Raw genomic sequence first — 57,671 nt, 5'->3', positions numbered from 1 at the left:
GTCAGATCAAGTATCCGGGCCGGCGGGTTATGCGTTGTCCTGGTCAGTGTGAAACCGTCCTTCTGATCGCGGGATCGACAGGATCGGCGACGCCGAAAAGCCTATTGCGCGGCCTTGTCGTACCCCGACACTTCGCTCAGATATGCAGCCAGATCGTCGCGCAGATCATCGCGTTCCAGCGCGAAGGCAACAGTGGCCTGCAAGAATCCGACCTTCGATCCGCAATCGAACCGCTGACCGTTGAACCGATAGCCATAGACGTTTTGACCGGCCTGGGCTTCGACCGAAATCGCATCGGTCAACTGGATCTCCCCGCCCGAGCCGCTTTTCTGCTTGTTCAGATTGCGCAGCACGTTGGGCGTCAAGATGTAGCGACCGATAACGGCAAGGTTTGAGGGCGAATCCTCGGCTTTCGGCTTCTCCACCATGCCCTTGACCGACACCAGCGGACCGTTTTCCTCAGCAATATCAAGGACTCCGTAGGACGAGGTCTTTTCGCGCGGAACTTCCATCGCGGCCACCATATTGCCGCCAGTTTCGGCATAAGCATCAACCATCTGCTTCAGACACGGGGTATCACCAGAGATCACGTCATCCGGCAGAATGACGGCAAAGGGCTCGTTGGCAATCAGTCGGCGCGCGCACCAGACCGCATGACCAAGACCCATCGGCTTGTGCTGCCGAATGTAAGCGATCGCGCCGCTGTCCATGTTGGTGGTCTTGAGCGTCGAAAGCAGGTCTTCCTTGCCCTTCTTGCGCAGCTCTTGTTCCAGCTGCGGGTTGTGGTCGAAATAGTCCTCAAGCGCGCTTTTGCCGCGAGAGGTGACAAAAATGAACTCGGTGATACCGGCTTCGCGCGCCTCGTCGATTGCGTATTGAATCAGCGGGCGATCAACCAGCGTCAGAATTTCCTTCGGGATCGACTTGGTTGCCGGTAGAAACCGAGTGCCAAGTCCCGCGACCGGAAAAATCGCCTTTGTCACTTTCTTACGCAAGACACCGATACTCCTTCATCAAATCAACTTCGCAACCTGCAGTTGTTGACGGGCATTGAAAACACCAGTTGAGAACCAAGAACAACCTGTCAGCACCATTACTCTAACTAGCGGCATTGGCCAACGCAAAAGCCGATCCGAACAGCGCGATGATCGCTTGAACCGGTTTCAGGACAGACTCGGTTGCAAGCACCGTGTCATTGGGATGGATCTGGAACTTGCGCGCGGCAAACAGTCCGTCGGCGGTGGTCAGATCAAGGGTAAAGATCACATATGGCCGCTCTGGCCCCTGTCCCGTGGCCGATAGCTGGTCAGGTTCGTACTCACGCAGGATGAACAAACCTTTTGGGTTGGCGTGCGTATCCAGCAGGCCGCCGATCAATGCCATCGCTTCCATCGCCGTGATCTGTTCTTTCTCAAACGCCACGGGCCGTTCGTCCTGGGTCGCCCCGATCGCGATGAAGAAGCGCTTGTCTTCGTCCAGGATCACCTGGTCGCCACCACGCAGTATCACATTCTTGCGGTTGTCTTCAAACAGCTGGTAGGCGCGGATTTCATAGGTCTGGCCATCACGCACCAGCCGGACCAGAGGGTTGTCCAATTCGGGTGAAATCCCCCCGGCCATCGCCAGAAGACTCATGATCGAAAAGTTGCGGTTCGGCAAAGGATATGAACCGGGATTGCGAACACCCCCCACCAGCGACACGGAATTGGCCACACCCGGGACATGTTCAAGCACGACCTGCGCCGAGGGCGCGATCTCGGCCAGCCGGTTCTGGATCAGTTCGCGCGCCTGATCCGGAGTCAGCCCGCGAACCGCCACCCGATCGATGTAAGGCACAAAAATCGTACCGGTATTGGACACTTCCAGTCGCAGGATCTCGGCGTTTTTGCCGACGGCACTGGTCAGAAGCGAATTGTCCTGGTTGTCCCAGACCCTGAGCCCGATCTTGTCGCCGGTTCGGATCACGTTCGACTCGGGCCCACGGGTTGCCTGCAACCAGTGGTAGTGACCATGCCAACCCGTCGGCGGCCATTGCGAAATCGCCTTTAGGTTCTCTCGCGTGATGGGGATGACCGCGACAGATTCATCCTTTTCCAGGCCATTGTTCAACACCTCGGGTGCGGTCGGAGCGCCGCGCGGAAGGCTACAGGCACTTGCCACAAGCAGACAGAGAACCGCGGTAAGTCTGATTAGCCCGTTTTTCACGCCCGTATTCGCCCCAGCTTTGGATGCCATTTGCGGATTTCTTACCTGTGACGGCGTGTTGTGAACAGCATTTTCAGTAGAACCAGCCACCGTTATTGCCGAAAAACCGCAATATGTCGCAAGCCCGACACGGACGATCACATTCCATAGTAGTCGCGGAACCATGTGACATAAGCCGACATGCCATTCTGCACGCTTGTCTGCGGCCGCACCCCAGTGAGGTGTTCCAGCAATCTCGCTTCGGCCCAGGTTGCCTCGACATCACCGGGCTGCATCGGCATCAGGTCTTTCTGTGCGCTCAGACCCGTCGCCGTCTCGATCGCCGCGATGAACTCCAGCAACGGCACAGGCTCGCCATTGCCAATATTGACCACTCGCCAGGGCGCCACTGGGGAAAGGCTGTCGAAGGCGGGGGCGGGTTCGGAACGGTCGCCTGGTTGTGGTGGAACCGCGTGGATCAAGGCGACTATTCCGGCGACAAGATCGTCCACAAAGGTGAAATCGCGTTGCATATCACCGAAGTTGAAGACCTTGATCGGCTCACCCTTCAAAATCGCGCTGGTGAACAAGTAGGGCGCCATGTCAGGCCGCCCCCAGGGTCCATAGACAGTGAAAAAGCGGAACATTGTGATCGGCAGGTGATAGAGATGGGCATAGGAATGCGCCATCGCTTCGTTCGCCTTCTTGGTCGCGGCGTAAAACGACATCTGATGATCTGTCTGGTGAGTCTCGGCGTAGGGCATCTCGGAATTGGCGCCATAGACAGAGGACGTGGACGCCATCAACAGATGCCTGGGCGGAAAGGCGCGTGCCGCTTCCAACAGTTCAAACGTGCCAATCAGATTGCTTTCCAAATAAGAGCGCGGCGCCTCAATCGAAAAGCGCACGCCTGCCTGCGCGGCCAGGTGGATGACAACGTCCGGCTGGTGTTCCTCGAACAGGCGCATCAACAGACCCGGGTCTTCAAGCCGCGCGGTGACATCGCGGAACCCCTCGTTCTGTAGCAGCATCGTTCGTCGGCGTTCTTTCAGGGCGACGTCATAATAGTCCGACAGGCAATCCAGCCCGATCACCCGCCACCCGGCATCCAAAAGTGCCTTGGCGGTGAAAAAGCCGATGAACCCGGAAGACCCTGTGACAAGGGCGGTGCGTGTCTGGATGGTCATCGGGTCCTCGCGATGGCTGTTATGATGTCACGTTTCGCGCAACAGGCGCACATCCGCAACCCGGCATGCTTCTTCTTTCAGCCGCTGGTCAAACCGGGTCAGCCGAAACAGCGGCTGGTCCCGCCGCGATTTCCCAAAGACACCGCCACGCTGCACCCAGACCCCGTCATCGGTAAAGCGGACTTGATGAAACAAACTGGTTGGGGACAGAGTCACCACGGTCGAAATGTGACCCTGTTGCACCGCAAATCGTGCCTTTTCCATGCGGGCACGATGGCTAGTCAGGCGTCCTGCGAACAGATGTGATTGCACCTTGGCCGGGCGCGGAAATGCGCGAAACCCCTCGGCGCAGCGCGACAGCGGCGGCAGCGAATTAAGCTTGCGCACCTTGCCCTCGGCGATTCCCGCCTTGAGCGAAGCCATCACCCGCCGCACGTCGCGCGGTTCCAGCAACCCGGCGACCATCGCGCGCAGCAGACGGTGTCGTTGTTCCGCCCGAAATGCCTCCAGCACTTCTGCGTGGCGGTCCGTCGGACAGAATTTTCGCAGGAACAGAGTCTGACTTGCCCCGATCTCAAACAGGTCGGAGGGGGCGCGATTTCGGGTGCGCCGAGGGCTTTCAACATATCCGTGATGCACCAGGGCACGCGGCACAATTGCGGTTGATTTCCCATCCAGCGCCAGCCGCATGTTCAGATCGGTCTCGTCCAGAAAAAAGCGGAAGGCAGGATCAAAGCCGCCGATTGCGGCCAGCACATCACGGCGAAAGGCCATGTTGGTGCCTTCGGTCTTGATTGCCTTACCCTTTGGCGGAGTCAACACCACCGGCGCATCGCCTGGAACCGCAAGATCACTGGCCACCCCTGTCGAATCCACGCTGCGCGCGCGCCACTGAAAGCTGATCCCGTTGCGTCCCAGCACATAACCGCCGCTCGACACCACCTCTGGCTGCTCAAACGGCTGGACCAGATGGGTCAGCCACGTCGGTTCCGGCACGGCATCATCATCGATAAAAGCCACGACCTCACCCGCTGACACAGTGACACCAAGGTTGCGGGCAGCCGATATATTCGGTTCATCAAACGACACGATCTTGACCGTGTCAGCAAAGGGACCAGCCCGGAGTGCATCAACGCCCCCCGGGTCGGCCACCACGACGATTTCAAAGACGGGATAGATCTGCTGGGCGATGCCCGTCAAAGCGCGGAGAAGGTTGGCGGGACGCCCCCGCGACACCACAACCACACTGACGGGCAATGCCGTCATGCAGTGCCCATTTCGGCCATCATCGCCTCAAGCCGCGGCACGTCCTGAGGGTTGTTCAACTCCCAGAACTGGCGGCCTCTGGCCTCGACCTCGACGCAGAGAACCGGGCGGCCATGTTCCATGAAGCGCAGTTGCTCCAACCCCTCAAGCCGTTCAAGCGGACCCGGTTTCCAGGTCGGGTACTGGGCCAGCGCATCGGGGCGATAGGCATAGACACCGACATGGTGAAACACCGGGGTTTCGGCGTCATCGGCATAGGTCTTGCCAGTGTAGGGGATGACTTCCTTGGAGAAATAAAGCGCGTGTTTCTGGGTCGAGAACACCGCCGTCGTGCCCCCGACACGACCCGCGCGACGGTCCTCAAGAAAGCCGTTCAGCGCCCGTCCGTCACATCGAAGAACCGGGGTCGCGATGGCGGCATCGGGGTCCGCCTGTAACCCTTTCACTAGGTCTTCGACAAACCAGGCCGGTGTCAGCGGCGCGTCACCCTGCAGGTTCACCACCACGTCATAGCCACCACCGAGCGCGGCATGCGCTTCGGCGCAACGTTCGGTGCCATTCTCACAGTCGGACGAGGTCATTACGACTTCGGCACCGAATCCTTCGGCAGCCTCACGTATACGGTCGTCGTCCGTCGCCACCACCACCCGGTCGACGCCCTTGACGGCGCAGGCTGCTTCCCAGCTGCGTTGGATCAGTGTCTTGGCTTCTCCGGTTGCGCCCTTCAGCGCCACCAGGGGTTTGCCCGGATAGCGGGTCGAGGCATAGCGCGCGGGGATGGCGATAAGAACGGACATCAGGCTTCCTTCAGGGTCACGGCCGGAGCGTAGGCGATAAAGAACGGGTTTGCGAAACCTTCTTTGCCATAGGCCAGAGGTGTGTGGTCATCAAATCGAACGACCTTGCCACCCGCGCCGTTCAACACGGCGTGGCCGGCTGCGGTGTCCCATTCCATGGTGCGGCCCAGGCGGGGATAGATGTCGGCCTCGCCCGTTGCGACAAGACAGAATTTCAGTGACGAACCCGCGCTTTTCATGTCTTTGACGGCGTATTTTCCGATGTAGTCATCAGTCGCCTGATCCCGGTGCGACTTCGACGCGACAACCATCAGCGCGTCATTATCGCTGTCCGCGACGTTGATCGGCGAAACCGCGCCCATCGTGTCAGGGTCGAAACTGCCGGTTTCCTCGACCGATTGCCCATCAGCCAGCGTCAGGAACATCCGCCCCTTGGCCGGCGCATAGACGACACCGCGCAGCGGAACACCATTTTCGACATAGGCGATGTTGACGGTGAAATCACCGCGACGATGAATGAACTCTTTGGTGCCGTCCAGCGGATCGACGATCAGGAACGTATCGCCCTTGGCCTTGTGGCTGTCGGCCTGTTCCTCGGTCACCAGCATCACATCGGGAAAGGCTGCACGTAGCCCCGCCGAAATCAACGCATCCGCAGCTTCATCCGCTGCCGTGACCGGGCTGTCGTCAGACTTCGATCTCACCTCGAAATCGTCGGAATTGTAGATCTCCATGATCTTGGTCCCGCCCTCGATGGCAAGTTTGCGGATCACCGGGATTAGCGCTTGGTAGTTCAAGGACATGCTCCTGCACGGGTTTGTTGAAATGCGTCGTCGCGCCCCTTATGCTTTGCTCATAACGGAACGGCAAGAAATCCGTGGCAGAACGGGCAATATCGCAGGCCGAGGCACCTCATGTTCCAGTACGCAACAAGACGAACACCGGTCACCGCCGGATTTGCAATCTCCGAGATCGTGTTCCATTCGATCGTCAGAGACGTGCGAAAATCTCATGGAAACGCTGTGTTGTCGCTGATCTCGAACATGATGCAGGCCATCGTCTTCGTCATGGCTTTTTTCGTGATGTTCTCGGTGCTTGGACTGCGCGGGTCGGCATTGCGAGGGGATTTCCTGCTATACATCATGTCGGGCATTTTCCTTTTCCTGACCCATACCAAGACGCTTGGCGCGGTTGTGGGAGCGGAAGGTCCGTCATCGCCAATGATGAAGCACGCACCGATGAACACAGTGATCGCGATCCTGTCGGCGGCACTGGGAACACTGTACATTCAGCTTCTGTCACTGTTCACGATCCTGTTTGTCTACCATGTCGCCTTTACCCCTGTGGTCATCGACGATCCCATCGGCGCGCTGGCGATGCTTTTGGCCGCGTGGTTTTCGGGCATGGCGATCGGGGTTGTGTTCCTGGCAATCAAACCGTGGTTTCCGACCTTCACAGGGATCGCCAGCACGGTCTACCAGCGCGCCAACATGATCGCATCCGGCAAGATGTTCGTCGCGAACACGTTGCCCAGTTTCATGGTCTCGATGTTCGACTGGAACCCGTTGTTCCACACGATCGACCAGGCGCGCGGGTTTACCTTCATCAATTATTATCCGCGCAATACCGACCCGTGGTATCCGGTCATTGTTGGCGTCATCCTGATCATGATCGGCTTCATGGGCGAGTTCTATACGCGCCGCAATGCCTCTCTCAGCTGGAGCGCCCGCAGATGATCCGGGTGTTGCTTGCCCTCGCGCTGCTGTTGCCGGCCCCGCTTCTGGCGCAAAGCTATGGCCAGTTGCCGGGCCTGTTCCGTGTCACTGATGTTGCCCCGAATGATGTACTGAACATCCGCGCCCAGCCAGATGCGTCCGCGCCGATTGTGGGCGTGCTGCCCCATGATGCGACCGCTGTCGAAGTAGTCTATACCGACGACACGACAAAGTGGGGGCGGGTGAATTCTGGCGAAACGGGTGGCTGGGTTTCAATGCGCTTCCTTGCCCGAGAGAGTGATAGGATGTGGTCGGCTGCTTCGACACCTCTGTCCTGTTTCGGTACCGAACCGTTCTGGAACGCGACCGTCGATTTCGATCCCGCGACATTGGCCTTCCGCTGGTTCGACAGCCCCGCCACCGAACTTGAAATTACCTGGGTTCATCAACCCGCCGGCCGCATCGGGGGGCCGCTGGGCCTCAAGCTGACAGGTGTGGACATGACCGGCTTTGCCACCATCCGAGAAGACATGTGCAACGACGGGATGAGTGACCGCGCCTTTGGACTGGCGGTTGAGCTATTCCTGGAAGATGGTGAAGGTCCGCAGGGTTATTCCGGCTGTTGCTCGCTTGGGCATTGACCCGCCGCGCGGCGTGACCAAGATGGGGTCATCATGACCACCGCGCTTTTTACCCACCCCGACTGCCTGTCTCATGTCACCCCCGCCGGCCACCCGGAACAAGTGGCACGGCTGGAGCATATCAATGCTTCCTTGGCCGGTCCGGGCTTTGCCGCGCTGGACCGGCGCGATGCGCCCTTGGGGGCGGATGAAGACATCCTTCTCTGTCATCCCCAAACATATCTTGACCGGATCATTGCCAGCGAACCACAATCCGGGACGCGCGCGCTGGATGCCGATACTCACATGTCGCCCGGCTCGATGCAGGCGGCACGACGCGGCGTGGGCGCGGCCGTTGCTGCCGTGGACGCGGTGCTGTCGGGTGAAGTCGCCAATGCCTTCATCGCCTGCCGCCCTCCTGGTCACCATGCCGAACGCGAGACACAAATGGGCTTCTGCCTGTTCGGAAACGCAGCAATTGCGGCCCGCCACGCCATGGACCGCCACGGGCTAAACCGCGTCGCCGTGGTCGATTTCGACGTCCACCACGGCAACGGCACGCAAGACCTGTTGTGGAACGAAGAGCGCGCGTTGTTCTTCTCTTCACATCAAAGCCCGCTCTGGCCCGGCACCGGCGACGCGAACGAGACTGGCGGCCACAACAATATCGTCAACCTGCCGCTTGCGCCGCACAGTGACGGTCAAGCCATGCGCCGCGTCTACGAGTCCGAGGTGTTTCCCATGCTCGACCGTTTCGCGCCCGAACTGATCCTGATTTCGGCCGGGTTTGACGCACATATGGCAGACCCGCTGGCGCAGTTGAACTGGACGACCGAGGACTTCACATGGCTGACCGAACGGCTGTGCGACACGGCGGACCAGCATTGCGAGGGGCGCGTCGTCTCGACTCTTGAGGGAGGATATGATCTTAACGCGCTCGCCGCGTCCGTCGCGGCACATGTCACGGTTCTGATGGAGAGAGGCGCATGAGCGAGACCCCGGTAGCGGAAATGAATTTCGAAGACGCGATGCGAGAGCTTGAGCGCGTCGTCGGCGCACTGGATCGCGGCGATGTGGCGCTGGATGAGTCGATTAAGCTGTATGAACGCGGCGCAGAGCTGAAGGCACGCTGCGAGGCGCTTCTGAAAGACGCCGAGGAAAAAGTCGCGGCCATCACGCTGGACGGCGATGGCACCCCTACCGGCACCACGCCGGTCGAGGGCATGTAAGCACGACACCAAGAACAGCACCCGACCGGGGGCGGAACGCAATTCGCCCACCCATCAGAAAAGTTGGGCGCCGCCCGGAATATCCGCCGGGTATGGATTGAAAGAAGCGACGTGTTCGAAACTGCACTGAAATCCACCGCTGACGCGGTCCAGACGCATCTTGATACCGTGCTTGCGCCCCTTGGCGATCTGCCGGTGATCGAAGCGATGCGCTATGCCAGCGGCGGGGGCAAACGTCTGCGTGCCTTCCTTGTTCTGGAAAGTGCGGCCATGCATGAAATCGACCCGCGCCACGCGATCTGGCCCGCAACGGCGATCGAATGCATCCACGCCTACTCGCTGATCCACGACGACCTGCCCTGCATGGACGATGACGACCTGCGCCGCGGCCTTCCCACCGTGCATGTCAAATGGGACGAGACAACGGCGGTTCTGGCCGGTGACGCGCTTCAGACCCTTGGATTTGAACTGGCCGCACACACCGACTGTCACCCTGACGCAGTTGTACGCGCCGATCTTGCCCTGACCCTTGCCCGCGCTGCCGGGGCCGGAGGGATGGTTCTGGGACAGGCATTGGACATTGCCGCCGAAACCGCACCAGAACCACTGACGCTGGATCAGATCACCCGGCTTCAGGCGGGCAAGACAGGCGCGCTGATTGCATGGTCGGCAGAGGCGGGCGGGCGCATGGCCCGCGCCGACATCGCGCCCCTGACCGCCTATGCCACTGCGCTTGGTCTGGCCTTCCAGATCGCCGATGACATACTGGATATCGAGGGTGACGCGGCCACCGTCGGTAAGGCCGTGGGCAAGGACGCGGCGGCGGGCAAGGCGACTTTCGTGTCGCTGCTGGGGCTGGACGGGGCGAAACGCCGCGCCCGCGACCTCGTGACGGAAGCCTGCGACGCGCTATCCTGTTATGGTGACAAGGCCGGCAACTTGCGGGAAGCCGCGCTTTTCGTTATTGCCCGCGACAACTGAACCAGAACCGGACGCCCCATGTCCCAACGCCCCGAAACCCCACTTCTTGACCGTGTCAGCCGACCAGCGGACCTGCATCAATTCAATGATGCGGACCTGACCCGGCTTGCGCGTGAACTACGGGCGGAAACCGTATCCGCCGTGTCCGAAACCGGAGGCCATTTGGGTGCGGGGCTGGGCGTGGTAGAACTGACCGTGGCGCTGCATGCCGTGTTCGACACGCCGCGCGACAAGATTATCTGGGACGTGGGCCACCAGTGCTATCCGCACAAGATCCTGACCGGACGCCGTGACCGCATCCGCACCCTGCGCCAGAAGGACGGGTTGTCGGGTTTCACCAAGCGCAGCGAATCCGTCTATGACCCGTTCGGCGCGGCGCATTCCTCGACCTCAATTTCGGCGGCGCTGGGATTTGCCGTGGCCCGTGACCTTGGCGGGCAATGCGACGGCGGGCTTGGTGACGCGGTGGCGGTGATCGGTGATGGCTCGATCTCGGCGGGCATGGCCTATGAGGCGATGAACAACGCCGGGCACCTGGGTAAGCGGCTGTTCGTGATCCTGAACGACAACGACATGTCAATCGCCCCGCCCGTTGGCGCCATGTCGAACTACCTGTCCCGGCTCTATGCCGGGGAGCCATTCCAGGAATTCAAGGCCGCCGCCAAGGGCGCGGTCTCGCTTCTGCCTGAACCCTTCCGCGAAGGCGCCAAGCGCGCCAAGGAAATGCTCAAGGGCATGACCGTCGGCGGCACCCTGTTCGAGGAACTGGGCTTTTCCTATGTCGGCCCCATCGACGGGCATGACATGGATCAGCTTCTGCCGGTCCTGCGCACATTGCATCAGCGCGCCACCGGGCCGGTGCTGCTGCATGTGATCACCAAGAAGGGCAAGGGCTATGCCCCCGCCGAAAACGCGCGCGACCGGGGTCATGCCACGGCGAAATTTGACGTGGTCACGGGCAAGCAGCACAAGGCGCCGTCAAACGCACCTTCCTATACCTCGGTGTTCGGCAAGACCCTGACCCAGCTTGCCGCCGAAGACGACAAGATCGTCGCCGTGACCGCCGCAATGCCGGACGGGACAGGGTTGAACCTTTTTGCCGAACGCTATCCCAGCCGCTGCTTTGACGTGGCGATCGCAGAACAGCACGGTGTCACTTTCGCGGCGGCACTGGCAGCCGGTGGCATGAAGCCTTTCTGCGCGATGTACTCGACCTTCCTGCAGCGTGGCTATGACCAGGTTGTGCATGATGTCGCGATCCAACGTCTGCCGGTGCGCTTCGCGATCGACCGCGCGGGGCTTGTTGGCGCGGATGGTGCCACCCACGCTGGCAGTTTTGACATTGCCTATCTTGCAAACCTGCCCGGCATGGTCGTGATGGCCGCCGCGGACGAAGCGGAACTGGTCCATATGGTCGCCACCGCCGCCGCGCATGATGAAGGCCCCATCGCCTTCCGTTATCCGCGCGGAGAAGGTGTCGGCGTCGAGATGCCCGAAACCCCGGCTCCGCTGGAAATCGGCAAGGGTCGCATGATCCGCGAAGGCAAACGTGTCGCGATTCTGTCCTTCGGCACGCGACTGGAAGAGGTGAAAAAAGCGGCCGAGAACCTGTCGGCCAAGGGTATCACCCCGACAATCGCCGACGCTCGGTTTGCCAAACCTCTGGACGAAGGCCTGATCCTCAATCTTGCCCGAACTCACGAGGCGTTGATCACCATCGAAGAAGGCGCGATCGGCGGTTTCGGCAGCCACGTCGCCCAGCTTCTTGCAGAAAACGGTGTCTTCGACGACGGGTTGAAATACCGCTCGATGGTGCTGCCCGATATCTTCATCGACCAGGCCAGCCCCCGCGACATGTATGACGTTGCCGCGATGAACGCCGAACAGATCGAAGCCAAGGTCCTGAACACGCTGGGCATCTCCCAGATCGGCAGCAAAAGCGCGTAGCACCCGCCATTCACTGGTTCAGATACCCCCGCCGAGGGCAGGCCGAGCGCAGCGAGGGCGTGCCCCACTTGATCTTGGCACGCCCCCATGGTCCCCTGACCTGAACAGGAGGACCCGCCATGACCGTCACAGAATTGCGCCCAAACATGGATCACTGGCAGGAACGTGTCGATCTTGCCGCCGCCTTCCGCTGGACGGCCCGACTTAACATGCACGAGGCAGTGGCCAACCACTTCAGCCTGTCGGTGAATGACGACGGCACCCAGTTCCTCATGAACCCGAACCAGAAACATTTTTCTCGGATAAAGGCGTCCGATCTGCTGCTGATCGACGCCAACGACCCCGAAACGCTGCAAGGGCCGGATGCGCCTGACCCGACCGCCTGGGGACTGCATGGCGCGTTGCACCGCAATTGCCCGCACGCCCGATGCGCGATGCATGTGCATTCTATCCACGCAACTGTGCTGGCCTCACTTGCCGATTCCCGCCTGCCCGCAATCGACCAGAACACCGCGATGTTCTTCGACCGTGTGGTGATCGACGACCACTATGGTGGGCTTGCATTCGAAGAAGAGGGTGAACGCTGCGCCGCGCTGTTTGCTGACCCGAAGAAAACCGTGATGGTCATGGGCAATCACGGTGTCATGGTAATCGGCCAGACCGTGGCCCAGACCTTTACACGGCTTTACTACTTCGAACGCGCTGCCGAGACCTATATTCGCGCCTTGCAAACCGGACGCCCGCTGCGGGTCCTGCCCGACGACATCGCCGCCAAGACTGCCGATGAAATCGAGGCCTACCCGGAACAGGATGACCGCCATCTGGCCGAGCTGAAGACCATCCTTGATGAGGAAGGTTCGACCTACGCCGACTGATCCGTTTGCCGCATCTGTCGTGGTGGGGTGCCGAACTCCTCGCGGAAGGCGCGAGTCATGGCGCTGGCATTGACGTAACCCGTCCGCACCGCGATTTCGGCGACGCTCAGATCGGTTTCAGTGACCAGTTTACGAGCGAGATTCAGCCGCATCCGGCGATAGACATGTTTCGGCGTCGCCCCCAGCCCGGCCCGCATCCGGGTTTCCAGCGTCTTCTGTGAACATCCCGCCCGCGACGCGACCTGTGACAATGGCAGAGGGTCTTCGAGATTGGCGTCCATCACCGCCAGCGCGCGGTTGACCACCCGGTCCATGACGCCGATCCCGCCGGCATGCGACCGCGCCGACCCGCGCACCATGAACAGTTGCGCGACTTCCAGCGCCAGCGCCTGTCCGTTCTCCTGCCCGATCAGGAACATCACAAGGTCAAACGCCGCCATCGCGCCGGAACAGGTGACGCGGTTGCCATCAATCACGAACCGCTCGCGCAATACTTCGACCTCGGGGAAACGCTCGGCGAAGCTGTCCAGTTCCTCCCAGTGGATCGTCGCCTTGCGACCTGTCAGCAGCCCGGCTTCGGCCATAAGCCAGCTTCCGGTATCCAGCCCGGCCACCACGTCGAACCGCCGCGCCGCCCGACGAAGGGCCGTCTGGCCGCGCAAATCGCCAAGGTCACGGAACCCGTAAGATGGCATCACAACCAGCATATCCCCGGACGCGGCCTCAAGCGGCTGATGTGCTGCAACGGGCAGGCCGCTGGAACTGGTCACCACTCCGCCTTCGGGCGCCAGGAAGTGCCAAGTGTACAAATCCTGCCGCGACAGCATGTTTGCCGCCCGCAATGGTTCCACCGTGTTGGCGAGGCAATGGTTCGAAAACCCGTCGAAAAGCAGGACCCCGATTTTTCGCATATCCGCGACATTTGCCCATTTCTGCATGAACAACATCTAATTTTGCACGGCTTGCCCCGTCAATTGGCCAATCATGGATCAGCGGCGCTTTCAGGAGACAGCCCATGCAATTCGGACTGACTGAAGAACAGGAGATGATCGTCTCGACCGTCCGCAGCTTTGTCGAGAACGAGATCTACCCCCACGAGGACCTTGTCGAACGCACCGGCGAGGTGCCGCCAGATGTCGCGGAACGGATCAAGCAAAAGACTATCGAGCTAGGCTTCTATGCCTGCAACTTCCCCGAAAACGTTGGCGGCGCGGGCCTTGGCCATCTTGAGTTCGCACTTGTCGAGCGGGAACTGGGCCGGGGCTCCATGGCACTGAACCACTTTTTCGGGCGGCCGCAAAACATCCTCATGGCATGCAAAGGCGACCAGATAGACCGCTACCTTCTGCCCGCCGTCCGAGGCGAAAGGATGGATGCGCTGGCCATGACGGAACCCGGCGCGGGATCTGACGTGCGGGGCATGAAATGCAGCGCGGTGCGCGATGGCGGCGACTGGGTGCTGAACGGCACCAAGCATTTCATCTCGGGCGCCGATCATGCGGATTTTGTCATTGTTTTTGTCGCCACTGGCGAAGATATGACCCCGCGCGGCCCCAAAAAACGCATCACTACTTTCCTTGTCGATCGCGGCACGCCGGGTTTCACAATCCGCGACGGATACAAGTCGGTCAGCCATCGCGGCTACAAGAACATGATCCTGGAATTCGACGACTGCCGCCTGCCCGACGCGCAGGTTCTGGGCGAGGTCGACGGCGGCTTCGCGGTGATGAACGAATGGCTCTATGCCACCCGCATCACCGTCGCCACGATGTGCGTCGGCCGCGCGCGGCGAGTGTTTGACATGGCACTGAACTATGCCGCCCAGCGCGAGCAGTTCGGCCAACCTATTGGCAAGTTCCAGGGCGTGAGCTTCCAGATCGCCGACATGATCACCGAGATCGACGCCGCCGACCTTCTGACCCTCGCCGCCGCCGACCGTCTCGACAAGGGGCTGCCCGCGAACCGAGAGATCGCCTCGGCCAAGCTATATGCGTCGGAAATGTTGGCACGCGTGACCGATACAGCAATCCAGATCCACGGCGGCATGGGTTTGATGGACGATTATCCACTGGAACGGTTCTGGCGCGATGCCCGTGTTGAACGCATCTGGGACGGCACGTCCGAAATTCAGCGCCACATCATCAGCCGCGACTTGTTGCGACCGTTGGGGGCATAGGGAGTGGCGCGGAAATCGAGCTCGCGCGCGATGCCTTCGGCGAAGGTATTTGGGCAAGAGGAAATGTGCATGCGTGACCTAGGCCGACTGTTAAGACCTGCCAGCATTGCTGTGATCGGCGGCGGCGCCTGGGGGCGCGCGGTGGTCAAGGCAGCGCGCGGGCTAGGGTTTTCCGGCGAGGTGTTTGTCGTGCATCCCAATCGTCCAGAGATACCTGGCGCCCAAACCGTGGCCCGGATCGAGGACCTGCCGCGTGGGATCGACGCTGCCTTTGTCGGCATCAACCGGCTCGCCACGATCGAGGCCGTTGATGCCCTGCGGCAACATCGGGTCGGCGGTGCGGTGTGTTTTGCCTCGGGGTTTGCCGAAGCAGACGCCGAAGATGGCGGCGCGGCGGATCTTCAGGCACGGCTGGTCGCCGCCGCCGGGGACATGCCGATTCTAGGGCCCAACTGCTATGGCATGATCAATGCACTCGACGGGGCTGCCCTGTGGCCAGACGTGCATGGCTGCGAACCGGTGAACAGCGGGGTCGCCATTCTGACGCAATCCTCAAACATCGCGATCAACCTCACCCAGCAGCAGCGCGCTCTGCCTATTGCCTATGCGGTGACTTGCGGGAACATGGCCCAGACGGCGCAGGCCGAGATCGCCAGCGCAATGCTGGACGACCCGCGTGTGACGGCCATAGGGCTGCATGTCGAAGGTTTTGGCGATCTCCGCGGATGGGAAGCTTTCGCGCGCCGGGCCTGGGACAGGCAGGTTCCTGTCGTGATTTTGAAGGTGGGCCGGTCAGCACAGGCATCTGCAGGGACAATCTCTCACACTGCGTCGCTGGCGGGCAGCCATGCCGGGGCGGGTGCGCTGATGTCGCGTCTCGGGTTTGCTGCGGTGGATGAGCTGCCGACCTTTCTTGAAACGCTCAAACTGTTTCATGTTCAGGGACCGCTGGAAAAGGCTAGCATCGCCACGATCAGCTGTTCTGGTGGTGAGGCAAGCCTGATCGCAGATACCGCGTTTGGACTTGGGCTGGACCTCCCGGCGCTGAACGACGGTCAGACCAAAGGGCTGCGACAGGCGCTGGGGCCGATGGTAGCGCTGGCAAACCCGCTGGATTACCACACCTACATCTGGCGTGATGCCGACAGGATGACCGATGCCTGGGCTGCCATGGCGCAGGGTCCGGCGGCAATCACGCTATCTATTGTCGATTTTCCGCCACAAGGAGACCCGGCCTGGGACTGCACGGTGAGTGCCGCACTGGGCGCGCGCACCCGTTCAGACAAGGCTTTTGCCGTGGTTTCCTCGCTCCCCGAACTTATGCCTCGCGACATCGCCGCAACATTGATGCAGGGCGGTGTGGTGCCCATGAATGGCCTGCGAGAGGCCCTGTCCGCCATACATGCAGCGGCGACCACAAGTGCACCCGATCCACGGCCGGTCCTGCTGCCCGGTTCTGACGGTCCGGCACATACCCTATCCGAGGACGAAGCCAAGGCAGAGTTCGACAGTGCAGGTATCCCGACGCCGCGCCGTATCCTGACCCACCGCGACGACATCGGAACAGCGGCAAAACGGATCGGGGGTCGTCTGGTCCTGAAGTCTGTTGGCCCAGCGCATAAATCCGACGCGGGCGGTGTCCGCACTGAACTGACGCTCGACACGATCACCGATGCCGCAATTGGCATGCCCGGCGAGACGTTCCTGATCGAAGAAATGATTGACGATTGCGTCGCCGAACTTCTGCTGGGCGTGACCCGCGATCCAGCGCATGGATTCGTGCTGACCATTGGCGCAGGCGGTGTGTTGACCGAGATCATGGATGACGCGGTCTCGGTTCTGGTGCCAAGCAGCCGGGACACGGTGAAACACTGCCTGTCCCAGCTGAAATCGGCACGGCTGCTGAACGGTTATCGGGGCGCAGCGCTTGCAGATATCGACGCGCTTCTTGACGTGATCGACGCGCTGCAGGGTTACGTCCTTGCCAATGCAGACACCTTGCACGAGGCTGAGATTAACCCGGTAATCTGCACCCCGACACGTGCGGTCGCCGTGGACGCCCTGATACGGAAAGGACGACTATGACCAACGAGAACCCGATCAAGACCCGACGCAAGGGCGCCATCCTCGAAGTCACGCTGGACCGCCCCAAGGCAAATGCGATCGACCTTGCGACCAGCCGGATCATGGGCGATGTGTTCCGCAGTTTCCGTGATGACCCGGACTTGCGCGTCGCCATCCTTACGGCGTCGGGCGACCGGTTCTTCAGCCCCGGCTGGGATCTGAAGGCAGCAGCGGACGGCGACGCCGTCGATGGCGACTACGGGGTCGGAGGTTTCGGCGGGCTGCAGGAAATGCGCGACATGAACAAACCGGTCATCGCGGCAGTAAACGGGCTGGCCTGCGGTGGCGGGCTTGAGCTGATGATTTCCGCCGACATGATCATCGCCGCCGACCATGCCACTTTTGCCCTGCCAGAAATCCGATCCGGCACAGTCGCCGACGCCGCAAGCGTCAAACTGCCCAAGCGCATCCCCTATCACATCGCAATGGAACTTCTGTTGACCGGACGCTGGTTCGACGCAGACGAGGCACATCGCTGGGGCCTTGTGAATGAGGTGGTCTCCAAAGACCAGCTGATGACCCGCGCCTGGGAACAGGCCGAGTTGATCGCAAGCGGCCCGCCTCTGGTCTATGCCGCCATAAAAGAGATCGTGCGCGACGCCGAGGATGCAAAATTCCAGGACGCCATGAACCGCATCACCCAACGCAAGCTGCGCACGGTGGACATCCTTTATTCCAGCGAAGATCAGCTTGAAGGCGCCCGGGCCTTCGCCGAAAAACGCGACCCGGTTTGGAAAGGACGCTAGCCTCTTGCAACCGGCGGCGGTCGCGGTCAGTGTCGCGCCATGACCAAGACATTGCTTTCCATTGGCCATGGGTTTTCGGCCCGCGCGCTTGCTGCGCGGCTGGTGCCGCAGGGCTGGACCGTGATCGGCACCACCCGCAAACCTGAGAAGTTCGATGCATTCCGGGCCGAGGGCGTGACCCCGCTTTTGTGGCCCGCCGATGCCAAAGCCGCGCTTCAGGGCGTGACCCATGTCCTGACCTCCGCAGGACCGGATGCCGAGGGCGATCCGGTGCTACGCAACTGGCGCGATGAAATCGCCGACGCCGCCCCCGGGCTGGACTGGGTGGGTTACCTGTCGACCACAGGAGTCTATGGCGATCAGGATGGCGGCTGGGTGGACGAAAACTCTCCCCTCACGCCGGCAACGATCCGCGGTCAGCGCCGTGTCGCCGCGGAACAGGAATGGCGTGATATTCCCGGCCTGCCCCTGCATATCTTCCGCCTTGCCGGGATCTATGGCCCCGGTCGCGGTCCGTTCCAGAAACTGCGCGACGGCACTGCGCGGCGCGTGATCAAGAAGAACCAGGTCTTCAGCCGCACCCATGTCGAGGACATCGCACAGGTGCTTGAAGCGTCGATCAACCGACCTAATCCCGGCGAGGTCTACAATGTCTGCGACGACGACCCGGCCCCCCCGCAAGACGTGATCGCCTGCGCCGCCGAACTTCTTGGCCTGCCGCTGCCCCCCGAAGAACCGTTCGAAACGGCGCAGATGTCACCGATGGCACGCAGCTTCTATTCTGACAGCAAGCGCGTCAGGAACGACCGTATCAAGAACGAACTGGGCGTGACCCTGAAGTACCCGACTTACCGCGCGGCACTTGAGGCAATGTTGAAAGCAGAACAGGCCAGCTGACCGCGGCGCTTTCCTCTTGCCCGAAATACCTCGGGGGTGAAGCTTGGAAACCCCGTTTTCAAGCGAGGGGGCTGCGCCCCCTCCACCGCCTATAGCACGCGCGACGGGACCCAGGCATAGCCGTCCCTGTCCAACAGGTAGCACTCGCGCAAACCGTGCGGCTTGTCGGTGCAGGATTGCAGAACAACCATCCCCGCCGCCGCTGCCCGCGCCTCGGCTTTGCCGGGGTCAACATCATAGAGCCGGATCTCGATCCCGGCGCCACGCGGCCCGGACTCGGGCAACAGGCTGGGCAGCGGGTTAGAATGATAGGTATGGTCGCCGTGGAGCTGCATCACCATGCCGCCCGATTGCAGAATCGCGAAATCGGCGGTGCGCAGGAACGAGGTCATGTCAAAAACGGTTTCCAGCATGGCGCAACTGGCGTTCACGTCGCGCATGAGTATGTTCAATCCGATCCCGTGCAGGGACGCGCCGAACTCCGGGGCCGAAACTTTTTCCAGATCCATTTTCAACCCTTTCGGCAAAGTGAATTTACAAAACGGTCATAAAGACTGACCTTGATCATCGGGAATCTCCGTGTCAACGTGGGACATGGAACAACCTCATTTCAAATCATGGCCCGACGTGGCCCCGACCCTGATCGCCGTCGCTGCGGGACGCGCGCCGGCTGATACCGTTATTCGTGGCGGCCAGTGGGTCAATGTTCATACCCGAGAAATTCTGCCTGACCACGATATCGCCATTGCCCAAGGCCGCGTCGCTTTTGTCGGCCCGGATGCCAGCCATTGCATTGGCGAGGGAACCGAAATCATCGAAGCGGATGGCCGCTTCATGATCCCCGGCCTGTGCGACGGCCACATGCATATCGAGTCCGGCATGCTGACCCCGGCTGAGTTCGCCCGCGCAGTGATCCCGCACGGCACCACCTCGATGTTCACTGACCCGCATGAGATCGCCAATGTGCTGGGGCTGGACGGTGTGCGGATGATGCATGACGAGGCGCTGATGCAGCCCGTCAACATCTTCACCCAGATGCCATCCTGCGCGCCATCCGCGCCGGGGCTTGAAACCACGGGGTACGAGATCACGCCGGACGATGTCGCAGAGGCTATGACATGGCCCGGCATCATCGGGCTGGGCGAGATGATGAATTTTCCCGGCGTGATCCATGCCGATCCCAAGATGTTGGCCGAGATCGCCGCAACACAACGCGCGGGGAAAACGGTTGGCGGGCACTATGCCTCGCCTGATCTGGGACCCGATTTCGCGGCCTATGTCGCCGGCGGACCGGCGGACGATCACGAAGGCACCTGCGAGGCGGACGCGATTGCCCGCGTGCGGCAGGGAATGCGGTCGATGATGCGGCTGGGCTCGGCCTGGTATGACGTCGAAACCCAGATCACCGCGGTCACCGAAAAGGGTCTGGATCCGCGCAATTTCATCCTGTGCACCGATGACAGTCACTCTGGCACATTGGTTAATGACGGGCATATGAACCGCGTCCTGCGGCACGCGATATCCTGCGGCTGTGATCCCCTGATTGCGCTGCAAATGGCGACCATCAACACCGCCACACATTTTGGTTTGGAACGCGAAATCGGTTCGATCACGCCGGGGCGACGCGCCGATATCATCCTGACCAGCAACCTGACAGACCTACCGATCGAACACGTGATCGCGCGTGGCAAGACGGTGGCGATGGACGGCAAGGTGATGGTCGACTGCCCGCATCTGGACTGGCCCGACCATGCGCGGAGGACGGTGAACCTTGGCCCTGCCCGCCGCGCAGAGGATTTCGTGATCACCGCGCCCGAAGGCGCCAACCGCGTCACCGCCAACGTAATCGGCGTGGTCGAGAACCAAGCCCCCACAAAGGCGCTGACAGCCGATCTTGATGTGATCGACGGTGCCGTGGCCGGGGACGCAGACAAGGATATCTGCCAGATCGCATTGGTCGAACGTCATTTGGGCACCGGCAAGACGGTAAACGGGTTTGTGTCGGGCTTCGGATACACCGGTGACATGGCGATTGCCTCGAGCGTGGCGCATGACAGCCACCACATGATCGTCGTCGGCACCAGCCGCGACGACATGGCCAAGGCCGCCAATCGGCTGGGCGAGGTCGGCGGCGGCATCACCGTGTTCAAGGACGGGCAGGAAATCGCCATGGTCGAACTGCCGATCGCCGGGCTGATGTCCGACAGCCCCGTGTCCGAAGTTGCAGCCAAGGCGCAAGACATGGTCGACGCGATGGCGGCTTGCGGCTGCCATTTGAACAATGCCTATATGCAGCATTCCCTGCTGGCGCTGGTGGTGATCCCGGAACTCAGGATTTCCGACCTTGGCCTGGTGGATGTGACAAAATTTGAATTGACCGATGTGATCAAAGGAAGCGCATGACGCCCGTTACAATTGAAACGCCGATCATCACGCCCGACATTCCAGGGCCCGAGGGATTTGACGACCCAAAGGCAGCCGTCGCGCGGTTGTGCGAGCTTTACGACGCAGCCACCGTATTCCTGTGCAATAGTTTCCGGGACGTCATTGCCAATGGCCCCGGTGGCAGTCGGTTCCGCGCCTTCTATCCTGAAATCCGCATCACCACGACGAGCTTTGCCAAGATCGACTCGCGCCTCAGTTTTGGCCACGTCGCGGAACCCGGCACCCACGCGGCCACGGTCACGCGGCCGGACCTGTTCCGCAACTATCTTGAACAGCAGATCCGTCTGCTGATTCACAACCATGGTGTGCCTGTGGTCATCGGGCCGTCTTCCACCCCGATCCCGGTGCATTTTGCCGTCGCCGGGGATGACTCGATCGTGGTGCCGCAGGAAGGGGCATCGGATTTCATTCTGCGCGACGTCTTTGACGTGCCGGACCTGTCGACCACGAATGACGATATCGTAAACGGTACCGCAAACGCGGCCGAGGATGGCACCCAGCCGCTGGCCCCATTCACGGCGCAACGGGTTGACTACTCACTGGCCCGTCTCAGCCACTACACCGCGACCGACCCGACCCATTTCCAGAACCACGTCCTGTTCACCAACTACCAGTTCTACGTCACCGAGTTCGAAGCCTATGCCCGTCAGGTCCTGGCCGACCCCGACTCGGGCTATTCCAGCTTTGTCTCGACCGGCAATGTCGAGATCACCGACCCCGACACCCCGATCCCGGCCGTTGACAAGCAACCCCAGATGCCGACCTATCATCTGAAGCGGCCCGACGGGAACGGGATCACGCTGGTCAATATCGGCGTGGGGCCGTCAAACGCCAAAACCGCGACCGACCATATCGCCGTTCTGCGCCCGCATGCCTGGGTGATGGTGGGCCATTGTGCCGGCCTCAGAAACTCGCAAAGCCTTGGCGATTTTGTGCTGGCCCATGCCTATCTGCGCGAAGACCACGTATTGGATGACGATCTGCCCGTCTGGGTACCGATCCCGGCGCTGGCCGAGGTGCAGATCGCGCTGGAACAGGCGGTGGCGGATGTCACCGACCTAAAGGGGTATGACCTGAAGCGCGTGATGCGGACCGGCACCGTGGCCACGATCGACAACCGCAACTGGGAACTGCGCGAACACACTGGCCCGGTGCAGCGACTTTCCCAGTCGCGCGCAATCGCGCTGGACATGGAAAGCGCAACGATTGCCGCCAACGGATATCGGTTCCGGGTTCCATACGGCACCCTCTTGTGTGTGTCGGACAAGCCGCTGCACGGTGAGTTGAAGCTACCGGGCATGGCGTCAGACTTCTATAAAACACAGGTTGCGCGCCACCTGATGATCGGGATAAAGGCGATGGAAACCCTGCGTGATATGCCGCTTGAGCGCCTTCACAGCCGGAAATTGCGGTCATTTGACGAAACCGCCTTCCTCTGACCCCCGAAAATCAGCAAAAATCCGCAGTTTTTCTGTGGAAAACAACCACTATTCGTTGTGTTCGCCCACAACATCCCGTTAAATGCCGCGCATGAGGCCCAATACTCGGGCAGACCAAGGAGACCTGAAATGGCAAAACCGATGACCAAAACCCAACTGGTGGCTGCTCTGGCCGAGGAAATGGGTTCCGACAAGAAATCCGCTGGTGCCGCACTGGACGCAGTCGTGGCCATCATCACTCGCGAAGTTTCGGCCGGTGGCGCCGTGACCCTGCCCGGCGTTGGCAAGATCTATTGCCGCGAGCGCCCCGAGCGCATGGTTCGCAACCCCGCGACCGGTGAGCAGATCAAGAAAGAGGCCGACAAGGTGGTCAAGATGACCATCGCGAAAGCCCTGAAAGACAGCGTCAACGGCTGATCTTTCTCTTTCACGAGATACCGAAAGGGTCGTCTTCGGACGGCCCTTTTTGTTTGATTTGTCAGATCAGCCCCGTACCGCTTGCAAAAAACGAGAGTGCATCAGCAACCAAACCAAGCCCAATCAACCCGATCAGTACTGGCATGATATAGGCGGCGTATTTCTCGATCGTGGCATTGATGCGATTAAGCAGCGGGAGGACGCTTTTGCCAAAAACGATCATGGCCACCGGCAGCATCAGGAAGGGAACCGCATAAAGAAGGTTGTAGGCGACCAGATACCCCATTCGCGCAGCCTCGTCGTTAAGGCGAAACAAGTTTCCGACAAAGGCGAAATAGGGAATGGCGAAAGGGATACCGATAAAATTGAGGATGGCGCCAAATACGAATGCCCGGACCACTCCTACCTGAATCTGCTCTGTTTCGGTTTCCGAAGAGTCTGGTGGCGCAATCTTCCAGCGCCAGGCCACAAGGATCATCAACAACCCCAGCACAAGGCTGATCACATAATCCCAAACCGTCGGGTTCTGGAACCAGTCGATCAGCGGCGCCAGATAAGACGAGAGCAAGTCGGCCGCCCCGACCAGCACCAGCACACCCGCTACAAAATAGGCCAGCGTGTGTCCGCAGATGACGGCCAACGACAATGCAATCGGTCGGTCCGTCGTCAGGGCGAGCACGACTGTTGCCAGCAGAACCGGGTTGACCACATCCACAACAAGGACCGGGATCATAATGGCAAGGATATCGCTCAAGTCGTTGGCCTATTAGTAGGTGGATTTGTTGCCGCCGCCAAAAAAAGGGCGGTCACAGGAACCTTTGCACTTCGATTACATAACCGTTCGGATCCTCAACAAAAAATGAGTATATGCCAAACCGATCTGTCTTCGTGGGCGGCCCCTTCACACGACCACCGCTTTTGATGACTTCGGCATACCAACCATCCACATCATCCGTCAGCAAGGTAATCATGCCGCCTTTTGGTTCAACGACGCGATCAGCGAAGGCTGTACAAAGCCCGATATACGCGCCGGTACCTGACCGATAGATCCGCGCGACACCCGCATCCCGGTCCAGCGGCAGCCCCAGAACCCTCTCATAAAACTCCGCAGAGTTAGCCAGATCATGGGTATAGACCCAGCTTATCGTCCCGGTGATTTCCCGCATTGCACGTCCCTTGCCAAACTCGCTACAGTCTCGCGGATGTGGCGGTGAATGCAAAGGTACACCATGGATATTCGCGCGATACTCATGGGGCTTCTCTTTGCCCTGCTTTGGTCCTCTGCCTTCACGTCAGCCCGGATCATTGTCGCCGACGCACCACCGCTGGCGTCATTGGCCTTGCGCTTCTTTTTGTCCGGCGTGATCGGCGTCACCATCGCCCGGATGCTTGGCCAAAGCTGGCACCTGACACGCGCACAGTGGCGCGCAACGCTGATCTTCGGCCTCTGTCAGAACGCAATTTACCTCGGGCTCAATTTCGTCGCCATGCAGTGGGTCGAGGCCAGCCTTGCCTCGATCATCGCCTCGACCATGCCCCTGATGGTGGCACTGGCCAGTTGGGTGATCCTGCGTGAACGCCTGCCACGCCTTGCCACCGCTGGACTTGTGATGGGGATTGTCGGCGTGGTGATTATCATGGGCGCGCGGCTGGATGCCGGCGTTGATGTGACCGGCGTGGCCCTGTGCTTCATCGCCGCGGTTGCGCTGACCGTTGCGACACTCATGGTGCGCGGCGCCTCCTCGGGTGGGAATGTCATGATGATCGTCGGTCTTCAGATGTTTGTCGGCGCGGGCATACTTGCCGTTGTCTCGGCCCTGACCGAAACGCTGACCTTCACGCCCAGCTGGAAACTTCTGGCGGCCTTCACCTATACCACGCTGGGCCCAGGCCTTCTGGCGACATGGGTCTGGTTTGCGCTGGTCGGTCGAATCGGTGCCACTCGCGCGGCGACCTTCCACTTTCTAAACCCGTTCTTCGGCGTCGCCATCGCTGCGGTTCTACTCGGAGAACGGCTTGGAATTCAGGACATCGTGGGCGTCGGTATCATCACCGTCGGTATCCTTGCTGTACAACTGTCGAAACAATCCAACACAGCCAAGTGAACTTCCGTCAGACGTGATTGAAATGACAACGCATGCCGCAACGGGCATGGTCCGGCCATGGAACTTCTGTTTGCATATGGCGCGGGCCTTCTGACGCTGATAAACCCCTGCGTCCTGCCAGTTCTGCCAATTGTGTTGGCGACGTCCCTTCAGGCCGGGCGCCACGGTCCCTTGGCCATTGCCGCCGGGATGAGCCTTTCTTTCGTCCTGCTCGGTGTCTCGATCACCGCGTTCGGCCATCTGATCGGCCTCAGCACGGATATGATCGCAGATGTCGGCGCGGTGATGATGATCGGCTTTGGCCTCGTGCTTGTGGTGCCGCGCTTCTCGACCGCCTTCTCCACGGCGACAGCCGGGATTGCGGCCCGCGCCGATGGTGGGATGGGGCGGCTTGACCAAAGCTCGCTCAATGGTCAGTTCATCGGCGGGCTTCTGCTTGGCGCGGTCTGGAGTCCCTGCGTCGGCCCGACGCTGGGTGGCGCGATCTCATTGGCCAGCCAGGGGCAGAACCTGGCCTGGGTCACCGCCATCATGAGCGCCTTCGCGCTAGGCGTTTCAACCATCATTCTTGCTCTTGGCTATGGCGCGCGAACCGCCCTGGTGAAACGGCAGGACAACCTGCGCCGCATTGCCGGGTCCGCCCGCCCGATCATGGGATGGGCCTTTGTCGCCGTCGGCCTGATGCTGCTGTTCAAGTTCCACTACCGGATCGAAAGCTGGCTTCTGGACATCATGCCGGCTTGGTTACTCGACCTCTCGGTCGCCCTCTGACAACACGAAAGGAAACGCCCATGCACCGCCGTACCTTCTTCACCCTGACCCTCGCCGCCAGCGCCGCGCCACTGGCCGCACTCGCCGCGCCCGCGACCTACACCGAGGGGCTGGTCAAGAAACACCTCGCCAAGGGCGACACGGTTTTCCTCGATTTCAAGGCCGACTGGTGTTCGACCTGCCGCGCGCAGGAAAAGGCCATCAACGCCCTGCTAAAGGCCAATCCCGCCTATGAAAAGAACGTGGTCTTCATCAATGTCGACTGGGACCAACACGGCAAAGGAGAGCTGTCCCGCAGTCTCAATATCCCGCGTCGCTCGACCCTTGTGGTGCTGAAAGGCGACAAGGAACTTGGCCGTATTGTCGCCGGTACAAAGAAATCGGACATCGAGAACCTGATGGACACCGCGCTGGCCGCCGCAACTGGCAACTGACCCAGGCTTTTTGCTGGTATCAAATACCCTTGCCGAAGGCACGCGCCCTCATGGCCGCGTTTCCTGCGTTGATTTCGTCGCGATTCCGTCCATTTATACCGTCAGGAGGACAGCCATGAGCCAATACAAAAAGGACCCCGACGCCATTGCCCGCCTGACGGACGAACAGTTCTGGGTGACACAGGAAAACGGCACAGAACGTCCGGGGACGGGCAAACTTCTGCACAACAAGGCCCCCGGCATCTATGTCGATGTCGTATCAGGAGAGCCCCTTTTTGCCTCGTCCGACAAATATGACTCTGGCTGCGGCTGGCCGAGCTTCACCAAGCCGATCGAGCCCGCAAATGTGGCCGAACTGACCGACACCACTCACGGGATGGTTCGGACTGAGGTCCGCTCGACCCATGGCGATAGTCACCTTGGCCATGTCTTCCCGGATGGCCCGGTGGACCGGGGCGGATTGCGATATTGCATCAACTCGGCCTCCTTGCGCTTTGTGCATCGCGATGACATGGAGGCCGAAGGCTATGGCGCCTATCTGGACCAGGTGGAGGGGTAAGAAAATGACCGAACGCGCAGTTCTGGCCGGTGGCTGTTTCTGGGGCATGCAGGACCTGATCCGCAAGCTGCCCGGCGTGGTAGCGACCCGTGTCGGCTATACCGGCGGCGACGTGCCCAACGCCACCTACAAAGACCACGGCACCCATGCCGAGGGGATCGAAATCACCTTCGATCCAGCCAAGACCAGCTATCGCAAGCTGCTGGAGTTCTTCTTCCAGATCCACGACCCGACCACGGTGAACCGGCAGGGCAACGACATTGGCATGTCCTATCGTTCGGCAATCTACTATGCTGACGAGGCACAGAAACAGACCGCGCTGGACACGATCGCCGATGTCGAGGCTTCTGGCCTCTGGCCGGGCAAGGTTGTCACCGAGGTCGAACCCGTCGGCGACTTCTGGGAGGCCGAGGATTACCACCAGGACTATCTGGAAAAACACCCGAACGGCTATACCTGCCACTTTCCGCGCCCCGACTGGGTCCTGCCGAAACGGGGTTAGGCAACCCGTGGACGGCCCGAGGCCTGTGCCGTTACCCTGGCCTCGACAAATACCCGCCGCCCTTCGACCTCGGATTCGGTGATGTCCTGGGTCGTAGTCACGCGCAGCGCCTCCGCACCGGCGCCCTGAGCTTCGACTTCGACCTCTGCGACCAGTGCCGTTTCCAAGGCCGCGATCGCCGCCTCATGGGTTGGAAAATCCTGCGGGCCAGTGGCGAGGTGTGCCCGAAAAAGCCCCTCTCGCGGACTTGTCACCGTCCCCTGACGCCGTACGGTGACACGTCCGACCACAGCACCGATTGCATTGGCGACCCCGGCATCGGTAGGCACGATCACCTCAGCATTCAACACCTTGCCCACCGCCGGGTAATATGTTGCCGCTGACGCGCCCAACGCGATTACAGGCCACTCCAACCCTGCCGACAGGCGTAGGATGCCGCGATGCCCGGCAAGCGCCGCCCGCAGCAGCCCCAACCGGGCCAGTTCCGCCGGAGTCAGGCCAAACCCGCCGTCATCCGCGTTCAGCGCAGTTTCCAACAATGCCGCGGCGCTTTGCTCGGTCAGTTGAGTCAGGATCATCCGGGCAAGGTCCGCCGCGGTACGCGCCAAAACCTCGCCCGACCCGATCCGACGCCGCGCCATCAGCGTCAGGACCTTTTCTGCAGCAGACGCGTCAAACGCATCCGTATGCCCCAAAACGTGGCTGGCATCGGTCGGCGTCACAGCCGCTAGCCGCACCAGCCCACGTCCGACCAACCGCTCAAGCAGACTGGCTTCACGCCGCTTCTGCACAACCTGCCGTAACGGTGTCGGCCCCTCGCCCAGACGGTTGAAGAACTCGACCAATTTCGGCTCTAATCCAGCAGGATTTGCTCCTTTCTGTGCCACCACAAACCGCCCATCCATGGCGTCAGCGATAGGTGAGCGCAACCGGGCGTCCAACTCGTCGTGGACATGCGACCCGAACTCCTCGGCCAGAAGGGATACTGGCAGAACCCGCCGCGGCCCGAGTGTGACGCCACCTTGTAGCCCAGCGTCGCGGACATGTACCTCGCTGTCCCCACCCAGCCCATGAGTGACCATCGCAACGGCCTCGACCATGGTGCGGTGAGTGCCGACCATTGCGCCCATCGGGTCAATCGCGGGCCGCCCATCCCGCAGGATGGCGATATCCGTGGTGGTGCCGCCGATGTCGCTGACCAGCGCATTGTCGACTCCGGTCAGCCAGCGCGCCCCAACCAGCGAGGCCGCGGGTCCGCTGAGGATCGTCTCGACAGGCCTATGTCGGGCCTGCTCTGCCGAGATCAGCGCGCCATCGCCCCGGACAACCATCAGGGGCGCATCAATCCCCGAACCGCGCAACACCGCTTCGCCGCGTTCGATCAGCCGCGCAATCATGCCGATCAGTCGTGCATTCAAAAGCGCCGTAAGCGCCCGTTTCGGTCCGTTCAACCGCGCCGACAATTCATGACTGCACGTGACCGGCAATCCCGTCGCGTCGGCAATCGCAGCCCGCGCCGCCTGTTCGTGGCCCGGATTGCGGGTGGCAAACTGGGCCGCCACCGCAAAACCGGTGACACGCCCGGCCACCTCCCGCGCCCAATCCGCAATTGCCGCGACGTCCAGAGCGGTAACTTCTGCGCCAGCATGGTCATGCCCGCCAACCATTACCCTCAACGGGTCCTCTCCCAACGCCTGCCCCAGCCCAGCGCGGGCAAGGTCGCCTTCCGAAAACCCGATCAGCAGCAGGGCCACCGGCTCTCCGCGCCCCTCGACAAGCGCGTTGGTGGCAAGGGTGGTCGACAATGACGCCAGCCCGATTTCGGACGGATCAACGCCGGATGTTTCCAGCACTGCCGCGACCGCCCTGCCGATACCCGTTGACAGGTCATCATGTGTAGTCAGTGACTTGGCGCGCGCCACCACCTCTCTCTCATCCCGGACCAGCACCGCGTCCGTATAGGTGCCGCCGGTATCCACACCCAGCGCCAGCGTCATGATGTACTCAGCCGCGCTACCGCCCAACGCGCGGCATCCGCAACGGTCGGGTCGGGATCGTTACACAAGACCTGCACCTGATCGAGGAACCGCGTTTGACCCGAGTTGCCGATGGCATAAAGCACGTTGCGCACAAAGCGATCCCGCTTGATCCGTTTGATCGGGCTGCCCGAAAACATCTCCCGGAACGCAGCGTCATCCAGCACCGCCAGAACCCCTAGGTCGGGCGCCAGAAGATCGTCGCGCGCGTGATACCTGATTTCCTGGGCGGCCACGGCAAACTTGTTCCACGGACAGGCGGCCAAGCAGTCATCGCAGCCATAGATACGATTGCCCAAAAGAGGACGTAGTTCCTCGTCCACCGGACCGTGATGCTCGATCGTCAGGTATGAAATACAACGCCGCGCGTCGATTCGGTTCGGAGCGGGAAAGGCGTCTGTGGGACAGGCATCCAGACAGGCACGGCACGATCCGCAATGGTCGATTTCCGCCGGATCAGGGTCGATTTCCAGCGTCGTGAACACCGATCCGATAAAGAACCACGACCCCAGATCCCGGCTGACAAGATTGGTGTGTTTGCCCTGCCAGCCCAACCCCGCCGCCTGACCAAGCGGTTTTTCGGGCACAGGCGCGGTATCGACAAAAACCTTCACCTCGCCACCTGCCTCGGCAATCAGCCAGCGCGCCAGCCGTTTCAGCCGTTTCTTGACGATATCGTGGTAATCCCTGTTGCGGGCATAGACCGAAATTGCGCCACGATCCGGCATCATATGCACCGCGGTCGGGTCTTCTTTCGGCGTATAGCTTTCGGCCAGCATGATTACTGACCGCGCCTCGGGCCACAAAACCGACGGGTCGCCGCGCCAGTGGGTGCGCTCGGCCAGCCAACCCATCTGCCCGTGATGCCCCGCGTCCAGAAATTCCGCCAGGTCCGCCCCGACGTGACGCACCGCGTCCGGCCGACAGACCCGCGCCAGGTCAAATCCGATGGCGCGCGCCTCTTCCTCGATCCGCGCCTTCAGGTTCATCGCAGCTTTCCTCTTGCCCGAAATACCTTCCGGGGGTGAGGCCGCAGGCCGAGGGGGTGGAAACCCCCCTTTGCCCGGTCACGATCAGAAATCAAGGTTGGCATAGTGCGGCGGCGGCGGGAATCCGGGCACCTGGTCGGCCAGGATCGACCGGAAGGCAGGGCGCGATTTGATCTTGGCGTACCAGTCCTTGACCACTTCAGAGCGGTTCCAGTCCACATCCGAAATGTAATCCAGCGACGACAGATGGGCGGCGGCGGCGAAATCCGCCAGTGTCATCGCATCCCCTGCCAGCCAGCGGCGACGGTCGAGTAGCCAGGTCATGTAGTCAAGGTGATACTTGATCGCCCGCGCGCCCGATTTGACATTGGTGCTGTCGGGGTATCCCTGCCCCATCACTTTCTTGTTCACACGCTCATACAATAGTTTCGACGTCACCTCATGGTGGAACTTGTCATCGAACCAGGCAACCAGCCGACGCACCTCGTATCGGCCATCGGCATCCTTGGGCATCAGCGACGGTTCAGGATAGCGTTCCTCAAGGTATTCGCAGATCGCCGCACTTTCAGCCATCATCTTGTCGTCGATCTTCAGCACCGGAACCTTGGCGGCCGGGTTGCGCATCAGGAAGTCAGGATCCTTTTCCCAATAGCGCTCTTCGACCAGTTCAACCTCGATCTTCTTCTCGGCAAGCGACAGGCGCACCTTGCGGCAAAACGGGGACAGAGGAACGTGGAACAGACGCGGCATCGCAAACTCATTTCAATGACATGCAATCTCAATGCCTTCTGGCGGCGGGATTTTCAACCGTCGAAACAGGCCGCGCGCCCATCCAGGCGGATCGTTTCTGCCCCGTCAATGATCCTCGCCGCCTTCTGGCGCATCGCGTTTGACGGGTTCGAAGCCGACCGCTGTTTCGGGTTGGGCAGGATCGCCGCAAGCCGAGCCGCCTGGGTCGCTGTCAACGCCTCGGGGCCGACACCGAAATAGTGTCGCGCCGCGGCCTCGACGCCAAAGACACCCTCGCCGAACTCGGCAACGTTGACATAGACTTCCAGGATGCGGCGCTTGGTCCAGGCGATTTCGACCACCGGGGTAATCACCGCCTCAAGCGCCTTGCGCACCCAGCTGCGCCCCTGCCACAGAAACACATTCTTGACCGTCTGTTGGGTGATCGTCGATGCACCACGGGTCGCACCATCATCCAGCGCGTCCCGAATCGCAGCCATGTCAAACCCCCAGTGCAGGCAAAACCGTGCATCCTCAGCGGCCACGACGGACCGCAGGAAAACCGGCGCGATTTCGTCACGCGACACCCATTGGTGGTCCAGATGCCCAAGGCGGGCGCGTTCGCCCAGCATGGTCAACGTGGTCGGTGGGTTGATCAGCGCATAGGCCACGATCCAAAGCACGGCCAGAGACACCGCCCAGACCATTCCGCGTCGAAGCCAATAGCGAAACCGTTTCCACGGATTGGTGACCAATGCCGTCACCGGCCTGCCCGCGTCCGCCTGTTTCGGCTTGCGCGCAGGTCGGCTGGACTTTGACGGCTTGCGGGTCGGTTTCCGGGCCGAAGCAGGTTTCTTGGATTTGGGGCGGGCCATGTTACCGGGTCAAATTGATTTCGTCCGCACTATCCGAGCGAGGACCGCGAAACAAGCGGGCAGATAACATCACGGTGAACAAGCCCAAACCGCAAAACGGCAATTGGTGACGTAGTCCTTGCCGTAGTTCAGTGCATTTCTTTCTGCCAAGGCCCGCGTGCTTTCAATCGCCCAGCCCCAACCGCCTGTCCCGCGCGCCATCGCGCCGCACTGGTTGTAGAATGTGCGCAGCTCGGTGCGGTTGCCGCCACATCCATCTTGGGCGACGGTCAGCGCTTCAGCTTCCAACCTGTGGCCATAAGACCGGCCATAGACCCCATCCGGCCCGACCCCAACGGCTCCCCAGCAAAGGTCAAACCCGCATTCCCCGGCCATGGCGGGCGCGACCGTTCCAATAGACAGAGTTACTGCCAATATCACCTGTCGCCACATGATCTGCCTCTGAAGTTGCGTCGCGGAAACTATGCCCGCATCCACCGACGAGTCAAAACATGGAAAAAGGAAACGCCCCGCAAAAAACCATGCGGGGCGTCACTGTTTTCAAAGCTGAGACGGACTTATTCCGCCGGAACCGCCGTTTCCTCGATCGACAGGGGGTGGGGAATGTGAACCAGCATCTCTTTCGGGCAGACTTGCAGGAAGTTCGCCTTTTCGACATCCCAATGTTGCAGAATGTCGGCCCCTTTGCGGCTGCCAGTTTCCGCGACATGACGTTCGATCAAACCCTTCAGCTGATCTTCCCAGTAGTCGACCGTGACCGGACAGGTCACAAGCGTTTCCATGTTCATCACGTCCTGCGCCTTGCTTTCCGGGTCATAGAGATAGGCCATACCGCCGGTCATACCCGCGCCAAAGTTCGCTCCGACCTCTCCCAAGATCACGGCGACTCCGCCGGTCATGTATTCACAACCGTTCGAGCCACAGCCCTCGATCACCACTTTCGCGCCCGAGTTGCGTACCGCGAACCGTTCGCCTGCGCGACCGGCGGCGAAGAGGTGACCGTCGGTAGCGCCGTAAAGCACCGTGTTGCCGATGATCGTGTTCTCGGACGCCACCAGCGGAGAGGCCATCGGCGGGCGCACCACGATCATACCACCGGACAGGCCCTTACCCACATAGTCGTTGGCATCGCCCGAGACCTCGATCTTCAGTCCCGGCGCAGCAAAGGCGCCCAACGACTGGCCGGCGGACCCGGTCAGCTTGACCGTCAGGTGGTTTTCCTGAAGCGCGTTGCGCATACCGAAGTTGCGCACGATATGGCTGGATGTCCGCGTGCCCACGGTCCGGTGCGTGTTCTGCACCGCGTAGGACAGCTGCATCTTCTCACCTTCTTCAAGGAAGCGATGCGCGTCGCGCACGATCTCGGCGTCCAGAGTGTCCGGCACCACGTTACGCGGCTTCGAGCGGTCATAGACGATGTCCTGCGCGCCATCGACAGTGATCAGAAGCGGGTTCAGATCGAGATCGTCAAGATGCGCGGCACCACGGCTGACCTGCGCTAGCAGATCGGCGCGGCCAATGACTTCGTCCAGACTGCGCGCGCCAATCGAGGCCAGAATCTCGCGCACTTCCTGCGCGTAGAAAGTGATCAGGTTGACGACCTTGTCGGCATTGCCGGTGAATTTCTGGCGCAGACGTTCATCCTGCGTGCAGACACCGACCGGGCAGGTGTTCGACTGGCATTGACGGACCATGATACAGCCCATCGCGATCAGCGCGGCGGTGCCGATGCCGTATTCCTCGGCCCCCATCATCGCCGCCATGACGATGTCGCGGCCTGTGCGCAGTCCGCCATCGGTCCGCAGCGTGACGCGGTCGCGCAGGTGGTTCATCGCCAGAACCTGATGCGCCTCGGTCAGGCCCATTTCCCACGGCAGGCCGGCATATTTGATCGACGTCGCAGGCGACGCGCCGGTGCCACCGTTGTGACCCGAGATCAGGATGATATCTGCCTTGGCCTTGGCAACCCCGGCGGCAATCGTGCCGACGCCCGAGGATGCAACCAGCTTCACCGTCACCTTGCAGCGCGGGTTGATCTGCTTGAGATCATAAATCAGCTGCGCCAGGTCCTCGATCGAATAGATATCGTGGTGCGGCGGCGGCGAGATCAGCGTCACGCCTTTGGTCGAGTGACGCAGACGCGCGATCAGGTCGGTCACTTTCATGCCCGGCAGCTGGCCGCCCTCACCCGGTTTCGCCCCCTGCGCGACCTTGATTTCAAGTTCTTCGCAGTGGTTCAGGTATTCCGCAGTCACACCAAAGCGGCCAGACGCGACCTGTTTGATCTTGGCCGACGGGTTGTCACCATTGGGTTCCGGCACGAAATGCGCCGGGTCTTCCCCGCCTTCACCCGAATCCGACTTGGCCCCGATGCGGTTCATCGCGACGTTCAGGGTCTTGTGTGCCTCGGGCGACAAGGCCCCCAGCGACATGCCGGGGGTCACGAAACGTTTGCGGATTGCGGTGATGGATTCCACCTCTTCCAGCGGGATCGGCTTGCCCAGCGCCTTGAAGTCAAGAAGGTCGCGCAGGTGGATCGGCGGGTTCGACTGCATCTTGGCCGAATACTGTTTCCACAGCTCATAAGACGCCTTGTTGCAGGCGGCCTGCATGATCGCCATGGATTGCGCTTCCCAGGCGTGGGTCTCGCCCGATTTCCGCGCCTTGTAGAAGCCACCGATCGGCAGAACATCCTGACCGGACTTGAACGCCTTGGCGTGGATTTCCTCGGCGCCCTTCTGGATACCGCTGACCCCGATACCCGAGATACGCGACACCATGCCTGGGAAGTATTCCGCGCACATAGCGCGGGACAGGCCAACAGCCTCAAAGTTCAACCCGCCGCGATAGGACGAGATGACCGAAATCCCCATCTTCGCCATGATCTTCAACAGACCCTGGTCGATGGCGTCACGGTAACGCGCCATGTTCTCGGTCAGCGTGCCTTCGGCAAGGCCGCGTGCGATGCGGTCGGCCAGCGAATCCTCGGCCAGATAGGGGTTCACCACCGTCGCACCGGCACCGATCAGAACGGCAAAGTAATGCGGGTCGATACACTCGGCAGACCGCACGTTCAGCGAACAGAAGGTCCGCAGACCTTTGCGCGTCAGGTGGCTGTGGGCGGCGCTGGTTGCCAGGATCATCGGCATCGCCACACGGTCGTCGGACTGTTTTTCATCCGTCAGCACGATATGACCAGCACCCGAGCGCACAGCGTCCTCGGCTTCGGCGCGGATACGTTCCAGTCCCTTTTGCAGCGCCCCGGCGCCCTCGTCGGCACCAAAGGTACAGTCGATCCAGACCACCGTGTCGTCAAAGGCTGTCAGCAGACGATCGAACTGGGCGTTGGCCACGAACGGGCTCTCCAGCATGACGATCTCGGTCTGGCTGCCATCTTCGTCCAGCACGTTCTTGAGGTTGCCGAACCGTGTCTTCAGGCTCATCACCCGGTATTCACGCAACGAGTCGATCGGCGGGTTGGTCACCTGGGAAAAGTTCTGACGGAAGAAGTGGCTGAGTGGACGGTATTTCTTCGACAGGACCGCCGACGGGGTGTCGTCACCCATCGATGCAATGGCTTCTTTGCCATCCTCGGCCATAGGCGCAAGGATATGCTCAAGTTCTTCCATCGTGTAGCCGGCCGCGATCTGACGCTTGCGCAGTTCGGCACCTTCAAAGATCGGTTTTTCCTCGACGCCGCCCAGCACCTCTTCGAGGTCACGGATCTTGTCGACCCATTCGCTGTAGGGGCGCGAGTTGGCCAGTTTGTCCTTGATGTCGGTGTCGTGGTACAGCTTGCCCTCTTTCATATCGACGGCAATCATCTGTCCCGGACCAAGCGCGCCTTTCTCGACCACGCTGGCCTCATCGGTCGGGACCATCCCGGCCTCGGACCCGGCGATCAGCAGACCGTCGCCGGTCACGACGAAACGCATCGGACGCAGACCGTTGCGGTCCAGACCGCCACAGACCCAGCGGCCATCGGTCATGGCAAGCGCGGCGGGGCCGTCCCACGGCTCCATCACCGAGTTACAATAGGAATACATATCGCGCCACGCCTGCGGCAGTTCCACCGCCTGCTGCGACCAGCTTTCAGGAACCAGCATGGTTTTCGCCATCGGCGCCGAACGGCCCGCGCGCACCATCACCTCGAACACAGCATCCAGCGCGGCCGAGTCCGAAGACCCGCCGGGCACGATCGGCTTGATGTCCTCGGCCAGGTCACCAAAGAAGGACGACGCCATGCGGATCTCATGGCTTTTCATCCAGTTCAGGTTACCCTTCAGCGTGTTGATCTCGCCGTTATGGGCCAGCATGCGGAACGGCTGTGCCAACCACCATTGCGGGAAGGTGTTGGTCGAATAACGCTGGTGATAGATCGCAAACGCACTCTCGAACCGTTCGTCCTGAAGGTCGGGATAGAACACCGCGACCTGCTCGGCCAGCATCATGCCCTTGTAGATAATCGACCGGCACGACAGCGACGCAATGTACAGTTCATTGATCCCCGCAGCGGCGGCGGCTTTCTCGATCCGGCGACGGATCACATAAAGCTCGCGCTCAAACGTCTCTTCGTCGACATGCTTGCTGTTCGAGATCAGGATCTGCTCGATCTCGGGGCGGGTTGCGTTGGCCTTTTCACCCAGACAGGTGATGTCCACCGGCACATGACGCCAGCCATAGATACGATAGCCCATTTTCAGGACTTCGGTTTCAACGATGGTCCGGCAGGCCTCTTGCGCGCCAAAATTGGTGCGCGGCAGGAAGACCTGACCAACCGCCATCAGCTCGTCATGATGCGGTTCGTGGCCGGTGCGACGGATCTGGTCATAGAAGAACTTGACCGGGATTTGCACATGGATACCCGCGCCGTCGCCGGTCTTGCCGTCGGCATCCACCGCGCCACGGTGCCAAATGGCTTTCAGCGCAGTGATCCCCGCCTCGACCACCTTGCGGCTGGGTTTGCCATCAAGCGACACAACAAGGCCGACGCCACAGGACGAGTGTTCCTCAGCTTCGGAATAAAGCCCGTTCTCGGCCATCCACTTGCGTTTCTGTTCCTCGGCACGAACCCAGTTCTGATCGTATTTCGTCATTGTCGTTCTCCTGTTCCGGCGGCGGCGCAAGGCGCTCTGCCTGACCCGGTGAAATCCCTTGTTACTCGGCTGCCACGGCTTTGGCGGCGTTGAAGCGGCCTAGAATGGCGTCCGCACAATCGCGGCCATCCTTGATCGCCCAGACCACAAGCGAGGCCCCGCGCACGATGTCACCCACCGCATAGACGCCGTCCATGTCGGTCGCGCCGGTGGTGAACTGCGCCTTGACCGTGCCCCAGCGGGTCACTTCCAGTTCGGGCTGATCCCACAGTGCCGGCAGGTCCTCGGGCTCAAAACCCAGCGCCTTGATGACCAGGTCCGCCTCTTCCACGTAATCCGCACCTTCGATCACCTCTGGGCTTTGACGGCCCGAAGCGTCGGGTTGGCCAAGACGCATTTTCTGAACCATGACACCGGTGACCGGATCGCCCGTAAAACCCTTGGGAGCGGACAGCCAGACGAATTCCACGCCTTCTTCCTCAGCGTTGTTGGTTTCCCGCTGCGAGCCCGGCATATTCGCACGGTCGCGGCGATAGAGGCATTTGACGCTGGTCGCGCCCTGACGGATCGCGGTGCGGACACAGTCCATCGCGGTGTCGCCGCCGCCGATCACCACAACCTTCTTGCCAGCGGCATTCAACTCACCGCTTTCGAACTCGGCCACGGTGTCGCCAAACGACAGACGGTTCGACGCGGTCAGGTAATCGATTGCCTTGACGATGCCCTTGGCCCCGGCACCCGGCCCGCCAAGGTCGCGTGACTTGTATACTCCAGTCGCGATGACAATCGCGTCATGCTTTTCACGCAAGTCAGCGAACGAGATGTCCTTGCCGATCTCGCAGTTCAACTCAAACTTGACACCGCCCTTTTCAAGCTGCTTGTTGCGGCGCATGACCACGTCTTTTTCAAGCTTGAAACCGGGGATACCATAAGTCAGCAGCCCGCCCGCGCGGTCGTGGCGGTCATAGACGGTAACTTGCACACCGGCGCGGCGCAGACGATCAGCAGCGGCAAGGCCACCGGGCCCAGCACCGATGATAGCAACGCTCTCAGGGCGCTCTTGCGCGGGCACCACCGGTTGTACCCAACCTTTTTCCCAGGCGGTGTCGGTGATGTATTTCTCGACCGCGCCGATGGTCACGGTCTCATGGCCCGACTGCTCGATCACACAGTTGCCTTCGCACAGACGGTCTTGCGGGCAGATACGGCCGCAAATTTCGGGGAAGGTGTTGGTGGCCTGCGAAATGGCATAGGCCTCTTCCAGCCGCCCCGTCGCCGTCATGTTCAGCCAATCGGGGATATTGTTGTGCAGCGGGCAGTGCGACTGACAATAAGGCACGCCGCATTGCGAACAACGGCTGGCCTGTTCCGCAGCCTTGGCCGCTGCGAACTCGGCATAGATTTCGTCGAAATCCTGTTTCCGAGTGTCCGCGTCACGCTTCTGCGGCATGTCACGGTTGACGGTCACAAATTTCAGCATCGGTTGCTTGGCCACGTCGCTGCCTCCTGAAAATACTAGGTGAAGCGCTTTTAGGCAAAGTTGAAACCTGTGAAAAGTAAATTATGCTGACCTAAATAAAGAAAATTTGCGACCCCTCTCCGCGATGCAGCGTAAAATTGCCGAAATTTAGGTCCGATTCGATACTAACAAAAACCTTTCCTTTTTGTTCCAATGGCTTAAACAAGGAGCTCAATTGCACCAACTTGGGCGGTCTTATGACGCTTTTCCACATTCTCTTGGTTGCGATCATACAGGGGATCACCGAATTCCTGCCCGTCAGTTCGTCCGGGCACCTGATTCTCTTGCCGAATCTCACTGGATTGCAGGATCAGGGGCTGGCCGTCGACGTCGCGGTGCATGTCGGGACTCTGGGCGCAGTCGTGATCTATTTCTGGAAAGATGTCCGGCTGGCGCTCGGGGGGCTTGGGCCACTGATGCGTGGGCGGATTGACACGCCGGGGGCGCGGCTGGCTTTCCTGCTGATCGTCGCGACCATCCCGGTGGTCATCGCGGGGTTTGTCCTGAAGGTGACCGGGCTGGCCGACGCGATGCGATCCGTCGCGGTGATCGGCTGGACCATGCTGGTGTTCGGACTGGTCCTTTGGTGGGCCGACCGGACAGGCAGTGCGGACAAGACAGAAGAAAGCTGGTCGCTGAGCGACGCCGTCAAGATGGGGCTATGGCAGGCGGTCGCACTGATCCCCGGCACATCACGGTCGGGCATCACAATCACTGGCGCGCGGATTCTGGGTTATGGTCGCCATGACGCCGCGAAGCTTGCCATGCTGATGTCGATTCCGACGATCCTGGCAAGCGGTGGCCTGTTGATGCTGGATGTCATCGGCGAGGCGGACGGGACAATGGCCAGGACTGCGGCAATTGCAGCAGGTTTTGCCTTCCTGTCCGCCCTTGCCGCCCTCAGCCTGATGATGCGGCTTTTGAAATCGGTGAGCTTTGCGCCTTACGTGATCTACCGCGTGGTGCTGGGGATTGTCCTTCTGGTCATTGCCTACACATGAAAAAACGGCCCCCGGTGACGAGAGCCGTTTTGAATTCCAAATGTGCCGGGATCAGACCCGCAGATTCTTGGCGCTGTCCTTGATAGCGTCGTATTGCCCCGAGGGACGATAGCGCCACAGGTAGTCCGGCAGCACAGCCTCCATCGCGGTCGGACGGATGCCAAGATCGGCCAGCGTCTTGGCGTCCCCGCTGACAACATTGTCGACCTTCAGAGACTTGACCTGGTCGCGGGTCAGGACGGCATTGGTCACAAGGCCGAACGACACGGTCTGCATGAGGTCAAAGAAGAACGCCATGATCCGCGCGACAAAGAACGGCAGGTTCACGATCACCCGGCGGCGATGGATTACGCCCAGCATCTCGGTGATCAGGTTGCGCAGCGTATCGGCATCCGGGCCGCCAAGCTCGTAAATTCCCGACGCCTCACCTGTGACACCAGCAACGGCGGCCTTGGCCACGTCCTCGACATAGACCGGCTGGAATTTCGTCTCGGCACCGACGACAGGCAGGAACCAACCCATCCGCGACATCGACGCGAAGCGGTTAAAGAACCCGTCCTCCGATCCGAAGATCACCGACGGGCGCAGGATCATCGCACCCGGCATATGCTCAAGCACGGCCGCTTCACCCGCCGCCTTGGTCTGCTGGTACTCGCTCTCAGCCTCGGCATCCGCTCCCAGGGCGGAGATATGGACCATCTTGCCAACCCCGGTTTCAGCCGCGATACGCGCAATCCGGCCAGCGCCTTCGGCATGCACGGCGTCAAAGCTGTTCTTGCCGGTCTCGTTCAGCACGCCGACACAGTTCACCACCGCATCCGCACCCTGCATCACCGCAGCCACGGACGCGTCGTCGCGGATATTGCAGAACACCGGCTCGACCTGTCCAACCGAACCATAAACCTTCACGTGCATCGATTCGTTGGGACGGCGCACGGCCACGCGCACACGCCAGCCTTCCTTTGCCATCCGGCGCGCAATGTAACGGCCGACAAAACCGGCGCCGCCGTAGATGGTGACAAGTTTCGACATGGATGCCTCCGGATTCCTTTATTCCTATGCTGGAATACTCTTGCCGCCCCTTGGGAACAAGCTGCAATTCAAGGGGCGCGACAAGAAAACCCCCTTTGCAAGCGGTCACCGGACGCAGCGCACGCCTTGGAACCAAAAAAGTGCAGAATCGCCGTTGACACCGCCTCGACCCAAGTCTAAATGCCTGCCTCACCAACCCGTGCCCAGATGGCGGAATTGGTAGACGCGCTAGCTTCAGGTGCTAGTGTCCGTATGGACGTGGAGGTTCGAGTCCTCTTCTGGGCACCATTTCCCTCGCTACATGTCGTCATCGCTTCTCAACCGGATGCCGAGCACGCTGTATTGGCAGTTGTCCAATCTGTGTGTGTTTGGCCGATGTTCCGAAATGTGGTATGAATTCCTTGATTGATTTGTGAATCCGCCATTTGCGGAGATACCAATGGGCCATTATCACGGCGGGTCGTTCCGCCTGATTGCAGGTCGTGATGTTACCGTCGACAAGCGCGATGTAATCCTGCTCAGGCAACCCGGAACGGCGCAGCAAGATTCGTTTCGCTTTCTCTCGGAACCCGGTTTTGCGCAGGGTCCTCTCAAGCTTGACGCCAATCAGGAAGCGGTCTTTCAACGTATCCTGCGCGGCGCCCCGTCACGCACATTGGCAAATGGGTCATCGGCGGTACAGATTGATGCCTATGACCCGATCTGGGGCGACTACCCCAACAGCCCGACCCTCAGCTTGAACGCGATCGACACCGCCGAGCTTGTCGAAATCGGGCAAAACCTGACCAAACCTTGCAGCGCGGGGGATCCCAGCCCGGGCAACAGCCAGTGTCCGGCCGCCTATACCTATTTTGGCCAGTTCATCGCACATGATCTTTCGGACATGGTCGTTGAAACCGCGGGCACTACCAACCTGCAGACCGCAAGCCTGGACCTGAGCAGCGTTTTCGGAACGGACATCGACTTTGCCCAGTCCTTTGTCGGACCGACCACGCCCCAGAACGACCTGCGCGACATTGCCCGCGACGCCGCTGGCGCGCCCGAAATCAAGGACAGGCGCAACGACGCGAACCTGGCGGTGGCGCAGGTGCACAATATGGTGGCGCGGTTTTTTCTGCGTGAACGCGCACAGCCGGGGCAAACCGAGGCCACCGCCCGCCGCGCGACGATCAATTACTTCCAGACGGCCGTAATGCAGGACTACCTGCCGCGGATCGTTGGGCAGGCCGAGGTTAACGCGGTGTTGGCCGGGCCACGACTGTTGCAGCAATCAGCGCCGTTCCTGATCCCGATGGAATTTGCGTTGGCCTGTTTCCGCTTCGGCCATGCGCAGGTGCGCGACAATTACTTTCACGGATTTGCGCCGCAATCGGTGACACCCGGCGACCTGATCGATTTCACTCATGCGGGCGGCCTGTTTGCGAACACCGCTGCCGGGGATCCCAAGGTTCTTCCGTCGGACTGGCAGATGGTCTGGCCCAAGATGATCGGGGCGACGGCAACCCTGCGCACACGCCGGATTGCGGCCCGGATCGCCAACAACCACGGCGAAATCAAGAGCGCTATCGTCAATGATGCCCAAGCGCCGGACGGCGGCCGGATCAACCTGGCGGCTGAAACCCTGATTCGCGGCAAACGTCTGCACCTGCCTTCAGCGCAGGTGCTGATCGCATGGATCAAGGCAAATCACCCTCTGGTCCCGCTTGCGCATATTGACCTGCAAGACGCGGCCACCCTTGACAAGGCGGCCCGTTTCACGACACCGGCGCTGCGCACCCTGCTTGAAAACGGCTTGGCCGAAAACACCCCTCTCTGGCTTTATACGCTGCTCGAGTCCCAGGCCGCGTCAGATGGAGAGCAACTGGGGCCATTGGCTGGAAGGATCGTTGCCGAAACCTTGATTGCTGCGATCGAAGCCGACCCGCAGGGCATCCTTTCACCCGGCAACACATTCCAGGCCCTCGACCTCAATGGCACCCCGGTTCAGGGCAACTATGGTTTCGATAAATTTGTCGAACGCGCCTTTTCACCGTGACGATAACCATAAAGGGAGGATCAAAATGCCATCAATTATCGTGAAACGCCCGGCCCCGGCCATTGGTCTGACGCCGCTGCAAGAAGGCATGGTATATTTCGGAGAGGTCTTCGACAGGCATTACGCAAAAAGCAAGCTGACACCGCTGACCGTTTTGTTCATGACCTTCAACGAAATCGCAAACAACAACGCATATTCGGTATTTTTTGAGGCAACGGAAGACGATGGCGCCGGCGGCACCACCAAGGTTGAAAAAGAGCTGAAGTTCAGAGGACTGAATAAGAAAGCCACCGGTATTCTGTTCCGCGTCGAAGCACCAAATGTCACGAAACGTGTCATCCTGAGGCCGGTCGAGGACGACTATGATCCCGATGCAGATGCCACCTACCAGATGAATGTGTCCTTCCCGCACGACCGGAAATCGGAAATCGGCGGCACCGGATATCTGGCACGTAACATTGATGACATCGTGACCGTCGGCGGCGGTGATCCGGCCACCCTGACCACGCAGGATGCCGCGCGCAAGTACATGTTCGCCTCAATCTCATACCGGCGCTGCATCTGACTGCGCAGAATCAACCAGGCATGTTCAGCCCGCGCATTGCGTCGTTCAGCGCAAGGGTCAGCGCCTCGCGGTCCTCGTCACGTCGGATCGGGTAAGCGTGACCGAACCACTCGACCACGGCCCTTGGACCCAGAGGTGTTTCGCCACGCCAGATCGGTTCCATTCGACGGATCAGGTCTGTGCAGGCCGACGACGCCTCGCCAACGCGACCCAACCGGGCGAACGCCGCCGCAGTCCAACCGAGGTTGTCGAAAATGCGGTCGCCGGATTTCAAGGCCGCCTCAAGCGCGGCTTCGGGTTCACCCGCAAGGTAATGCACCGTGGCGGCATAGCACCATTGATAGTCCAGAAGGACCGGGGACACTTCCAGGCTGCGGGCAAGCGCGGCAATTGCGCGCCCATGTTCGCCCAGAAAACTGAATCCCATTGCGCATGAGATCAAACATCTGGGGCTATGCGGATTCAGTCGTTCAGCGATGTCCATGTTCATGAAGGCCACGTCAAAGGCCTGATCCATCGCTGCCGCCCAAGCCGCCGCCAGCCGGTTGCGAGCATCAAGCGGATCAAGCTCGACTGCGGTTTCGGCCAAATCATGCGCGCGGCGGGAAAGATCCCGGTCGCGCGGCGCGCCCGGGTGCAGGATGTGCCACCCGTTGTAAATACTGGCAAGGCTGGCATAGGCCGGGGCAAAGCGCGGCGCGCGCTGGATGATGTCTTCAAAAATCTCGCGCGCTTCGTCGTGGCTTTCCGGCGTCCAGCGCGCAATCAGCCGTTCACCTTTGAGCCAGACGTCGACAATCTTCCCATCAGATGGTCCGGTCCCGAAAGACCGCCCCACGCGATCCGTCGCGATATAGACCTCAAGAGTGGCGGCGATCCGACCTACCGCGCGCCGGATTGAATCCGACATATTGTCGCCATCGATCGAAAACCGCTCCGACCACAGCATCGCGCCGTCCTGGGCATTGCCAAGAGTCAATGTCAGATCGAAGCCACCCCCCGAGTCCGCCACACTGGCTGCAGCGGACAGGGTGTAATCGGACCCCGGAACCGTATCGGTATTCTGCGGGATCTCAACCACGGCCCACCCTCGGAAACAGGCAAGACCGCTCATTAGGGCCGTGCGGAAATCTTCCAGCGGGGCTTCGGCCGACGGCGTGGAGGCGGTGAAATACGCCAACTGCAACCGCAACGGTTTACCGCCCGGCGACCGGACGCGGGCCGGGGTCGTGCCGCCACCCAGAGCGATCAGACGGGTCTCGGGTTTGGGCTCTATGCCGTATCGCGACCGCATTATATCCGCCAGATTTTCATAAACCCGGACAGCGCCCGCGGGATTTCCCGACTTGTGCAGGAACTGCATCCTGCTGCGCGCGGCCTGTTCGTGACCCGGTTCGGCAATCAAAAGCGCTTCGCTCAATTCGCCGGCCAGAGGGTTGCCAGCGGCCTCGGCGCCGGCCAGTTGCCTCTCAAGTTCGCGGGCAATCCGATCATGCCAATCAGTACGCGCAACCGCCAGCCAATTGGAGAAGGTCCGCCCCCCGCCAGCCCCCAGCGCGACGCTTTCGGTCCAACCGTGATCTTCCAGAAGGATCGGATCAACCACCCCGTTGCGCAGGCTGGACTCAAGGTCGGTCAGGTCCACACCCACCAGCGCCCCATCCAGCCGCACATACCCGTCATCAACAATCAACCCGGCGCCCAGAACCCGGCCAAGCGCGTTCAGCGCCTGCGTCATGGCCCGTTTCCGCGACGCCCCGGTCCGTGGTGTGCCGGGCGGCGTTTCGGCAAAGGCCGACAGTTTGTCCAACGCCGCGGACCACGTCGGAGACATCGCCAGGTAACACAGAGCCATATGCAGATTGTGGTCAACCGGGAGGGTGACGGGATGTCCGTTGATGCTAAGCGCCAGGCCACCCAGCAACGAAATCCTGATCGCTGGCGCAGTGCGCGTGCCCGACGGCACACCGCCACGCACCAGCGTATAAAGCGCCATAGGTTCGGGCAGGTTCCGAAGTTTTCGCACCCCGCGGGCGGTGAACCGCCAGTCACCAGACGTTCCCACCGCGGAAACGACGGCCTCAGAAACACAGATGCCACCGGGCGGGGCCTCGTTCTCCAAGCGAGCGGCAACGTTTACGGTATGTCCAAAGGCATCGCCATTGCTGCGACGGACATCACCCAGATGGATGCCGAACCGAAACGCGTAATCCGCCCCATCAGGACGGGTGCGTTCAAACTGGTCCAATATTGTTTCGGCATATCCAATCGCATCCCGCGCCGATCCAAAGACAAGCATCACGCCGTCCCCCATGGACTTGATGAATTCGCCCCTGAAGGGGTGGCTCTGGGACTCGAAAACGGACATGCAGCTTTCGACATAGTCCAGCGTTTCCTGCTCCGAGCGGCTGACATGTCGGGTGAAGGACACCAGGTCAGCGAACAACACCGCAGCCAGCGCCCGCGCCGGCTCAGAGTTGTTGCTTCGTGATGTGGCAATCGTCATTCTGGAAAAGGCCGTTTTTTCGAATCTTGTCAACATTCTAACACGGGACCGGTTTATTGACACGCGACGCTGCCGACAGGATTTCGCGATGCTTTGATTTCGTATCGCCGCCCGACGACAGCGCGGTTGGTCCAGCGCGGTTCTGCTTTTGCCTGCCAAACGAGCGGGCCCTTGCGACCTGGCCCGATTTTCCGCGCACGGCCCTGCCCGAAACCGGGCGCGCGGCGGCGGGGCGCGGGCTTGGCTGGGATCAATGCCGTGTCAGCGCGCTTGGCGAAGCGGTGGAACTTGCCAGCGCCTGTGCCTGGGGCAACGAACCACTGGTCTCCGCCCGCCCGAATGAAATCGGACGAAACGCGCTGGACCCGTCACAGTTGTCAGCCCTGTCCGTGGAACAGGTTGCGCATCGTGATCGCTGGAACAATTCGCTTTTTGGTCAGGTCGATTGGTTTCCACCCCCTGTCGCGCAGGACCGCCCGGTGGACTGGGTTGCCGGATCGCATGCCGTGACGGGCGACGCGATCTGGGTTCCGGCGGATGTCGTCTTTGTCGGGCGGTGGGAGGACCACCCAGACACTGCCTTGGCCCGTGCAGACACATCCGGTTGCGCCTCGGCGCCAAACATGGCCCAAGCTAGGTTGCATGCCTTGTGTGAGGTCATCGAACGGGATGCGACGGCGCGGTGGTGGCACGGACATGTTCCCGCCGCGCCCTTGCCTGACACGATCATCGCCGACCACGTGGACTTGCGCAAATACCTGTCAGACCGTCCTCGGCGCACTCGGTGTCTGTGGCTTGGATCCGAGTTTGGACCGCATACGGTTGTCGCTCTGTCGTGGGGACGGGACGGCGGGCGGGTTGCACTGGGCGCCGCCAGTCGTTTCAACCCACGCGACGCCGCCCTTTGCGCTTGTGTCGAGATGCTGCAAACAGAACTTGGGATCGCTCAGCGTGAACGGGCCGGCGAACCGCTGACATTGGACTGGATCGCTCATGTCAGTGCCCGCGACATGCCGCCGGTGTCGGGGTCGGAACCCACTTTGCCACCGCAGCCTGACCCAGTGTCCGAAACCGCGCTGACCAAGCTGATTGAAAGACTGTCACTATCGGGGCTGACCCCGTTGTTTGTCGACCTGACCAGACCGGCGTTTCAGATTCCCGCCTGTCGCGTCCTGGTCCCTGAACTGTGTCCTGCAAAGCCGCGTTTTGGCGCGGCGCGTATGCCCAAGAACGCGGCCGGAAATGTCGCCAACCCGCGCCCTCTGGCGGTGTGACAGGGCATCCGATCACATGACCGGACTCACCGAAACAACATCCCCGGCCCCTTGATCCCGGTGCGATCCCGCCCGGCCCCAGCCATGTGCCATGCCAGCGCTTGATTGCTGCTGACAACTGGCTTTCCCAACGTCTGTTCCAGGTTGTCGATGATGCCCAGCGTGCGCAGGTTGGTGCAGGACAGGAATACCGCATCGACATCCCTGTGCCGCCCGATTTCATGCGCAGCCTGACGGATCGAAGCTGGGTCGATCCGGGCTACCCTGGCCTCGATCCGTTCTCCGAAGGACAACGTATGCGACACAACGAACCCTGCGGACAGAAACGCATCGCGCACTGGCCCCGCGACCGTGGCGACATAGGGCGAAACGATACCGATACGCTGCACCTGCAACGCCCGAAAAGCGGCGATTGCCGCGGTCAACGGATTGGTGACCATCGCCGCTGCGACCCGATCCGCCACAAGTTGTGCAACCCGGTCAGCCCCGATCAGCGTGGTCCCCGAGGTGCAGGCATAGCCAATCGCATCGAACTGCGCCGCTGCGGGAAACAGAGATGCCGCGGTGGGCAGGTCGACCTCCATCTGGGCGATTGTGTCGGGCGTCAGTTCTGCACCCGAAGGAATACGGCTGACATGCAGGGCGATATCCGGGCTGCGAAAGATCTGGCGGAAGTCCTGTTCGATCGTCTCATCCGCCTGCAACACGATCAATCCCAGCGTGGCGGTGCTGCCTATGGAAGTGGTCAGTCGATAGGGAAGGCCGGTCATACCGGGATCACCGGCAGGTCAGGCGGGGTACGGGCCGACAAAAGCTCGGGCCCATCTTCTCGCAGAACAATGTTTTCCTCATGCACCATGAACCGCCCCGGCGTAATCACCACACCGGGTTCCAACGTCAGCACCATGCCCTCCCGCAAGACCGTGTGATCCTTCGCCGTGACCGAGGGCCATTCCGTCAACGTCACCCCCAGCCCATGCCCCAGCCGGCCCCCGCCCGGCGTTGCGCCCTGTGCCCGGATTGCACCCGTCAGGATGCGATGAAGATCACTGGCCAGCATCCCCGGCCGCAGCTGCGCCAACGCAGTTTCAGTGGCTGCAAACAGCGCGGCATGCGCACGCTTGGCAGCATCATTCGCCGGTCCTATCGCGAAATTGCGGTCGAAATCGCAAAAATACCCGTCGCGCACCGCGCCAGTATCCAGCATCAGCACGTCCCCGGCCTGCAATGGCCGCCCATCGGCGGGTGAGATCACGTCGCCATACCCCCCGGGCCCCGCCGCCCCTGCCAGGTAAGACACCCAATCCGCACCCTCCTGCAGCAGAAGCATCTGGAATTCGCGGAAAACCCGGTTCAGCGGTTCTTCTGGCGCAGCGATCTCTGGCACGCGGGCAAAGGCGCGGTCGGCTATAGCGCAGATTGTGCGGATGCGGTCGATCTCGGCCTCGGATTTGACCTCGCGCACACGATGGACGATGTCGGTGGCATCCACGAACCGGGCCACACCCAGACGGCGTGTCAGTTCGGAAAAATCGCCCAGCGGCATGCGCAGATGGGTCTCCAGACCCATCGGAAGGCCAATCGCCCCGTCGTCGCCCGCAAGGTCGCGCAACGTGTCAGTCAACAGTCTGACACCATCATCCTCGGGGTCCGGCGCGTCCCATGTGCGGATATCGGTGATCCATGTGCGCCCCATCAACTCGGCCCCGATCGACGGGATCACGGCGACGGGCTGGCCGCTGGCAGGCACGATCACGAACCATGGCCGCGCCGGGCTTTCCCAGAACCGCGTCAGGAATCCTGTGACATAGAAGATGTCCGCAGCGCCGGTCAGCAACAACGCTGCGACGCCCTGTGTCGCCATAACGGATTGAAACCTTCTGAGCCGGTTGCGGAACTCATCCGCCGGAAAGATCAGAGACTGCTCAGGCATCTTCTGGCCCCTCGCTGAGGATCACCAGAACGCGGGCTCCCTCGCCGGGATTCGGACGTCCCGCCAACAATGCGGCAAATCCTGCACAGCCCGACGGGGTGGTGTCGAAACAATGCCGCGCCAGAAGGTCAGCCGCCACCTCAGCCTCGGTCTCGGATATGGTGACAAAGGTATCGGCATCGCGCGCCAGCCCCCCCAGCGCAATCATCGAAGGCGTCTTGCAATCAAGCCGCCCCATGGCGGAAACCGGGCCATTGGTATCCACAACACGGCCCGCTCGGATGCTTTCGATCAGCGCGGGTGCCACCTCGGGTTCGACAACGATGATCTGCGGCATATCTCCCCATGTGGCGCGCGCAAAGGCAGCCACCGCACCGGCCAACCCGCCAACACCTGCTTGCAGAAATATGTGTGTAGGCGGCTTTTCGATCTGGTCGGCGACCTCTGCCGCCATTTGCAAATAGCCCTCCATCACCGCCATCGGCATCTCGGTGTAGTCGGGCCATGAACTGTCGGACAAAAGAGTGAAACCAGCCGCCTTCGCACCCTTTTCAGCAGCAGCCATGCTGTCCTCATAGGTGGCACCGTCGCGGATAACCTCTGCTCCTTTGGTGCGCAGGCGGTCTGCAAACGCCTCGGGGACGGCCTCGGAGAGGTAGATGATTGCACGCGCCCCGAACACACCAGCGCCAGCGGCAACCGACAGGCCGTGGTTTCCGGCACTGGCAGTAACATAGGTGCGGCCGGACAATGCAGTTGCCCAGTCCTGCCCCTGCATCACCTTGGCCGCATCCCGCGCGATGGCAAATGCCGCGCCCAGCGCCTTGAAAGATCCCAGCCCCATACGGCCGCGCTCGTCCTTAATCCACAACTCGGCGACACCTAGATCTGCCGCAAGTTCCGACGCATCGGTCAACGGGGTCGGTCGGTGAGCAGGACACAGCTCCAGAAGCCGCGACACCGCGCTTGCATCATTTCGGGGCGAATGGGTCAGGTCAGGCAGCCCGGCACCCCGGAAAGGGTTGGTCAGAATGTCAGTCACGGCGGCAGCTCCGGTTGGGGTATGGCCAACCTATCAACCAAATGCCTGACGGATCACGGAAAATCGACAATGTCACGCCATGGCGGAACCCGGGGGCAGACGCCCAAAAAAGAAAACGGCCCGGAAAGTCCGGGCCGTTCCATCATTTTCCCTCATGCAATCAGGCCAGGTCGAACCGATCTGCGTTCATCACCTTGACCCAGGCCGCGACGAAGTCAGTGACCATCTTGTCGGCGCCATCTGCCTGGCCATAGACCTCGGAAAGCGCGCGCAACTGCGAGTTCGAGCCAAAGACAAGGTCAACCCGCGTGCCGGTCCACTTGACCTTGCCCGACGCCCGGTCGCGCCCTTCATAGACCCCATCCCCGGCGTCTTTCCATTCGACCCCCATATCGAGGAGGTTGACGAAAAAGTCGTTCGACAGCGCGCCAACCTTTTCAGTGAAGACGCCATGGGCCGCGCCATTATGGTTGGCACCCAGGACGCGCAGACCACCGACCAGAACCGTCATCTCGGGCGCGGTCAGACCCAGAAGCTGGGCACGGTCCACCAGCAGCTCCTCTGGTGAGATCGTGAAGGCCGTGCGCTGATAGTTGCGGAATCCATCGGCCTGGGGTTCCAGAGGATCGAAAGACTCGGCATCCGTCTGCTCGGCGCTGGCATCCATGCGGCCCGGCGTAAACGGCACCTCAATGTCGTGGCAACCGGCTTTAGCCGCAGCTTCGATCCCGGCGCTGCCGCCCAGAACGATCAGATCGGCAAGCGAGATCTTCTTGCCGCCGGACGCCGCGCCGTTGAACTTGTCGGCAATGCCTTGCAGTACGCCCAGCACGCGGGCCAGGTTCTCGGGTTCGTTCACAGCCCAACCGCTTTGCGGGGCAAGACGGATGCGCGCGCCATTGGCACCACCGCGCATGTCCGAGCCCCGGAAGGTCGAAGCCGAGGCCCAGGCAGTCTTCACCAGGTCCTGAACCGAAAGACCGCTGTTCAGCAGCTCTGACTTCAGTGCGGCAATATCGTCTGCATCCACAACCGGATGATCCAGCGCGGGGATCGGGTCCTGCCAGATCAGGTCTTCGGCCGGAACTTCGGGTCCGACATAGCGGGCTTTCGGCCCCATATCGCGGTGGGTCAGCTTGAACCACGCACGGGCAAACGCCTCTTGGAACTCTTCCGGGTTTTCATGGAACCGGCGCGAGATCGGACCATAGATCGGGTCCATCCGCATCGCCATATCCGCCGTGGTCATCATGGTCTTGACCTTCTTCGACGGGTCATGGGCCTGCGGTGCCATGTCCTCTTCCTTGACACCGACCGGTTCCCAGATCCACGCCCCTGCCGGGCTTTTGGTCAGGTTCCAGTCATAGCCAAACAGCAGATCGAAATAGCCATTGTCCCACTGAGTCGGGTTCGCGGTCCATGCGCCCTCGATCCCAGACGTGGTGGTGTCGTCGCCCTTTCCGGTGCCATGGCCGTTGATCCAGCCAAAGCCCATCGCCTCGATCGGGGCGGCTTCCGGTTCGGGGCCGACCAGTGCCGGATCGCCCGCTCCGTGCGCCTTGCCGAACGTGTGCCCGCCGGCAACCAGAGCGACGGTTTCCTCGTCATTCATCGCCATGCGGCCAAAGGTTTCGCGGATATCGCGCCCCGATGCCAGAACGTCAGGTTGCCCATCCGGGCCTTCCGGGTTCACATAAATCAGGCCCATCTGCACGGCGGCCAGAGGGTTTTCCAGGTCGCGCTCACCCGAATAACGGCTGTTCTCGCCGCCGCTGGCCTCAAGCCATTCGGTCTCGGCGCCCCAGTAGACGTCTTCCTCGGGTTCCCACACATCCGCGCGGCCACCGGCAAAGCCAAAGGTCCGGCCACCCATAGATTCAATCGCAACGTTGCCGGCCAGGATCATCAGATCGGCCCACGAAATCTTGTTGCCGTATTTCTGCTTGATCGGCCAAAGCAGGCGGCGTGCCTTGTCAAGGTTGCCGTTGTCAGGCCACGAGTTCAGCGGCGCGAAACGCTGCTGACCAGTGCCGCCACCACCGCGCCCGTCGGCGGTGCGATAGGTCCCGGCTGAGTGCCACGCCATACGGATGAACAAACCACCATAGTGACCATAGTCGGCGGGCCACCAATCCTGGCTGTCGGTCATCAGCGCCGTCAGGTCCTTTTTCAGCGCATCATAGTCGATCGACTTGAACGCCTCGACATAATCAAAGTCGACGCCCATCGGGTTGGACTTGGCACTGTTCTGATGCAGGATTTTCAGGTTCAGCTGGTTCGGCCACCAATCGCTGTTGGCACGCATGCTGACATTGGTTGCTCCATGCGCAACGGGGCATTTGCCGATGTCTTGTCCGTCCATGTGAGGGCTCCTTCCTTGGAAATAATCTGGCGGGGGAATCGTAGCGATCCCTTTGGTTCCACCTCAAGATAAGCCGATTTAGAATAATTTGAATTTGCATTTTCTGATGCAAACGATAATCAGGGCTTATGATCCATTTTACCCTGAAACAATTGCGCTATGTCGATGCGCTAGCGCGGATCGGGCATTTCGGGCGCGCGGCCGAGGCCTGCGCCATTTCGCAGCCCGCCCTGTCGATGCAAATCAAGGAACTGGAAGAATCCCTGGGCGCCGCCTTGTTCGAACGCAGCGCCCGGCAGGTGACGCTTACGGCGCTTGGCGAACGTTTTGTCGCCCGCGCCCGCGAGTTGCTGAAATCGGCCGACGAAATGGCCGACCTTGCCCGGATCGCGAAGGGGCGGCTGACCGGGCGGTTGCGACTGGGCATCATCCCAACCATCGCGCCCTATCTTCTGCCGCGCATCGTCACGGCGTTGACCAACAGCGCACCGGACCTGGATGTCCACGTGCGCGAAACCCTGACTGATCGGCTTGTTCAGGAACTGGCGGATGGCAAGCTGGATCTGGCCATCGTCGCCCTGCCCCTGTCCGAACCCTGGCTCGAAGAACGCCCGCTGTTCGAAGAGAACTTCCTGCTCGTGCGCCCCGAGGCGGACGCCGAAGCCCCGGCCCCTGATGCGGAAGGCTTACGCGAGATGAAGTTGCTGCTGTTGGAGGAAGGCCACTGTTTCCGTGACCAGGCGTTGTCATTCTGTGCGATCCGCCCGTCCGAACCGCGCGAGTCATTGGATGCCACTTCGCTGTCGACCTTGGTCCAGATGGTGGGCGCGGGGATTGGCGTGACGCTTATCCCGGAAATGGCGCGACGGGTTGAGACACGCTCGGCAAGAGTTGCGGTGTCGTCCTTTTCCGGAAGTCAGCCCACGCGCACCGTTGGCGTGGTCTGGCGCAAGGCCAGCCCGCTGGCCGCGCAGCTGACTGATCTTGCCGATACACTGGCTGGGGCTGGCCTTGGACAGACCCCCTAGCGGCGGTTTTTTGCCACGCATCTGTCATTCGTGCATCGGCGTCCTAAATTCAGAGCGACGATTTCAAAAAGGTGACCCATGCAAAACGCCATTCTTAACCGACGCCCATATCGACCCGCCGCCATGATGCTTGGCACCGCGCTGGCGTTGACCGCCTGTGCGCCGATCCCCGACAACCCCACCCGCGAGGGCAGTGCCGGGGCCGAGATTGCGCTGGTTCCCGGCAAGAACTGCTATCAGAACCTGTGTTTCTACTACGACAGCCGCCGCAATCGGGTGTCGATCCCCGGCAAGGAAGGCGCGCCAGTGCCGGGCCGGGTGGATATTTCGGATGGCTATATGACGCCGTCGGAATTCAGGACCCTGCACCAAACAGCGGCTCTGGCGCCAACCATCACACGCGACTGATCCGAATTCCGGTTGCTACCTATTTTGGAACAGGTGCCCTATGCCGACCGCTCTTTTCCGACGCCGCATTCAAGCCCCGTCACTGGTTTTGCTGGCCGGGCTGGTTCTGACCGCCTGCGAACCCGTCCCGGATAATCCGACCCGCCCGGGCGCGTCGGGCCCGGAAATCGCGCTGGTACACGGCAAAAACTGCTTTCAGAATCTATGCTTCTACTATGACAGCCGCCGCAATTTCGTAACGCTGCGCGGCAAGGAAGGTGCCCCCATTCCGGCCAGTGTCGACGTGTCTGACGGATATATGACCCCGTCCGAGTTCAAGACCCTGCACCGCACCGCCGCCCTGTCCCCGTCCTATACGATTGACTGACGGATCTTCGGGGTGTTGGAAGGATGGTGCCGCTGATAGGACTCGAACCTACGACCCACGCATTACGAATGCGTTGCTCTACCAGCTGAGCTACAGCGGCACTGGGCGGGGATTTATCACCACCTTTTGTCCAGCGAAAGAGGTAATTTGACCCCGCCTATGGCGTCAAACGGGCCGTGGCACCGGGATCTTCGTGGTCGCCGTCATTCTCTTCGACCTCGGCATCCAGGATCACGGGGGATGAGTCCACGGACTCCTCCTCTGTAACGTCTTCCGCCTCGTCGACCTCGTCGCTTTGATCTTCCAGCGCGCCAACGATCAGGGGCAGCATGCCAGCACCTGCGTTCCTGAGAACCTCACCCTCGGGTGGAGCGGTCCAGCTGAGAGTGTCGAAGCTTTTGCAATTGTCGCAGACCGGTTGCCATTCGGAATGGATGTTATGGCAGTTGTCACAAACCCATTGCGGTCCACGCGGTGCGGTCAGGGCCTTGGCCAACCAGCCCTTGACCACCGCATCCGACGCCCCTTCGCCACGTTCAATCGCAGCCATGATCGTCAGGGCGCGTTGGGTTGGATTGGTGTCCCAAAGGTCACCCAAAGCGCGACGCGCCTCGGGGAAGTTCTCGGCCGCGATGTTCAGTTCGGCCATCAGCATCCGGGTCTCGGGGTGGTCCGGTGTTGCCTTGACCAGTGTGCCGAACCGCTTGATCCGCGCTTCAGCACTTTCATCCGGCGCGATCTCGGCGAAGGCGGCGGCAAGATCTGGATGGGGATGGGCGTCCCACGCCTTGCGCAGGATCCGGGCGGCGTTGCGGGCCTTGCCCTTGTCCATATAGCCGCGCGCCGCGAGGATCGCGGCCGGGATCAGATCGGGGGACAGGCGATTGGCCTCGATCGCGGCTTCGCGGGCCTCGATCGACTTGTCTTCATCCAGCACGTCCTGCGCTTCGGACAGCGCCAGCACCGCGTCGCGGCGGCGATAGACGTCTCGTGGAAGAGTGCCCGTCTTCAGCTTGGTCGACAATGTCTGACGCGCCCCGGACCAGTCACCGGTTTCCGCCTGAAGCTTCAAAAGAAGATCCTGTGTTTCCTGGTGACGTGGTTTCAGAGCAAAAGCCCGTTCCGCCAGTTTCAACGCCACATCCGTTTTGCCTTCGGCCAGCTTCTGTTTCATCAGCCCGCGCACGCCGACGAACCGTGTCGTGTCGTCTGCGAGAAGCCGTTTGTAAACTTCTTCAGCCTTGCGCGTGTCACCTGACATTTCGGCCGCCTGCGCAGTGATCAGGTTGGTCAGCTCTGGCTTGCCCAGGAACTTCTCGGCCTTGCGCGCCTTGTCCATAGCGACACGACCCTCGCCCGACGCCAAAGCCATCAGGCCTTCGCTCAGGGCCTGAAACCCTTTTTGTTCGCGGTTACGGTCGAAATAGCGGCTGATCGCGGTCTCATCGCCATTGAGGAATTTCAGCACTGCAACGGTCAGCGACAACAGCTTCAGGAACAGCCACACGGCCGCGACCAGTACGATCAGACCAATCGCCGTCTGCAGCGGGCTGAGCGTGTATTCCACGCCGGCAAAGGTGATCATCACCCCGCCGTCGCTTTCCATCAAATATCCTGCACCCAGGGTCAGACCGGCGATGGCGGCGATAAACAGAACTATTTTTGCAAGCGACCACAGCATGTTGCCAACCCTCAGTTATTGTTCAGACCGTCGGACAACATGTCCACGGCGTCGGTTGCCGCACGGCGCATCTCGGCCTGCGCAACCCAGGGTGCCATGACCGCCTTCGCGCTATCGGGCAGGGTGTCGATCTCGGCCAGCGCCTCGGACACACGGCCCGATTTCAGCGCGGCTTCGGCTCGTGAAAGGACGGCATCGGCATCGTCACCATCCTTCGGCTCAACCGAGCGCGCGCCCAATTGCGAACGCAGGTAATTGCCCAGCCTGCTGCCACTATCGGCATCCGGGTTGGTGCGGCGAGCTTCGGCAAGGGCGGCACGGGCATGATCGGGGAAGGCATCCTGCAGCACCGCCAGCGTCGGCACTCCATCATCGGCCTGCGATGCCAGTGCGCCCGGCACCTCAATCCCGGTTGCCGCAACAAGATCGTTCAGCGCAGCACGGAATGGCGCGCCACTGTCCACTGCCGAAATCAACCGCGATACCGCAGCACGCGCCAGCGCCTCTTGCGCTGTCAGATCCGAGTTTTCCTTCAGGTTCCGCGCGGCCTCAAGCTGTTCGGCAACTGTTGCTTTCAGCGCCTCGACCTCACGTTCGTAGGCGGCAATGGCCTCGGCAGACAGGGCCTCGGTCATGGGGCGTTTCTCAAGCGCGGCGATGCGCCCCTCAAATCCCGAGACCTGCTCGTCCAGAGCCGCGACCTGAGCGTCTAGGTCATTGACACGCGACCGCAGCCCGGCGATGCCCGACGCGGTCTCGGCAGCACTGTTGGCTGTGTTGGTGACGGCTTCCACCGCGCTGCTGGTCTGTTTCAGCCGCGTGGCGTGATCGTCCATCCGGGCGTGAAGCGCGGTCAGAGCATCGTCGTTTCCACCTCCGAATATTGGCCCGGCCAACTGCGCCGCTCCGAACCCAATCGCGGCAGCGACAACCCCGCCCAGCACCATGGGAAGTGACGATTGCTGCGGCCTTGGGTCTTTTGTCACCGACGGGGCGGCCGACGCCTCTTCCTCGGTTTTTTCAGACTCGCCCTGCGCAGCGATGTCGGGCGTTTCTTCCTCGGTGACGTCGGCAGCTTGCGCCGGCTGGTCGTCCGCGCCTTCGCCCTGCACCTGCCCGTCGATGTCTTGGGTGGCTTCCGTCGGTTCGTCCATTGACTTGACCGGCTCATCCTCGATGATTTCGGCGTCCTCGATCACGTCGTCTGACTTTGTGGCGCCTTTGGTCTGGTCAGTTTCCGTCTTGTCGGATTTACCGGGTTTACTCACCTGAAATCATCCTTTCGAATCCGCGTGTCGAAACGTCTTTCCCTTAATCTAAGTGTCTGACGCCCCGCCCTCAATGCGGCACGCTGCGTCGGCAAGAAAAAACACCTGGTCCAGCATGGATTGCGCATTAGGCGCGTCTGCAACCACAAGGCACTTCATCCGGCAACCTTCTAGTTCATTGGCAATTGCGGGACTCATTGCCGCCACGAACCATGATGCGCCGGACCCTGCCTGATGAACAAAGAAATTCGCGGAATTTGGGGAAAATAGCGGCAAAATGACCGCCCCCGGTTGTTCAAGCACCTGTCTTGCCCGTTCGGTCAGCACTTCGGGGCGCTGGTCATAGACAATGCGCTCGGTGGTCGCGATTCCGGCATCGGTCAATCGCTGTGCGACGCGACCCCGGCTGTGAACCCCACGGAAATGGCACAGGGGGCCGTTGGGACAATCGGCCAGAATCCGCGCGACCAGCGCCTCGGCATCCTTTCCGGCGGACAGGCCGCTCCAAC

52 protein-coding genes and 2 tRNA genes (1 of these 54 running past the window's edge) are annotated in these 57,671 nt (G+C 61.1%); 27 read left to right on the top strand and 27 right to left on the bottom strand.

What is annotated here, in order from left to right; translation table 11 throughout:
• Positions 1–101 precede the first annotated feature (101 nt).
• The 6 genes from galU to cysQ all read right to left on the bottom strand — a co-directional run bounded on the left by galU (position 102) and on the right by cysQ (position 6,237).
• Positions 102–995, bottom strand: coding sequence for a UTP--glucose-1-phosphate uridylyltransferase GalU (gene galU / locus JQ863_RS02090; RefSeq protein ID WP_204112674.1), 894 nt, complete (start codon positions 993–995; stop codon positions 102–104).
• Between the two features lie 103 nt (positions 996–1,098).
• A complete protein-coding gene (locus JQ863_RS02085; RefSeq protein WP_204112673.1) occupies positions 1,099–2,235 on the bottom strand; it encodes a polysaccharide biosynthesis/export family protein in 1,137 nt (378 codons plus the stop codon).
• 107 nt (positions 2,236–2,342) lie between these two features.
• A complete protein-coding gene (locus JQ863_RS02080) occupies positions 2,343–3,371 on the bottom strand; it encodes an NAD-dependent epimerase/dehydratase family protein (RefSeq protein ID WP_204112672.1) in 1,029 nt (342 codons plus the stop codon).
• 27 nt (positions 3,372–3,398) lie between these two features.
• Complete coding sequence (locus tag JQ863_RS02075) at positions 3,399–4,637, bottom strand: glycosyltransferase family 2 protein (RefSeq protein WP_204112671.1); 1,239 nt, start codon at positions 4,635–4,637, stop codon at positions 3,399–3,401.
• Positions 4,634–5,434: a 3-deoxy-manno-octulosonate cytidylyltransferase gene (locus JQ863_RS02070; protein WP_204112670.1), complete on the bottom strand. Its 801-nt coding sequence runs from the start codon at positions 5,432–5,434 to the stop codon at positions 4,634–4,636. Before JQ863_RS02070 ends, JQ863_RS02075 begins: the two co-directional genes overlap by 4 nt.
• Positions 5,434–6,237, bottom strand: coding sequence for a 3'(2'),5'-bisphosphate nucleotidase CysQ (gene cysQ / locus JQ863_RS02065; protein WP_420826209.1), 804 nt, complete (start codon positions 6,235–6,237; stop codon positions 5,434–5,436). The genes JQ863_RS02070 and cysQ overlap by 1 nt, the downstream gene beginning before the upstream one ends.
• A gap of 111 nt (positions 6,238–6,348) precedes the next feature.
• Between cysQ and JQ863_RS02060 the strand changes: the two genes are divergently transcribed.
• The 7 genes from JQ863_RS02060 to JQ863_RS02030 all read left to right on the top strand — a co-directional run bounded on the left by JQ863_RS02060 (position 6,349) and on the right by JQ863_RS02030 (position 12,801).
• Complete coding sequence (locus tag JQ863_RS02060) at positions 6,349–7,170, top strand: ABC transporter permease (RefSeq protein ID WP_204112669.1); 822 nt, start codon at positions 6,349–6,351, stop codon at positions 7,168–7,170.
• Positions 7,167–7,790, top strand: coding sequence for an SH3 domain-containing protein (locus JQ863_RS02055; protein ID WP_204112668.1), 624 nt, complete (start codon positions 7,167–7,169; stop codon positions 7,788–7,790). The genes JQ863_RS02060 and JQ863_RS02055 overlap by 4 nt, the downstream gene beginning before the upstream one ends.
• 33 nt (positions 7,791–7,823) lie before the next feature.
• Entirely contained in the window at positions 7,824–8,759 is a 936-nt protein-coding gene (locus tag JQ863_RS02050; RefSeq protein ID WP_204112667.1) for a histone deacetylase family protein, read from the top strand.
• Entirely contained in the window at positions 8,756–8,998 is a 243-nt protein-coding gene (locus JQ863_RS02045) for an exodeoxyribonuclease VII small subunit (RefSeq protein ID WP_204112666.1), read from the top strand. The genes JQ863_RS02050 and JQ863_RS02045 overlap by 4 nt, the downstream gene beginning before the upstream one ends.
• A gap of 111 nt (positions 8,999–9,109) precedes the next feature.
• Entirely contained in the window at positions 9,110–9,979 is an 870-nt protein-coding gene (locus JQ863_RS02040) for a polyprenyl synthetase family protein (RefSeq protein ID WP_420826208.1), read from the top strand.
• An 18-nt stretch (positions 9,980–9,997) separates the two neighbouring features.
• Complete coding sequence (gene dxs, locus JQ863_RS02035) at positions 9,998–11,926, top strand: 1-deoxy-D-xylulose-5-phosphate synthase (RefSeq protein ID WP_204112665.1); 1,929 nt, start codon at positions 9,998–10,000, stop codon at positions 11,924–11,926.
• Between the two features lie 119 nt (positions 11,927–12,045).
• Positions 12,046–12,801: a class II aldolase and adducin N-terminal domain-containing protein gene (locus JQ863_RS02030; protein WP_204112664.1), complete on the top strand. Its 756-nt coding sequence runs from the start codon at positions 12,046–12,048 to the stop codon at positions 12,799–12,801.
• Here the strand turns inward: JQ863_RS02030 and JQ863_RS02025 are convergent.
• A complete protein-coding gene (locus JQ863_RS02025; RefSeq protein WP_204112663.1) occupies positions 12,789–13,739 on the bottom strand; it encodes a GlxA family transcriptional regulator in 951 nt (316 codons plus the stop codon). The genes JQ863_RS02030 and JQ863_RS02025 overlap by 13 nt on opposite strands.
• 77 nt (positions 13,740–13,816) lie before the next feature.
• Between JQ863_RS02025 and JQ863_RS02020 the strand changes: the two genes are divergently transcribed.
• The 4 genes from JQ863_RS02020 (at position 13,817) to JQ863_RS02005 (ending at position 18,744) form a co-directional block, all read left to right on the top strand.
• Positions 13,817–14,977, top strand: a complete 1,161-nt coding sequence (locus JQ863_RS02020) for an acyl-CoA dehydrogenase family protein (RefSeq protein WP_204112662.1) — start codon at positions 13,817–13,819, stop codon at positions 14,975–14,977.
• 69 nt (positions 14,978–15,046) lie between these two features.
• Positions 15,047–17,062, top strand: a complete 2,016-nt coding sequence (locus JQ863_RS02015; RefSeq protein ID WP_338055467.1) for an acetate--CoA ligase family protein — start codon at positions 15,047–15,049, stop codon at positions 17,060–17,062.
• A complete protein-coding gene (locus JQ863_RS02010; RefSeq protein WP_204112660.1) occupies positions 17,059–17,847 on the top strand; it encodes a carnitinyl-CoA dehydratase in 789 nt (262 codons plus the stop codon). Before JQ863_RS02015 ends, JQ863_RS02010 begins: the two co-directional genes overlap by 4 nt.
• A 39-nt stretch (positions 17,848–17,886) precedes the next feature.
• A complete protein-coding gene (locus tag JQ863_RS02005) occupies positions 17,887–18,744 on the top strand; it encodes an SDR family oxidoreductase (protein WP_204112659.1) in 858 nt (285 codons plus the stop codon).
• An 89-nt stretch (positions 18,745–18,833) separates the two neighbouring features.
• On the opposite strand, the gene JQ863_RS02000 is transcribed toward JQ863_RS02005, so the two are convergent.
• A complete protein-coding gene (locus JQ863_RS02000; protein ID WP_204112658.1) occupies positions 18,834–19,253 on the bottom strand; it encodes a VOC family protein in 420 nt (139 codons plus the stop codon).
• Positions 19,254–19,338: 85 nt separating this feature from the next.
• On the opposite strand from JQ863_RS02000, the gene ade reads away from it, so the two are divergent.
• The 3 genes from ade (at position 19,339) to JQ863_RS01985 (ending at position 23,045) form a co-directional block, all read left to right on the top strand.
• Positions 19,339–21,147 (top strand): adenine deaminase, encoded by a 1,809-nt coding sequence (gene ade, locus JQ863_RS01995; protein ID WP_204112657.1) that lies wholly within the window; start codon positions 19,339–19,341, stop codon positions 21,145–21,147.
• Complete coding sequence (locus JQ863_RS01990) at positions 21,144–22,628, top strand: AMP nucleosidase (protein ID WP_204112656.1); 1,485 nt, start codon at positions 21,144–21,146, stop codon at positions 22,626–22,628. Before ade ends, JQ863_RS01990 begins: the two co-directional genes overlap by 4 nt.
• 129 nt (positions 22,629–22,757) lie before the next feature.
• Positions 22,758–23,045, top strand: a complete 288-nt coding sequence (locus JQ863_RS01985) for an HU family DNA-binding protein (protein WP_204112655.1) — start codon at positions 22,758–22,760, stop codon at positions 23,043–23,045.
• Positions 23,046–23,106: 61 nt separating this feature from the next.
• Here JQ863_RS01985 and JQ863_RS01980 read toward each other — a convergent pair whose 3' ends face one another.
• Positions 23,107–23,799 carry a GAP family protein gene (locus JQ863_RS01980; RefSeq protein ID WP_204112654.1) on the bottom strand — a complete coding sequence of 231 codons (693 nt, stop codon included), beginning with the start codon at positions 23,797–23,799 and terminating at the stop codon, positions 23,107–23,109.
• A 52-nt stretch (positions 23,800–23,851) separates the two neighbouring features.
• The gene (locus JQ863_RS01975) at positions 23,852–24,211 is read right to left on the bottom strand and encodes a VOC family protein (protein ID WP_204112653.1); all 360 of its coding nucleotides are present in this window, start codon (positions 24,209–24,211) and stop codon (positions 23,852–23,854) included.
• Between the two features lie 63 nt (positions 24,212–24,274).
• On the opposite strand from JQ863_RS01975, the gene JQ863_RS01970 reads away from it, so the two are divergent.
• The 5 genes from JQ863_RS01970 to msrA all read left to right on the top strand — a co-directional run bounded on the left by JQ863_RS01970 (position 24,275) and on the right by msrA (position 27,416).
• Positions 24,275–25,150, top strand: a complete 876-nt coding sequence (locus JQ863_RS01970; RefSeq protein WP_204112652.1) for a DMT family transporter — start codon at positions 24,275–24,277, stop codon at positions 25,148–25,150.
• 57 nt (positions 25,151–25,207) lie between these two features.
• Positions 25,208–25,921 (top strand): cytochrome c biogenesis CcdA family protein, encoded by a 714-nt coding sequence (locus JQ863_RS01965; protein ID WP_204112651.1) that lies wholly within the window; start codon positions 25,208–25,210, stop codon positions 25,919–25,921.
• Between the two features lie 20 nt (positions 25,922–25,941).
• A complete protein-coding gene (locus JQ863_RS01960; protein WP_204112650.1) occupies positions 25,942–26,355 on the top strand; it encodes a thioredoxin family protein in 414 nt (137 codons plus the stop codon).
• Positions 26,356–26,470: 115 nt separating this feature from the next.
• The gene (gene msrB / locus JQ863_RS01955; RefSeq protein WP_204112649.1) at positions 26,471–26,914 is read left to right on the top strand and encodes a peptide-methionine (R)-S-oxide reductase MsrB; all 444 of its coding nucleotides are present in this window, start codon (positions 26,471–26,473) and stop codon (positions 26,912–26,914) included.
• Between the two features lie 4 nt (positions 26,915–26,918).
• Positions 26,919–27,416 carry a peptide-methionine (S)-S-oxide reductase MsrA gene (gene msrA, locus JQ863_RS01950; RefSeq protein ID WP_204112648.1) on the top strand — a complete coding sequence of 166 codons (498 nt, stop codon included), beginning with the start codon at positions 26,919–26,921 and terminating at the stop codon, positions 27,414–27,416.
• Here the strand turns inward: msrA and JQ863_RS01945 are convergent.
• The 7 genes from JQ863_RS01945 to JQ863_RS01915 form a co-directional block, all read right to left on the bottom strand.
• Positions 27,413–29,413 (bottom strand): hydantoinase/oxoprolinase N-terminal domain-containing protein, encoded by a 2,001-nt coding sequence (locus JQ863_RS01945; RefSeq protein WP_204112647.1) that lies wholly within the window; start codon positions 29,411–29,413, stop codon positions 27,413–27,415. The genes msrA and JQ863_RS01945 overlap by 4 nt on opposite strands.
• The gene (queG, locus tag JQ863_RS01940) at positions 29,410–30,441 is read right to left on the bottom strand and encodes a tRNA epoxyqueuosine(34) reductase QueG (RefSeq protein WP_204112646.1); all 1,032 of its coding nucleotides are present in this window, start codon (positions 30,439–30,441) and stop codon (positions 29,410–29,412) included. The genes JQ863_RS01945 and queG overlap by 4 nt, the downstream gene beginning before the upstream one ends.
• Before the next feature lie 84 nt (positions 30,442–30,525).
• Positions 30,526–31,191, bottom strand: coding sequence for an FtsZ-binding protein FzlA (gene fzlA / locus JQ863_RS01935; protein WP_204112645.1), 666 nt, complete (start codon positions 31,189–31,191; stop codon positions 30,526–30,528).
• Between the two features lie 53 nt (positions 31,192–31,244).
• Positions 31,245–32,045 carry a monofunctional biosynthetic peptidoglycan transglycosylase gene (gene mtgA / locus JQ863_RS01930; RefSeq protein WP_204112644.1) on the bottom strand — a complete coding sequence of 267 codons (801 nt, stop codon included), beginning with the start codon at positions 32,043–32,045 and terminating at the stop codon, positions 31,245–31,247.
• A gap of 69 nt (positions 32,046–32,114) precedes the next feature.
• On the bottom strand, positions 32,115–32,420 hold the full coding sequence (locus tag JQ863_RS01925; protein WP_204112643.1) for a DUF4189 domain-containing protein: 306 nt from the start codon (positions 32,418–32,420) through the stop codon (positions 32,115–32,117).
• Positions 32,421–32,602: 182 nt separating this feature from the next.
• Positions 32,603–37,141 (bottom strand): glutamate synthase large subunit, encoded by a 4,539-nt coding sequence (gene gltB, locus JQ863_RS01920; RefSeq protein ID WP_204112642.1) that lies wholly within the window; start codon positions 37,139–37,141, stop codon positions 32,603–32,605.
• 61 nt (positions 37,142–37,202) lie between these two features.
• On the bottom strand, positions 37,203–38,636 hold the full coding sequence (locus tag JQ863_RS01915; RefSeq protein ID WP_204112641.1) for an FAD-dependent oxidoreductase: 1,434 nt from the start codon (positions 38,634–38,636) through the stop codon (positions 37,203–37,205).
• A gap of 221 nt (positions 38,637–38,857) precedes the next feature.
• Between JQ863_RS01915 and JQ863_RS01910 the strand changes: the two genes are divergently transcribed.
• The gene (locus tag JQ863_RS01910) at positions 38,858–39,661 is read left to right on the top strand and encodes an undecaprenyl-diphosphate phosphatase (protein WP_204112640.1); all 804 of its coding nucleotides are present in this window, start codon (positions 38,858–38,860) and stop codon (positions 39,659–39,661) included.
• A 51-nt stretch (positions 39,662–39,712) separates the two neighbouring features.
• Here the strand turns inward: JQ863_RS01910 and JQ863_RS01905 are convergent, their stop codons facing one another.
• Positions 39,713–40,693, bottom strand: a complete 981-nt coding sequence (locus JQ863_RS01905) for a complex I NDUFA9 subunit family protein (RefSeq protein ID WP_204112639.1) — start codon at positions 40,691–40,693, stop codon at positions 39,713–39,715.
• A gap of 201 nt (positions 40,694–40,894) precedes the next feature.
• Here JQ863_RS01905 and JQ863_RS01900 point away from each other — a divergent pair.
• From JQ863_RS01900 to JQ863_RS01890, 3 genes are all read left to right on the top strand, one after another.
• Positions 40,895–40,981: transfer RNA gene (locus tag JQ863_RS01900), tRNA-Leu, on the top strand.
• A 151-nt stretch (positions 40,982–41,132) separates the two neighbouring features.
• Positions 41,133–42,728, top strand: coding sequence for a peroxidase family protein (locus tag JQ863_RS01895; RefSeq protein ID WP_204112638.1), 1,596 nt, complete (start codon positions 41,133–41,135; stop codon positions 42,726–42,728).
• The gene (locus tag JQ863_RS01890) at positions 42,664–43,293 is read left to right on the top strand and encodes a hypothetical protein (RefSeq protein ID WP_204115180.1); all 630 of its coding nucleotides are present in this window, start codon (positions 42,664–42,666) and stop codon (positions 43,291–43,293) included. Before JQ863_RS01895 ends, JQ863_RS01890 begins: the two co-directional genes overlap by 65 nt.
• A 10-nt stretch (positions 43,294–43,303) precedes the next feature.
• Here the strand turns inward: JQ863_RS01890 and JQ863_RS01885 are convergent, their stop codons facing one another.
• Positions 43,304–45,799, bottom strand: a complete 2,496-nt coding sequence (locus tag JQ863_RS01885) for an adenylate/guanylate cyclase domain-containing protein (RefSeq protein ID WP_204112637.1) — start codon at positions 45,797–45,799, stop codon at positions 43,304–43,306.
• Positions 45,800–45,855: 56 nt separating this feature from the next.
• Between JQ863_RS01885 and JQ863_RS01880 the strand changes: the two genes are divergently transcribed.
• On the top strand, positions 45,856–47,073 hold the full coding sequence (locus tag JQ863_RS01880; RefSeq protein WP_204112636.1) for a YcaO-like family protein: 1,218 nt from the start codon (positions 45,856–45,858) through the stop codon (positions 47,071–47,073).
• Positions 47,074–47,099: 26 nt separating this feature from the next.
• Here the strand turns inward: JQ863_RS01880 and JQ863_RS01875 are convergent, their stop codons facing one another.
• The 4 genes from JQ863_RS01875 to katG all read right to left on the bottom strand — a co-directional run bounded on the left by JQ863_RS01875 (position 47,100) and on the right by katG (position 52,410).
• Positions 47,100–47,843, bottom strand: coding sequence for a maleate cis-trans isomerase family protein (locus tag JQ863_RS01875; RefSeq protein WP_204112635.1), 744 nt, complete (start codon positions 47,841–47,843; stop codon positions 47,100–47,102).
• Entirely contained in the window at positions 47,840–49,006 is a 1,167-nt protein-coding gene (locus tag JQ863_RS01870; protein WP_204112634.1) for a M24 family metallopeptidase, read from the bottom strand. The genes JQ863_RS01875 and JQ863_RS01870 overlap by 4 nt, the downstream gene beginning before the upstream one ends.
• Positions 48,999–50,048, bottom strand: a complete 1,050-nt coding sequence (locus JQ863_RS01865; protein ID WP_420826206.1) for a pyridoxal-phosphate dependent enzyme — start codon at positions 50,046–50,048, stop codon at positions 48,999–49,001. Before JQ863_RS01865 ends, JQ863_RS01870 begins: the two co-directional genes overlap by 8 nt.
• A gap of 160 nt (positions 50,049–50,208) precedes the next feature.
• Positions 50,209–52,410 carry a catalase/peroxidase HPI gene (katG, locus tag JQ863_RS01860; protein ID WP_204112633.1) on the bottom strand — a complete coding sequence of 734 codons (2,202 nt, stop codon included), beginning with the start codon at positions 52,408–52,410 and terminating at the stop codon, positions 50,209–50,211.
• Positions 52,411–52,538: 128 nt separating this feature from the next.
• Here katG and JQ863_RS01855 point away from each other — a divergent pair, with 128 nt between their 5' ends.
• The 3 genes from JQ863_RS01855 to JQ863_RS01845 all read left to right on the top strand — a co-directional run bounded on the left by JQ863_RS01855 (position 52,539) and on the right by JQ863_RS01845 (position 54,213).
• Positions 52,539–53,438: a hydrogen peroxide-inducible genes activator gene (locus JQ863_RS01855; protein WP_204112632.1), complete on the top strand. Its 900-nt coding sequence runs from the start codon at positions 52,539–52,541 to the stop codon at positions 53,436–53,438.
• A gap of 78 nt (positions 53,439–53,516) precedes the next feature.
• Positions 53,517–53,846 carry a hypothetical protein gene (locus JQ863_RS01850; protein ID WP_204112631.1) on the top strand — a complete coding sequence of 110 codons (330 nt, stop codon included), beginning with the start codon at positions 53,517–53,519 and terminating at the stop codon, positions 53,844–53,846.
• A 40-nt stretch (positions 53,847–53,886) separates the two neighbouring features.
• A complete protein-coding gene (locus JQ863_RS01845) occupies positions 53,887–54,213 on the top strand; it encodes a hypothetical protein (protein WP_204112630.1) in 327 nt (108 codons plus the stop codon).
• Positions 54,214–54,237: 24 nt separating this feature from the next.
• On the opposite strand, the gene JQ863_RS01840 is transcribed toward JQ863_RS01845, so the two are convergent.
• The 4 genes from JQ863_RS01840 to JQ863_RS01825 form a co-directional block, all read right to left on the bottom strand.
• A tRNA-Thr gene (locus JQ863_RS01840) sits at positions 54,238–54,313 on the bottom strand.
• Between the two features lie 57 nt (positions 54,314–54,370).
• On the bottom strand, positions 54,371–55,894 hold the full coding sequence (locus tag JQ863_RS01835; RefSeq protein WP_204112629.1) for a heme biosynthesis protein HemY: 1,524 nt from the start codon (positions 55,892–55,894) through the stop codon (positions 54,371–54,373).
• Between the two features lie 11 nt (positions 55,895–55,905).
• Complete coding sequence (locus JQ863_RS01830; RefSeq protein ID WP_204112628.1) at positions 55,906–57,162, bottom strand: COG4223 family protein; 1,257 nt, start codon at positions 57,160–57,162, stop codon at positions 55,906–55,908.
• Between the two features lie 48 nt (positions 57,163–57,210).
• On the bottom strand, positions 57,211–57,671 hold the 3' portion of the coding sequence (locus JQ863_RS01825) for a uroporphyrinogen-III synthase (RefSeq protein WP_204112627.1). Its footprint extends 262 nt past the window's final position; 461 of the gene's 723 nt are visible here — the last part of the coding sequence; its start codon lies beyond the right edge, outside the window; it ends in the stop codon at positions 57,211–57,213.

It is taken from the genome of Shimia biformata (assembly GCF_016888515.1).
GTDB classification, from domain to species: Bacteria; Pseudomonadota; Alphaproteobacteria; order Rhodobacterales; family Rhodobacteraceae; genus Shimia_A; species Shimia_A biformata.
Note: the sequence above shows the minus strand (reverse complement) of the source record. Positions and strands in the feature narration are given on the sequence as shown.

Coding starts and splice junctions, on each gene's coding strand:
- JQ863_RS02025 (WP_204112663.1), bottom strand. CDS start 13,739: ATGCAGAAATGGGCAAATGTCGCGGATATGCGAAAAATCGGGGTCCTG.
- JQ863_RS01925 (WP_204112643.1), bottom strand. CDS start 32,420: ATGGCCGGGGAATGCGGGTTTGACCTTTGCTGGGGAGCCGTTGGGGTC.
- JQ863_RS02030 (WP_204112664.1), top strand. CDS start 12,046: ATGACCGTCACAGAATTGCGCCCAAACATGGATCACTGGCAGGAACGT.
- JQ863_RS02045 (WP_204112666.1), top strand. CDS start 8,756: ATGAGCGAGACCCCGGTAGCGGAAATGAATTTCGAAGACGCGATGCGA.
- JQ863_RS01835 (WP_204112629.1), bottom strand. CDS start 55,894: ATGCTGTGGTCGCTTGCAAAAATAGTTCTGTTTATCGCCGCCATCGCC.
- JQ863_RS01965 (WP_204112651.1), top strand. CDS start 25,208: ATGGAACTTCTGTTTGCATATGGCGCGGGCCTTCTGACGCTGATAAAC.
- JQ863_RS02055 (WP_204112668.1), top strand. CDS start 7,167: ATGATCCGGGTGTTGCTTGCCCTCGCGCTGCTGTTGCCGGCCCCGCTT.
- JQ863_RS01905 (WP_204112639.1), bottom strand. CDS start 40,693: ATGTCGAAACTTGTCACCATCTACGGCGGCGCCGGTTTTGTCGGCCGT.
- gltB (WP_204112642.1), bottom strand. CDS start 37,141: ATGACGAAATACGATCAGAACTGGGTTCGTGCCGAGGAACAGAAACGC.
- JQ863_RS02000 (WP_204112658.1), bottom strand. CDS start 19,253: ATGGATCTGGAAAAAGTTTCGGCCCCGGAGTTCGGCGCGTCCCTGCAC.
- mtgA (WP_204112644.1), bottom strand. CDS start 32,045: ATGGCCCGCCCCAAATCCAAGAAACCTGCTTCGGCCCGGAAACCGACC.
- JQ863_RS01850 (WP_204112631.1), top strand. CDS start 53,517: ATGCAAAACGCCATTCTTAACCGACGCCCATATCGACCCGCCGCCATG.
- JQ863_RS02010 (WP_204112660.1), top strand. CDS start 17,059: ATGACCAACGAGAACCCGATCAAGACCCGACGCAAGGGCGCCATCCTC.
- JQ863_RS02015 (WP_338055467.1), top strand. CDS start 15,047: ATGCGTGACCTAGGCCGACTGTTAAGACCTGCCAGCATTGCTGTGATC.
- queG (WP_204112646.1), bottom strand. CDS start 30,441: ATGAACCTGAAGGCGCGGATCGAGGAAGAGGCGCGCGCCATCGGATTT.
- msrA (WP_204112648.1), top strand. CDS start 26,919: ATGACCGAACGCGCAGTTCTGGCCGGTGGCTGTTTCTGGGGCATGCAG.
- JQ863_RS02075 (WP_204112671.1), bottom strand. CDS start 4,637: ATGACGGCATTGCCCGTCAGTGTGGTTGTGGTGTCGCGGGGGCGTCCC.
- JQ863_RS01870 (WP_204112634.1), bottom strand. CDS start 49,006: ATGCCTGAGCAGTCTCTGATCTTTCCGGCGGATGAGTTCCGCAACCGG.
- JQ863_RS01960 (WP_204112650.1), top strand. CDS start 25,942: ATGCACCGCCGTACCTTCTTCACCCTGACCCTCGCCGCCAGCGCCGCG.
- JQ863_RS01885 (WP_204112637.1), bottom strand. CDS start 45,799: ATGACGATTGCCACATCACGAAGCAACAACTCTGAGCCGGCGCGGGCG.
- katG (WP_204112633.1), bottom strand. CDS start 52,410: ATGGACGGACAAGACATCGGCAAATGCCCCGTTGCGCATGGAGCAACC.
- JQ863_RS01855 (WP_204112632.1), top strand. CDS start 52,539: ATGATCCATTTTACCCTGAAACAATTGCGCTATGTCGATGCGCTAGCG.
- JQ863_RS01990 (WP_204112656.1), top strand. CDS start 21,144: ATGACGCCCGTTACAATTGAAACGCCGATCATCACGCCCGACATTCCA.
- JQ863_RS02085 (WP_204112673.1), bottom strand. CDS start 2,235: ATGGCATCCAAAGCTGGGGCGAATACGGGCGTGAAAAACGGGCTAATC.
- JQ863_RS01910 (WP_204112640.1), top strand. CDS start 38,858: ATGACGCTTTTCCACATTCTCTTGGTTGCGATCATACAGGGGATCACC.
- ade (WP_204112657.1), top strand. CDS start 19,339: ATGGAACAACCTCATTTCAAATCATGGCCCGACGTGGCCCCGACCCTG.
- JQ863_RS01970 (WP_204112652.1), top strand. CDS start 24,275: ATGGATATTCGCGCGATACTCATGGGGCTTCTCTTTGCCCTGCTTTGG.
- JQ863_RS02070 (WP_204112670.1), bottom strand. CDS start 5,434: ATGTCCGTTCTTATCGCCATCCCCGCGCGCTATGCCTCGACCCGCTAT.
- JQ863_RS01845 (WP_204112630.1), top strand. CDS start 53,887: ATGCCGACCGCTCTTTTCCGACGCCGCATTCAAGCCCCGTCACTGGTT.
- JQ863_RS01985 (WP_204112655.1), top strand. CDS start 22,758: ATGGCAAAACCGATGACCAAAACCCAACTGGTGGCTGCTCTGGCCGAG.
- JQ863_RS02020 (WP_204112662.1), top strand. CDS start 13,817: ATGCAATTCGGACTGACTGAAGAACAGGAGATGATCGTCTCGACCGTC.
- fzlA (WP_204112645.1), bottom strand. CDS start 31,191: ATGCCGCGTCTGTTCCACGTTCCTCTGTCCCCGTTTTGCCGCAAGGTG.
- cysQ (WP_420826209.1), bottom strand. CDS start 6,237: ATGTCCTTGAACTACCAAGCGCTAATCCCGGTGATCCGCAAACTTGCC.
- JQ863_RS01945 (WP_204112647.1), bottom strand. CDS start 29,413: ATGACGCTGGCGCTGGGTGTGGATACCGGCGGCACCTATACGGACGCG.
- JQ863_RS02060 (WP_204112669.1), top strand. CDS start 6,349: ATGTTCCAGTACGCAACAAGACGAACACCGGTCACCGCCGGATTTGCA.
- msrB (WP_204112649.1), top strand. CDS start 26,471: ATGAGCCAATACAAAAAGGACCCCGACGCCATTGCCCGCCTGACGGAC.
- JQ863_RS01895 (WP_204112638.1), top strand. CDS start 41,133: ATGGGCCATTATCACGGCGGGTCGTTCCGCCTGATTGCAGGTCGTGAT.
- JQ863_RS02005 (WP_204112659.1), top strand. CDS start 17,887: ATGACCAAGACATTGCTTTCCATTGGCCATGGGTTTTCGGCCCGCGCG.
- dxs (WP_204112665.1), top strand. CDS start 9,998: ATGTCCCAACGCCCCGAAACCCCACTTCTTGACCGTGTCAGCCGACCA.
- JQ863_RS01975 (WP_204112653.1), bottom strand. CDS start 24,211: ATGCGGGAAATCACCGGGACGATAAGCTGGGTCTATACCCATGATCTG.
- JQ863_RS01875 (WP_204112635.1), bottom strand. CDS start 47,843: ATGACCGGCCTTCCCTATCGACTGACCACTTCCATAGGCAGCACCGCC.
- JQ863_RS01890 (WP_204115180.1), top strand. CDS start 42,664: ATGGCACCCCGGTTCAGGGCAACTATGGTTTCGATAAATTTGTCGAAC.
- JQ863_RS02050 (WP_204112667.1), top strand. CDS start 7,824: ATGACCACCGCGCTTTTTACCCACCCCGACTGCCTGTCTCATGTCACC.
- JQ863_RS02080 (WP_204112672.1), bottom strand. CDS start 3,371: ATGACCATCCAGACACGCACCGCCCTTGTCACAGGGTCTTCCGGGTTC.